This is a genomic window from Rhodospirillaceae bacterium (genome assembly GCA_018660465.1).
Classification (GTDB): domain Bacteria; phylum Pseudomonadota; class Alphaproteobacteria; order Rhodospirillales; family JABJKH01; genus JABJKH01.
In genome coordinates this window covers 1-56,173 of record JABJKH010000059.1, presented here as the reverse complement: position 1 = coordinate 56,173, position 56,173 = coordinate 1, and the positions used below count along the sequence as shown (strand labels likewise).

62 protein-coding genes and 1 other RNA gene (1 of these 63 cut by a window edge) are annotated in these 56,173 nt (G+C 52.3%); 32 read left to right on the top strand and 31 right to left on the bottom strand.

Features of this window, described 5'->3' with window-relative positions:
- From HOM51_09205 to HOM51_09190, 4 genes are all read left to right on the top strand, one after another.
- Positions 1 to 444 carry the 3' end of a sorbosone dehydrogenase family protein gene (locus HOM51_09205; GenBank protein ID MBT5034685.1) on the top strand. 666 nt of this gene lie to the left of the window's left edge, so only the last 444 of its 1,110 coding nucleotides appear in the window; its start codon lies off the left edge, out of view; it ends in the stop codon at positions 442 to 444.
- Positions 445 to 699: 255 nt separating this feature from the next.
- Complete coding sequence (locus HOM51_09200) at positions 700 to 948, top strand: HNH endonuclease (protein ID MBT5034684.1); 249 nt, start codon at positions 700 to 702, stop codon at positions 946 to 948.
- A gap of 156 nt (positions 949 to 1,104) precedes the next feature.
- Positions 1,105 to 1,725, top strand: a complete 621-nt coding sequence (locus tag HOM51_09195) for a hypothetical protein (GenBank protein ID MBT5034683.1) — start codon at positions 1,105 to 1,107, stop codon at positions 1,723 to 1,725.
- 163 nt (positions 1,726 to 1,888) lie between these two features.
- The gene (locus HOM51_09190) at positions 1,889 to 2,146 is read left to right on the top strand and encodes a hypothetical protein (GenBank protein ID MBT5034682.1); all 258 of its coding nucleotides are present in this window, start codon (positions 1,889 to 1,891) and stop codon (positions 2,144 to 2,146) included.
- Here HOM51_09190 and HOM51_09185 read toward each other — a convergent pair.
- From HOM51_09185 to panB, 3 genes are all read right to left on the bottom strand, one after another.
- Positions 2,143 to 2,499, bottom strand: a complete 357-nt coding sequence (locus HOM51_09185; protein ID MBT5034681.1) for a DedA family protein — start codon at positions 2,497 to 2,499, stop codon at positions 2,143 to 2,145. The genes HOM51_09190 and HOM51_09185 overlap by 4 nt on opposite strands.
- An 87-nt stretch (positions 2,500 to 2,586) precedes the next feature.
- Positions 2,587 to 3,435 carry a pantoate--beta-alanine ligase gene (locus HOM51_09180; GenBank protein MBT5034680.1) on the bottom strand — a complete coding sequence of 283 codons (849 nt, stop codon included), beginning with the start codon at positions 3,433 to 3,435 and terminating at the stop codon, positions 2,587 to 2,589.
- A gap of 4 nt (positions 3,436 to 3,439) precedes the next feature.
- Entirely contained in the window at positions 3,440 to 4,267 is an 828-nt protein-coding gene (panB, locus tag HOM51_09175) for a 3-methyl-2-oxobutanoate hydroxymethyltransferase (protein MBT5034679.1), read from the bottom strand.
- Positions 4,268 to 4,486: 219 nt separating this feature from the next.
- Between panB and ggt the strand changes: the two genes are divergently transcribed.
- Entirely contained in the window at positions 4,487 to 6,400 is a 1,914-nt protein-coding gene (gene ggt / locus HOM51_09170) for a gamma-glutamyltransferase (protein MBT5034678.1), read from the top strand.
- Between the two features lies 1 nt (position 6,401).
- On the opposite strand, the gene HOM51_09165 is transcribed toward ggt, so the two are convergent.
- The 4 genes from HOM51_09165 to HOM51_09150 all read right to left on the bottom strand — a co-directional run bounded on the left by HOM51_09165 (position 6,402) and on the right by HOM51_09150 (position 10,858).
- Positions 6,402 to 7,187: a DUF547 domain-containing protein gene (locus HOM51_09165; GenBank protein MBT5034677.1), complete on the bottom strand. Its 786-nt coding sequence runs from the start codon at positions 7,185 to 7,187 to the stop codon at positions 6,402 to 6,404.
- Between the two features lie 23 nt (positions 7,188 to 7,210).
- The gene (locus HOM51_09160; protein MBT5034676.1) at positions 7,211 to 8,596 is read right to left on the bottom strand and encodes a HAMP domain-containing histidine kinase; all 1,386 of its coding nucleotides are present in this window, start codon (positions 8,594 to 8,596) and stop codon (positions 7,211 to 7,213) included.
- A 77-nt stretch (positions 8,597 to 8,673) separates the two neighbouring features.
- Positions 8,674 to 10,098 carry an FAD-dependent oxidoreductase gene (locus tag HOM51_09155; GenBank protein MBT5034675.1) on the bottom strand — a complete coding sequence of 475 codons (1,425 nt, stop codon included), beginning with the start codon at positions 10,096 to 10,098 and terminating at the stop codon, positions 8,674 to 8,676.
- Positions 10,082 to 10,858 (bottom strand): TVP38/TMEM64 family protein, encoded by a 777-nt coding sequence (locus HOM51_09150; protein ID MBT5034674.1) that lies wholly within the window; start codon positions 10,856 to 10,858, stop codon positions 10,082 to 10,084. The genes HOM51_09155 and HOM51_09150 overlap by 17 nt, the downstream gene beginning before the upstream one ends.
- A 253-nt stretch (positions 10,859 to 11,111) precedes the next feature.
- Here HOM51_09150 and rpmH point away from each other — a divergent pair, with 253 nt between their 5' ends.
- The 6 genes from rpmH (at position 11,112) to argB (ending at position 15,550) form a co-directional block, all read left to right on the top strand.
- Positions 11,112 to 11,246, top strand: coding sequence for a 50S ribosomal protein L34 (gene rpmH / locus HOM51_09145; protein ID MBT5034673.1), 135 nt, complete (start codon positions 11,112 to 11,114; stop codon positions 11,244 to 11,246).
- A gap of 76 nt (positions 11,247 to 11,322) precedes the next feature.
- Complete coding sequence (gene rnpA / locus HOM51_09140) at positions 11,323 to 11,640, top strand: ribonuclease P protein component (GenBank protein MBT5034672.1); 318 nt, start codon at positions 11,323 to 11,325, stop codon at positions 11,638 to 11,640.
- A 78-nt stretch (positions 11,641 to 11,718) separates the two neighbouring features.
- On the top strand, positions 11,719 to 11,991 hold the full coding sequence (yidD, locus tag HOM51_09135) for a membrane protein insertion efficiency factor YidD (GenBank protein ID MBT5034671.1): 273 nt from the start codon (positions 11,719 to 11,721) through the stop codon (positions 11,989 to 11,991).
- A 34-nt stretch (positions 11,992 to 12,025) separates the two neighbouring features.
- The gene (gene yidC, locus HOM51_09130; protein MBT5034670.1) at positions 12,026 to 13,840 is read left to right on the top strand and encodes a membrane protein insertase YidC; all 1,815 of its coding nucleotides are present in this window, start codon (positions 12,026 to 12,028) and stop codon (positions 13,838 to 13,840) included.
- A 32-nt stretch (positions 13,841 to 13,872) separates the two neighbouring features.
- Complete coding sequence (locus tag HOM51_09125; GenBank protein MBT5034669.1) at positions 13,873 to 14,523, top strand: YihA family ribosome biogenesis GTP-binding protein; 651 nt, start codon at positions 13,873 to 13,875, stop codon at positions 14,521 to 14,523.
- Positions 14,524 to 14,641: 118 nt separating this feature from the next.
- Entirely contained in the window at positions 14,642 to 15,550 is a 909-nt protein-coding gene (gene argB, locus HOM51_09120) for an acetylglutamate kinase (protein ID MBT5034668.1), read from the top strand.
- A 7-nt stretch (positions 15,551 to 15,557) separates the two neighbouring features.
- Here argB and HOM51_09115 read toward each other — a convergent pair whose 3' ends face one another.
- Genes HOM51_09115 through HOM51_09105 form a run of 3 tightly spaced genes read right to left on the bottom strand, consistent with a single transcriptional unit; the run spans position 15,558 to position 19,886 of the window.
- On the bottom strand, positions 15,558 to 16,829 hold the full coding sequence (locus HOM51_09115; GenBank protein MBT5034667.1) for a DUF2336 domain-containing protein: 1,272 nt from the start codon (positions 16,827 to 16,829) through the stop codon (positions 15,558 to 15,560).
- 31 nt (positions 16,830 to 16,860) lie between these two features.
- The gene (locus HOM51_09110) at positions 16,861 to 18,177 is read right to left on the bottom strand and encodes a DUF2336 domain-containing protein (GenBank protein ID MBT5034666.1); all 1,317 of its coding nucleotides are present in this window, start codon (positions 18,175 to 18,177) and stop codon (positions 16,861 to 16,863) included.
- A complete protein-coding gene (locus HOM51_09105) occupies positions 18,174 to 19,886 on the bottom strand; it encodes a sensor domain-containing diguanylate cyclase (GenBank protein ID MBT5034665.1) in 1,713 nt (570 codons plus the stop codon). The genes HOM51_09110 and HOM51_09105 overlap by 4 nt, the downstream gene beginning before the upstream one ends.
- Positions 19,887 to 20,091: 205 nt before the next feature.
- On the opposite strand from HOM51_09105, the gene HOM51_09100 reads away from it, so the two are divergent.
- From HOM51_09100 to HOM51_09085, 4 genes are all read left to right on the top strand, one after another.
- Positions 20,092 to 20,772, top strand: a complete 681-nt coding sequence (locus HOM51_09100) for a pyrimidine 5'-nucleotidase (GenBank protein MBT5034664.1) — start codon at positions 20,092 to 20,094, stop codon at positions 20,770 to 20,772.
- 105 nt (positions 20,773 to 20,877) lie between these two features.
- Entirely contained in the window at positions 20,878 to 21,720 is an 843-nt protein-coding gene (gene dapD / locus HOM51_09095; GenBank protein MBT5034663.1) for a 2,3,4,5-tetrahydropyridine-2,6-dicarboxylate N-succinyltransferase, read from the top strand.
- A complete protein-coding gene (dapE, locus tag HOM51_09090) occupies positions 21,720 to 22,871 on the top strand; it encodes a succinyl-diaminopimelate desuccinylase (GenBank protein ID MBT5034662.1) in 1,152 nt (383 codons plus the stop codon). Before dapD ends, dapE begins: the two co-directional genes overlap by 1 nt.
- A complete protein-coding gene (locus HOM51_09085; protein MBT5034661.1) occupies positions 22,868 to 23,434 on the top strand; it encodes a hypothetical protein in 567 nt (188 codons plus the stop codon). Before dapE ends, HOM51_09085 begins: the two co-directional genes overlap by 4 nt.
- Here the strand turns inward: HOM51_09085 and HOM51_09080 are convergent.
- Genes HOM51_09080 through HOM51_09065 form a run of 4 tightly spaced genes read right to left on the bottom strand, consistent with a single transcriptional unit; the run spans position 23,431 to position 25,956 of the window.
- Positions 23,431 to 23,760 (bottom strand): hypothetical protein, encoded by a 330-nt coding sequence (locus HOM51_09080; GenBank protein ID MBT5034660.1) that lies wholly within the window; start codon positions 23,758 to 23,760, stop codon positions 23,431 to 23,433. The genes HOM51_09085 and HOM51_09080 overlap by 4 nt on opposite strands.
- Positions 23,717 to 24,496, bottom strand: coding sequence for a tRNA pseudouridine(38-40) synthase TruA (gene truA, locus HOM51_09075; GenBank protein MBT5034659.1), 780 nt, complete (start codon positions 24,494 to 24,496; stop codon positions 23,717 to 23,719). Before truA ends, HOM51_09080 begins: the two co-directional genes overlap by 44 nt.
- 9 nt (positions 24,497 to 24,505) lie before the next feature.
- Positions 24,506 to 25,426 carry a methionyl-tRNA formyltransferase gene (locus HOM51_09070; protein ID MBT5034658.1) on the bottom strand — a complete coding sequence of 307 codons (921 nt, stop codon included), beginning with the start codon at positions 25,424 to 25,426 and terminating at the stop codon, positions 24,506 to 24,508.
- A 17-nt stretch (positions 25,427 to 25,443) separates the two neighbouring features.
- Positions 25,444 to 25,956, bottom strand: a complete 513-nt coding sequence (locus HOM51_09065) for a peptide deformylase (protein ID MBT5034657.1) — start codon at positions 25,954 to 25,956, stop codon at positions 25,444 to 25,446.
- 123 nt (positions 25,957 to 26,079) lie between these two features.
- Here HOM51_09065 and rmuC point away from each other — a divergent pair, with 123 nt between their 5' ends.
- A complete protein-coding gene (gene rmuC / locus HOM51_09060; GenBank protein MBT5034656.1) occupies positions 26,080 to 27,168 on the top strand; it encodes a DNA recombination protein RmuC in 1,089 nt (362 codons plus the stop codon).
- Positions 27,169 to 27,171: 3 nt separating this feature from the next.
- Here rmuC and recR read toward each other — a convergent pair whose 3' ends face one another.
- Both recR and HOM51_09050 read right to left on the bottom strand, forming a co-directional pair.
- Positions 27,172 to 27,750: a recombination protein RecR gene (gene recR / locus HOM51_09055; GenBank protein ID MBT5034655.1), complete on the bottom strand. Its 579-nt coding sequence runs from the start codon at positions 27,748 to 27,750 to the stop codon at positions 27,172 to 27,174.
- A 34-nt stretch (positions 27,751 to 27,784) separates the two neighbouring features.
- Entirely contained in the window at positions 27,785 to 28,105 is a 321-nt protein-coding gene (locus HOM51_09050) for a YbaB/EbfC family nucleoid-associated protein (protein ID MBT5034654.1), read from the bottom strand.
- Between the two features lie 79 nt (positions 28,106 to 28,184).
- Between HOM51_09050 and HOM51_09045 the strand changes: the two genes are divergently transcribed.
- Complete coding sequence (locus HOM51_09045; GenBank protein MBT5034653.1) at positions 28,185 to 29,015, top strand: 3'-5' exonuclease; 831 nt, start codon at positions 28,185 to 28,187, stop codon at positions 29,013 to 29,015.
- 140 nt (positions 29,016 to 29,155) lie between these two features.
- On the opposite strand, the gene HOM51_09040 is transcribed toward HOM51_09045, so the two are convergent.
- The 3 genes from HOM51_09040 to HOM51_09030 form a co-directional block, all read right to left on the bottom strand.
- Positions 29,156 to 30,883, bottom strand: a complete 1,728-nt coding sequence (locus HOM51_09040) for a DNA polymerase III subunit gamma/tau (protein ID MBT5034652.1) — start codon at positions 30,881 to 30,883, stop codon at positions 29,156 to 29,158.
- A 47-nt stretch (positions 30,884 to 30,930) separates the two neighbouring features.
- An RNA gene (ffs, locus tag HOM51_09035) (signal recognition particle sRNA small type) lies at positions 30,931 to 31,028 on the bottom strand.
- A gap of 87 nt (positions 31,029 to 31,115) precedes the next feature.
- Entirely contained in the window at positions 31,116 to 31,823 is a 708-nt protein-coding gene (locus tag HOM51_09030; GenBank protein MBT5034651.1) for a hypothetical protein, read from the bottom strand.
- Between the two features lie 255 nt (positions 31,824 to 32,078).
- On the opposite strand from HOM51_09030, the gene nudC reads away from it, so the two are divergent.
- Positions 32,079 to 33,005: an NAD(+) diphosphatase gene (gene nudC, locus HOM51_09025; protein ID MBT5034650.1), complete on the top strand. Its 927-nt coding sequence runs from the start codon at positions 32,079 to 32,081 to the stop codon at positions 33,003 to 33,005.
- Between the two features lie 8 nt (positions 33,006 to 33,013).
- On the opposite strand, the gene HOM51_09020 is transcribed toward nudC, so the two are convergent.
- Together HOM51_09020 and HOM51_09015 are read right to left on the bottom strand one after the other, a co-directional pair.
- Positions 33,014 to 33,880, bottom strand: a complete 867-nt coding sequence (locus HOM51_09020; protein ID MBT5034649.1) for a prephenate dehydratase — start codon at positions 33,878 to 33,880, stop codon at positions 33,014 to 33,016.
- Between the two features lie 4 nt (positions 33,881 to 33,884).
- A complete protein-coding gene (locus tag HOM51_09015) occupies positions 33,885 to 34,634 on the bottom strand; it encodes a 3-deoxy-manno-octulosonate cytidylyltransferase (protein MBT5034648.1) in 750 nt (249 codons plus the stop codon).
- A gap of 197 nt (positions 34,635 to 34,831) precedes the next feature.
- Between HOM51_09015 and HOM51_09010 the strand changes: the two genes are divergently transcribed.
- The 8 genes from HOM51_09010 to HOM51_08975 all read left to right on the top strand — a co-directional run bounded on the left by HOM51_09010 (position 34,832) and on the right by HOM51_08975 (position 43,440).
- The gene (locus HOM51_09010) at positions 34,832 to 35,362 is read left to right on the top strand and encodes a cytochrome c family protein (protein MBT5034647.1); all 531 of its coding nucleotides are present in this window, start codon (positions 34,832 to 34,834) and stop codon (positions 35,360 to 35,362) included.
- Between the two features lie 65 nt (positions 35,363 to 35,427).
- A complete protein-coding gene (gene hisN / locus HOM51_09005) occupies positions 35,428 to 36,165 on the top strand; it encodes a histidinol-phosphatase (protein MBT5034646.1) in 738 nt (245 codons plus the stop codon).
- Positions 36,166 to 36,345: 180 nt separating this feature from the next.
- On the top strand, positions 36,346 to 36,651 hold the full coding sequence (locus tag HOM51_09000) for a hypothetical protein (protein MBT5034645.1): 306 nt from the start codon (positions 36,346 to 36,348) through the stop codon (positions 36,649 to 36,651).
- 222 nt (positions 36,652 to 36,873) lie between these two features.
- A complete protein-coding gene (locus HOM51_08995) occupies positions 36,874 to 38,715 on the top strand; it encodes an ABC transporter substrate-binding protein (GenBank protein ID MBT5034644.1) in 1,842 nt (613 codons plus the stop codon).
- A 6-nt stretch (positions 38,716 to 38,721) separates the two neighbouring features.
- Positions 38,722 to 39,843 (top strand): microcin C ABC transporter permease YejB, encoded by a 1,122-nt coding sequence (locus HOM51_08990; GenBank protein ID MBT5034643.1) that lies wholly within the window; start codon positions 38,722 to 38,724, stop codon positions 39,841 to 39,843.
- 4 nt (positions 39,844 to 39,847) lie between these two features.
- The gene (locus HOM51_08985; protein ID MBT5034642.1) at positions 39,848 to 40,879 is read left to right on the top strand and encodes an ABC transporter permease; all 1,032 of its coding nucleotides are present in this window, start codon (positions 39,848 to 39,850) and stop codon (positions 40,877 to 40,879) included.
- A complete protein-coding gene (locus tag HOM51_08980) occupies positions 40,876 to 42,501 on the top strand; it encodes an ABC transporter ATP-binding protein (protein ID MBT5034641.1) in 1,626 nt (541 codons plus the stop codon). The genes HOM51_08985 and HOM51_08980 overlap by 4 nt, the downstream gene beginning before the upstream one ends.
- A gap of 3 nt (positions 42,502 to 42,504) precedes the next feature.
- A complete protein-coding gene (locus tag HOM51_08975; GenBank protein ID MBT5034640.1) occupies positions 42,505 to 43,440 on the top strand; it encodes a glyoxylate/hydroxypyruvate reductase A in 936 nt (311 codons plus the stop codon).
- Here HOM51_08975 and rsmD read toward each other — a convergent pair.
- Genes rsmD through HOM51_08960 form a run of 3 tightly spaced genes read right to left on the bottom strand, consistent with a single transcriptional unit; the run spans position 43,437 to position 45,540 of the window.
- Positions 43,437 to 44,000, bottom strand: a complete 564-nt coding sequence (gene rsmD / locus HOM51_08970) for a 16S rRNA (guanine(966)-N(2))-methyltransferase RsmD (protein MBT5034639.1) — start codon at positions 43,998 to 44,000, stop codon at positions 43,437 to 43,439. The two genes, HOM51_08975 and rsmD, sit on opposite strands and share 4 nt — an antisense overlap.
- Positions 43,997 to 44,776, bottom strand: coding sequence for an rRNA pseudouridine synthase (locus tag HOM51_08965; GenBank protein MBT5034638.1), 780 nt, complete (start codon positions 44,774 to 44,776; stop codon positions 43,997 to 43,999). Before HOM51_08965 ends, rsmD begins: the two co-directional genes overlap by 4 nt.
- 44 nt (positions 44,777 to 44,820) lie before the next feature.
- Complete coding sequence (locus HOM51_08960) at positions 44,821 to 45,540, bottom strand: gamma-glutamyl-gamma-aminobutyrate hydrolase family protein (protein MBT5034637.1); 720 nt, start codon at positions 45,538 to 45,540, stop codon at positions 44,821 to 44,823.
- A 92-nt stretch (positions 45,541 to 45,632) separates the two neighbouring features.
- Here HOM51_08960 and HOM51_08955 point away from each other — a divergent pair, with 92 nt between their 5' ends.
- Entirely contained in the window at positions 45,633 to 46,079 is a 447-nt protein-coding gene (locus HOM51_08955) for a nucleoside deaminase (GenBank protein ID MBT5034636.1), read from the top strand.
- 22 nt (positions 46,080 to 46,101) lie between these two features.
- Positions 46,102 to 46,464 carry a hypothetical protein gene (locus HOM51_08950; GenBank protein MBT5034635.1) on the top strand — a complete coding sequence of 121 codons (363 nt, stop codon included), beginning with the start codon at positions 46,102 to 46,104 and terminating at the stop codon, positions 46,462 to 46,464.
- Between the two features lie 4 nt (positions 46,465 to 46,468).
- Here the strand turns inward: HOM51_08950 and HOM51_08945 are convergent, their stop codons facing one another.
- Positions 46,469 to 47,347, bottom strand: coding sequence for a DMT family transporter (locus HOM51_08945; GenBank protein MBT5034634.1), 879 nt, complete (start codon positions 47,345 to 47,347; stop codon positions 46,469 to 46,471).
- A 7-nt stretch (positions 47,348 to 47,354) separates the two neighbouring features.
- On the bottom strand, positions 47,355 to 47,879 hold the full coding sequence (locus HOM51_08940) for a gamma carbonic anhydrase family protein (GenBank protein MBT5034633.1): 525 nt from the start codon (positions 47,877 to 47,879) through the stop codon (positions 47,355 to 47,357).
- 36 nt (positions 47,880 to 47,915) lie between these two features.
- On the opposite strand from HOM51_08940, the gene HOM51_08935 reads away from it, so the two are divergent.
- Complete coding sequence (locus HOM51_08935) at positions 47,916 to 48,575, top strand: hypothetical protein (GenBank protein ID MBT5034632.1); 660 nt, start codon at positions 47,916 to 47,918, stop codon at positions 48,573 to 48,575.
- On the opposite strand, the gene HOM51_08930 is transcribed toward HOM51_08935, so the two are convergent.
- Entirely contained in the window at positions 48,556 to 49,443 is an 888-nt protein-coding gene (locus HOM51_08930; GenBank protein MBT5034631.1) for a zinc ABC transporter solute-binding protein, read from the bottom strand. The two genes, HOM51_08935 and HOM51_08930, sit on opposite strands and share 20 nt — an antisense overlap.
- 92 nt (positions 49,444 to 49,535) lie before the next feature.
- Here HOM51_08930 and HOM51_08925 point away from each other — a divergent pair, with 92 nt between their 5' ends.
- Genes HOM51_08925 through znuB form a run of 3 tightly spaced genes read left to right on the top strand, consistent with a single transcriptional unit; the run spans position 49,536 to position 51,631 of the window.
- Entirely contained in the window at positions 49,536 to 50,048 is a 513-nt protein-coding gene (locus tag HOM51_08925; GenBank protein ID MBT5034630.1) for a transcriptional repressor, read from the top strand.
- Positions 50,041 to 50,835 carry a zinc ABC transporter ATP-binding protein ZnuC gene (gene znuC / locus HOM51_08920; protein ID MBT5034629.1) on the top strand — a complete coding sequence of 265 codons (795 nt, stop codon included), beginning with the start codon at positions 50,041 to 50,043 and terminating at the stop codon, positions 50,833 to 50,835. The genes HOM51_08925 and znuC overlap by 8 nt, the downstream gene beginning before the upstream one ends.
- Positions 50,828 to 51,631, top strand: coding sequence for a zinc ABC transporter permease subunit ZnuB (znuB, locus tag HOM51_08915; protein MBT5034628.1), 804 nt, complete (start codon positions 50,828 to 50,830; stop codon positions 51,629 to 51,631). Before znuC ends, znuB begins: the two co-directional genes overlap by 8 nt.
- On the opposite strand, the gene HOM51_08910 is transcribed toward znuB, so the two are convergent.
- From HOM51_08910 to HOM51_08895, 4 genes are all read right to left on the bottom strand, one after another.
- On the bottom strand, positions 51,628 to 53,430 hold the full coding sequence (locus HOM51_08910) for a response regulator (GenBank protein MBT5034627.1): 1,803 nt from the start codon (positions 53,428 to 53,430) through the stop codon (positions 51,628 to 51,630). The genes znuB and HOM51_08910 overlap by 4 nt on opposite strands.
- 281 nt (positions 53,431 to 53,711) lie before the next feature.
- Positions 53,712 to 54,686 (bottom strand): hypothetical protein, encoded by a 975-nt coding sequence (locus HOM51_08905; protein ID MBT5034626.1) that lies wholly within the window; start codon positions 54,684 to 54,686, stop codon positions 53,712 to 53,714.
- 10 nt (positions 54,687 to 54,696) lie between these two features.
- Positions 54,697 to 55,080, bottom strand: coding sequence for a cupin domain-containing protein (locus HOM51_08900; protein ID MBT5034625.1), 384 nt, complete (start codon positions 55,078 to 55,080; stop codon positions 54,697 to 54,699).
- 16 nt (positions 55,081 to 55,096) lie between these two features.
- Positions 55,097 to 56,155, bottom strand: coding sequence for a Gfo/Idh/MocA family oxidoreductase (locus HOM51_08895; GenBank protein MBT5034624.1), 1,059 nt, complete (start codon positions 56,153 to 56,155; stop codon positions 55,097 to 55,099).
- Between the last annotated feature and the right edge of the window lie 18 nt (positions 56,156 to 56,173).

Below are 56,173 nucleotides of genomic sequence, written 5' to 3'. Positions count from 1 at the left end.
GACGAACTCAATCACGCGCCAAATAAAGGCCTGTGGTACGGCTACCCCTACTTCGGGGGCGGTCATGACAGAACACCTGATTTCAAAGGCCAAAAGCTGCCCCGCACACCAATCTTCCCCGTCGTCGAATTCGGCGCCCACGTCGCCTCCCTCGGCGTCCACTTCTACGAAGGCAGCATGTTTCCAAGCACCTACAAGAACGACGCCTTCGTCGTCCAACGCGGCTCCTGGAACCGCACCATCCCCCAAGGTTACCGCGTCATGCGCATCCGCTTTGATAAGGCAGGCAAAGTTTTAGGCAAACAAATTTTCGCCGACGGCTGGCTCGACAAACACGGTGAATACTGGGGACGGATTGTGGATGTGAAGGAACTGGGCGACGGGTCGCTACTGGTTTCAGACAATCACGCGAATGCGGTTTATCGGATAACTTATAAAAAGTAATTAGCCATAAATATTTTCCCATTAACCATAAAACTAGACTGAAATTTCATCCAAAATAGAATGGTTACGCTGGATACAAGATATTGACGTTCTGCCCGTCAACATACCTCATTTGGAAGAAATAGAGAAACATAACAAGAACACCTCTTGCAATTTATAGCATATAGCGATAGATTCAAAAGTGACGCCTGCCACAACTTTGGAGAGTCAGTGGCAGGCGTCTTTGTATTAACCACAGCATGAAAGAACGATACCATGGCTATTAGTAAAGATGACGTTGAGTGGGCTTGGAAACAAGGCCAAAAAGTTCGAGGCAAAGACGCCGACGTTTACCGGCGTGATGAGTCGGGAAATGAACTTTATAAGCCATCATACGGAAAGAACGGCGAAAAAAGTTGGGAAATAGATCATAGAAATCCTGTAGCTAAAGGTGGCACAGATCATCGACGTAACCTTCGCATCCTTCAATCAGATGAAAACAGGAAAAAGAGCGATAAGTACTAGTCCGCTTCAAATTTTGTTTCATCCTAATACGAAGGAAATAATACAATTCACGGTCGGTGAAGATATATGAGCATATTTGAGTTTAACTGTATCCGACTGTGAATTTTATCGCGCTTGGCGTCATTTCCTTTTTGTTCTTATTTAGGAACCATAGTCATGCAAAACTTCTATTTAGACCCTGCTCCACCAGAAGACCTAATGACCGCCGTTGGTAGAATCTCAAATTTATGGCAAATGATAGAAGCTCGTATAGAAGCAACGATATGGGGATTAGCAGAGCTATCAGCGGACCAAGGTCGGTCCATAACGTCGCATATGACATTTCCATTACGATGTGATGTTTTGAGAGCCCTATACCACACTCATTTCCGAGATAGTAAAGCGGACAAAGAACTTTCTAGGCTTATTGAGAAAAGAATTAAACCAGCAAGCACCATTCGACACCGCTACGCTCATGCTATGTGGTTAAAAGATGATTCGGGAAATTCTATTCTTTTAGAAAAAGATTCACGTGGCAAACCAGATGTTTCCCCTCGAACCATTACCGTAAAAGATTTAGGTGCCGAGGCACTAACAATATTTGCAGCTTATTTTCAAATATCCACTTATTTAAGTGGCTCTACTAATTATGATGCTGTAATTGACAGGCTATTTGAAGAGAACGAAACAGAATTTGGCGAACTAGAATTTCAAGACGATCTGATTCCTGTCGAACCATATTTACGTCCAACCGTTCCAGGTAAACCTCAATTCCTATCTCAAACCGCTGAGACCTAAGTTTAATAGCAATGGCCCGTCCAAATTCTTTTGGTGCCATACACCCATTCAGCCAAGTATATATAGGAAAAAATTCTTGTATTTTTGTGCCGATTTATGTACATTGAATATAGAACTAAACATGAACATATTTTAAAAATTTATTAATTAAGCGGTGGCTGTGATGCTGTTAGAAGAAACTCCATTATCCTTTGATGACGATGAAGAAATTTTTATTTTTCCCTGCGGCGATTTGTTTGCTGAGCGGGCTGCTGTTGCTCGGGAGATTATTTGGTTGGTGGTTCGGGGGGAGGTTTCGGTGGAGGCGCGAGAGCAGCGCGAGATTGGTCTTGAATTGGGCCGTGCGCTTCGGCGTCAGGCCGCTATAAAAAAACGGATTTTGCGGCGGGGGTGCTTGGTTGATCCGGACGCGCCGTTTTAAAATACCTTGGCAGCGACCAGTAACACGAAGGCATAACGCGCGGTTTTACCGAAACCCACGAAGGCGATAAACAGCCAGATATTAACCTTGAACATGCCGGCGACGAAGGTCAGCACGTCGCCGACGATGGGCAGCCATGCCAGGAACAACGACCACACGCCCCAGCGCTGAAACCAGCGGGTCGCGCGGTCGAGTTTTTTGCCTTTGAAGGGGAACCATTTTTTATCCTTGGACTTCAGCATCCAGCGCCCCAGTGCCCAATTGACAATAGCGCCTAAGGTGTTGCCTGCACTGGCTGCCAGCCATAGGAAGGCCCAGGATTTTGGGTCGGCGACATAGGCCGCGGTCAACATGACTTCGGACGAGACTGGGAAGACTGTCGCGGCTAAAAACGCGCCGCCGAAAAGTTCCCAGATGTGATCCAATGCTTCCCCCTAATCTCAGACTGAGACGTTGTCGATCAACCGTGCGCGCCCCAGCCACGCCGCCGCCAATACGCGCGCGGGCTGGCTGAGGTTTTCCAGGGGCAGGAGACTTTTCGCATCTCGCACAGTGACGTAGTCCACATTCCCAAAGCCGGATTTTGTCAGTGTGTCCGCGGCCCAAGTCTCTGTCTCTTTGATGTCTTCACCACTCCGTACCTTTTCCGCCACAGCTTCAATCGTGCGGTAGAGTGCAGGTGCTGCCCGACGTTCGGTGTCGGTCAAATAGGCGTTGCGGGAGGCCAGGGCGAGGCCGTCTTCTTCGCGCACCGTCGCCACCCCCTCAATCCGCACCGGGATATCCAGGTCAAGGGCCAGGCGTTTAATCACCTGAAGCTGCTGGTAATCTTTCTCGCCAAAGACCGCGACATCAGGGAGCGCTTGCAGCAACAGCTTTGTCACCACCGTCGCAACGCCGCCAAAAAACCCAGGACGATATTCCTCTTCCAAAATATCGCCGAGGCCAGAAACTTTGACCGTACTGCTATATCCTTCCGGATAGACTTCCGATGGATCAGGTGCAAACAACAGGTGTGCTCCTTCGTCGGCCAATAGGGCCGCGTCACGAGCTTCATCGCGGGGATAGGTTTCTAAATCTTCACCTTTGCCAAACTGTGTCGGATTGACGAACAGGGTGGCGACAGTCCGATCGCTCAGCGCCAAGGACCGGCGCACCAATGACAAATGCCCGTCATGCAGGCCGCCCATGGTCGGCACCAGGCCAATTTTATGACCGTCGGTGCGAAAATCACTGACCCGCCGACGAAGATCGGCAATTGTCCGAACCGTTTCGATGCCGCCAGGCATATTGTTACTTTTTAGGTTTTACGCCGAAGCAATGTTCGGCAGCGGGGAAGGTGCGAGCGCGGACTTCTTCGGCGTATTCTTTACCGGCGTCGCTGATCTGTTTGCCGAGTTCGGCGTAGCGCTTAACGAACTTGGGCGTGAAATCGCTGAACAGGCCGACCACGTCTTCGGTCACCAGTACTTGGCCATCGCACGCTGGTGAGGCACCAATGCCGATGGTCGGGATGGCAATCACTTCGGTAATTTTTTTTGCCAGGGGTTCAACGGTTCCCTCAATCACCACGGCAAACGCACCCGCTTCATCAACGGCTTTGGCGTCTGCCATGATGCGCTCGGCCTCGCGTTCTTCTTTACCATGCGACCGGAATCCCCCTGCCGTATTAACCGATTGGGGCAACAATCCGATGTGGCCCAGGACAGGAATACCGCGCTGGGTCAGGAACGCGATGGTCTCTGCCATTTCCACGCCGCCTTCGAGCTTTACGCCGGCACAGCGGGTTTCCTTCATCACCCGGGCCGCGTTCTCAAAAGCTTTTTCTTTTGATTCTTGATAGGATCCGAACGGCATGTCGACGATCACGCAGGCCTTCTTCGTGCCACGCATCACTGCACTGCCGTGGGCAATCATCATATCCAGGGTCACGCCGAGGGTGCTGTCCAGGCCGTACAGAACCATGCCTAAGCTGTCGCCAACCAATAGGAAATCCACATGATCGTCTAACAGAACGCCGGTCAAGCTGGTGTACGCCGTCAGGCTGACGATGGGTGTGCCGCCCTTCATCGCCCGGATGTCTGTTACGGACTTACGCTTGGCGAGTGCGTGTGTGCTCAAAGTTCTAATCTCCTGAAATGGCCCGGAACTCTATACGCCTCTCCGCCCCTGGCAAGTGAAATCATAGCCCAATCTTAGCCCAATCTTAGCCCAATCTTAGCCCAATCTTAGCCTAATCAGGGGGAAGCCGCCATAAAATCACCGCAAAAACCTATATAAACGGGTCCACATCTGGGTCGACCCGGTCTATAAACGTCTGGGAGTTTTGAGGAGAAAAGTATGTTGCATCGAATGAGGTCCAATTTTGGTCGGGCGACGGCCATCGGATTACTGCTGCTGACGGCGGCGTGTAACCACGGTTTGGACACGGTCGCGCCTGTGGCTGTAATTGAGCCTGCTCCTCAACCTGAAATAAAAAAAGCGCCTGTCGTTAAAATAGTGAAAAAGCCGGTTGCAAAGGCGAAACCTAAAATCGCTGAACCTGTGGTGGTTGTGAAACCGGAACCACCAGAAGAACCTAAGCCAGTTGAGGTCGTCGAGCTTCTCGACTCTCAAGCACCGGCAAAAGCCAAAACCCATATGATTTCAACAGCGAACCCTTTGGCGACGCGGGCTGGTCTGGAGATCTTGCGCAAAGGTGGCAGTGCCATTGATGCGGCTATTGCTGCAGAAATGGTTTTAACCTTGGTTGAACCGCAGTCGTCCGGCATTGGCGGCGGCGCGTATTTGCTGCATTTTGCGGCCAAAAGCGGGGCCATCGACGCTTATGACGGCCGCGAAACTGCCCCCGCGTCCGCGTTCCCAAAGATGTTTCAGGACAAAGATGGCAACCGGATCAAGCGCAAGCGGGCGCGCCTGTCCCCGCAAGCCATTGGTGTGCCTGGATTGTTGCGCATGCTGGAACTGGCGCACAAGAAAAATGGCAAGCTGCCTTGGGCGCAGTTGTTTGATCCGGCGATTAAGTTGGCGGAGGAAGGCTTTTTAATCTCGCCTCGGCTAAATAGCCTTGTGAAAAAGCATAAAGGGCTCCCTTTATTCGCAACATCGAAAGCCTATTTCTTTACCTCCGAAGGTGCTGCGAGACGGGTCGGGACAAGATTATTCAACCCCGCCCTGGGCAAAACATTCCGGATGATTGCGCGCGGCGGCGCGGATGTTTTCTATACCGGCGACATTGCCAAGGCCATCGTTGCCACCGTCAACAAGGACGGCAAGAACCCAGCCCCGATGACACTTAAGGATATGTCTAGTTACAAGGCGAAAAAGCTGGAAGCCGTGTGTTCGTTTTATCGGGCGTGGCTGGTCTGTGGCGCGCCGCCGTCAACGACAGGCGGCATCACGGTGTTGCAAATTCTTGGCATTCTGCAAAATTTTGATCTCGCCAAAATGGAGCCGGGGTCAGTAGATGCGGTTCATCTTATTTCAGAAGCGGCACGTTTGGCCTATGCTGACCGCGCGGCGTACATTGGGGATCCTGAATTTGTTAAAGTCCCCACGGCGGCGTTGCTTGATCCTGGCTATTTGGCAAAACGCGCAGGCCTGCTTTCTATGGATAAATCTCGCGGGCATGCCATCGCGGGCAATCCCAGCGCTGGAAAAACTGCTTGGCGGTGGGCGCCGGATTTGGAAGAACACGGCCTATCGACAACTCACCTGAGCGTCGTCGACAAAGATCGCAACGCTGTTTCCATGACGGCCAGCATTGCCACGGCCTTTGGGTCTGCGCGGATGGTTGGTGGTTTTATATTGAATAATCAACTGACCGATTTCTCGTTCAATCCGAAAAAGAATGGCAAACTGGTTGTCAATCGCGCCCAAGGCGGCAAGCGCCCGCGTAGTTCGATGTCGCCATCGTTGGTATTTGATGGCTCTGGCAAGTTGGTTCTGGCGATGGGGTCACCCGGCGGCATGCGGATTATTGGCTATGTTGCCCAGGCGCTTATTGCGGCCCTTGATTGGAAGATGAACGTTCAACAAGCCATCGATATGCCCCACTTCATCAACCGCAACCGGCGCGACACTGAGATTGAGAAGGGCTCCCCCTTGGAAGCGCTAAAACCGGCACTTGAAGCCCGGGGCCATCGTGTTGATGTGCACCGTATGACCAGCGGCTTACACGGTATTGCGGTGACTAAAGAGGGCCTTGAAGGCGGAGCCGACCCGCGCCGTGAGGGTATGGCCCTGGGCGACTGATTTAAGGGATTCCGTTCAGGTCCCAATCGTAGGCATGGTCTTCAATTTCCGTAATACCAGCCAAAGCTTTTTGTAACTCAGGGTTCGCGTATTTCTTAAGGTGCGTGATAACACCATTGTCAGTGTCGCCGAAATCCACCTTGTACCAATCGAAAATACTGGAAACATAAAGAGCGCCATCTTCAATCCGGACTCCGCGTGTATGATTGATATAGGTGCCGGCGGCAGCGCTCAAGAGTCGGTCTGTATTCGCAGCTGTATAGGCGTCTTTATTTAGGTTTGGACACCCGACAGCGGCGCAATTGACTGCGTAATGCACGCGATTATCCTGCCAGATCGGACGCAGTATTCGGTGTTCGATGTCATCCAAGCTGATGTCCCGGCCCTCTATCGTTACCAGTTTTTTTCCCCACGGCCCGGGCGCAAAAAATCCTGGTGAAATTTTAATGTCGAGAATGCTCTCGACCGGATAATGGTCCAAGACAACATTTACGGTCAGTGCATTGTAGAGATTGATCCAGTAGGCCCGCTGTTCGTTCTTGTTAAGGGTGCGGGGGGGTAATTGGGAGAGATATTTAATGTAGCCCGCCAGGTGCTGCTTTGCGCCCGATTGCACCTTCCCATAGGCAATCCGGTTTACGCCGTCGTTGGACGCGACCACGTGAGCGTCGAGAAATGTCTGCCAGTCTGTATGATCTACCGTGACTTGGGATTCTGGATTATGTGCCGTCCAAAACTTCCAAAGATCAGCATCCGGTGCCGCCTGGGATGTCAATGCCCAAACCATCACCAATACTCCCGTTGCGATTGCTAACAGATGCCGTATGGATTTATCTCCTGGGTTATACGACGGGGGAGGGATAGCCGGAACAACGTTCCGTTCGTATCGCTTCTGACGACGATGATATCACCGCCATGAGCTTGCAAGATATCACGGGCAATCACGAGGCCAAGGCCCGTCCCCCCGGCTTTAGTGGAGCCCGCAAAGGGTTCGAATAAATGAGCTCGGGCATCGGCGGGAAGCCCTGGGCCATTATCAGCAAAGTTTACCCACAAGCTAACGCCATCCGTTTCCGCAGAAATCCGAACCTGGGTTGCCCCTGCTTGATTTGCATTAAGAGCCAAGTTGCTAAATACCCGGAACAATTGTTGTCGGTCAGCTTCGACGTCTAATTCAAAGTCGACTTGGCTCAGCCATTTTAGTTTAGGGGGCTCTTCGCCTCCCAATGTCGGAAAGTCGTCTGACTGCATGGCCGCGCCAACTTCCGCCACCAATTCGCTAAAATGAAACAACGTCGGGGTGAGCGTTGGTTTGTCATCAGAAATAAAGGTCAGTGTTTGGCTGCAAATACTCACCGCCCTGGTTACCGCGTCATAGAGCCGTGGAGTGACTCGTTTAACCTCCGGATCATCAATGTTCGCGAGGCGATCAGAAGCCAGTACAGCCGTTGCCAAGGTATTACGAAGATCGTGATTCATCTTCGCCATTGCTGCTCCTAAGGCCGCAAGCCGCGTTTTTTGACGTAGTGCGAACCGAAGGCCGTTTTGCATGACTACGAGTTCTCGCTGAGCCACGCCGATTTCATCTGATCGCATAGTTGGAATGAGACTGGAACTCTCATCCTCTGGGCTGGCCCTGAACTTCATCATGCTTTCGGTGATGCGCCGCATTGGACGCACCATCAGCCATTGCAGCGATACGTAAACCAAAAATGCGACGATAAATGCAATCACGAGAGAGAGCAGTAAAATCCGACCAGAAAAGTCATACATAGACTCCCGCATCGGCGTTTCATCTAGAATAACTTCCATGAATACTTTTGGATTGCCATCCGGCACGCCGATGACCCGCATGACACGGTTTTCGTCCTGGAGCAGCGCTTGGAAGGCGTCGCGGATTAAGCTGTAGGAATTTCCTTCGCGCAGATCAAACATGACATCGACATTTGGCGGCATATCGCGGTCCAGCATCAACAGGCGCCGGGTATCGCCCTTGAGGACAATACCGTGAGTCCCTGTTTGCTCAAGCAGCCGCTGTTCCAATTCGTTCGCCAGCTTTTCACTCGGCCCCAAGGTTAGCGCCAAGGTCGCCAAGTGCGCCTTGGTGATGTGTTCTTCAAGGTAGGCTTTACGGTAGCGCGCGATGGACGGTGCATAGATCAAGACCTCAGCCACCATAACAAAGAAAATCGTCAAGATAAGAAGCCGAGCAGACAGGCTCGTTAGCACGGGGGTGGTTCTCGGCGTCGTTTCCAGCATCACAGAAGGATACACTAGCCAAAGCGACTGAGGAAACGAACAATCATCCGGGTTCGCTTGCTGAACAGCGAGGGGGTATAAAAACTGCCGGCTGCCCGTTTGCTAACTTCACCCAGAGTAGGATATGGGGCAATCATCCCGGCAACAGTTCCGATTTTGAGTTTATTGGCCATGGCCAGGACCCAGGTCTGGATCAGCTCACCTGCATGCGGCCCGACAATTCCCGCCCCCAAAATATGTCCCTTTGGCGTAACGATGGCTTTTATGAGACCGTCGGTCTGGGCTTCGGCGATGGCCCGGTCATTTTCCTTGAAGGGCCATGTCAGTACCTTGTGGTCCAGTCCTTGTGTTTTGGCTTCAGCTTCAGTAAGCCCCACCTGTGCCAGTTCTGGGTCTGCATAGGTCACCCAGGGGAGGGCACGGGTGTCAGATTTTGCAGGCAGACGAAACAGGGCATTGCGAATAACAATGCCGGCTTGGTATCCGGCATTATGGGTAAATTGTAGGCCACCGGTTACGTCGCCAATTGCAAAAACCTTTTTATTTGTGGTGCGCAGACGGGCATCAACGTGAATGCCTGCAGCGGTGTGTTCGATACCGGCTTCTTCAAGCCCGAGGCCTTGGACGTTCGCTTGACGTCCCGTGGCGATGAGCAGGTGCGAACCGACGATAGACTCTTCTTTGCCGTCTTTCTCAACAAACACGGTGACATCATCGCCGCTTTTTTCCAGGCGCACGACCTTCACACCCTCGCGGATGTCAACGCCTTGGCCCTGCAATCTTTGCCGTACAACATCAACTAAATCAGGGTCGTCCTTGGGCAGGATCGAAAACATTTCCAACACAGTGACAGCGCTTCCCAAGTTCCGAAACGCCTGCGCCATTTCTAGGCCGATGGGACCGCCGCCTACGACCAACAAGTGCCCGGGTCGTCGCTGTAATTCAAAAATTGTTTCGTTGGTTAAATAAGGGACATCTTCCAGTCCGGTAATCGGTGGCACCAAGGCCCTGGAACCGGTTGCAATTACAAAGCGCCGGGCGGTAATGCGCGCATCACCAGCTTTCACGGTGCGACGGTCTATAAACCGGCCTTCGGCTTGAATGACATTGACGCCCAGGCCTTCAAAGCGTTCTACAGAATCATTAGGTGCGATGGTGGCAATGGTGCCATGAACGTGCGCGTGAATTTTGTTCCAATCAATCTCAGGCTCGCTGGCAGCAATGCCAAAGCGCTCAGCATCGCGGACAGCTTCGGCGGCATGACCGGCGGCCAGGAGTGCTTTGGACGGAACGCAACCTGTATTTAGGCAATCGCCACCCATCTTATCTTTTTCGATTAGGACAGTATCCGATCCCATCTGCTGGGCACCGGCGGCGACAGATAGTCCCCCCGAGCCCGCGCCGATGACACAAATATCAGTCTTAATTTCTTGCGCCATCGCCTGATTGTCCCTGGGCCAGATCTTGGTTGCTCTTGGACTTGTATTTTTTATAGATGACAGGGATTAAAGATAAAAGCGCAAGCCCGACGAGGGCCCCCATAATTTTTGGCTCGAAAATCATGCTGAGGTTGGGGCGCTCTTCCAATTCGATAAGCTCATTTATGCCGCTGCCAACAACTGCGTAGACAAACGACCCCGGGATAATGCCCAGAAATGTGGCGATAAAAAAAGTTCGAAGCGGAACTCCTAAAAGCGCCGGGACCAAGTTCACCAGCCAAAACGGAAAAGCTGGGATCAGACGAAGCACCATTAGGTAACTGAAGGCGTTCTCTTGAAATCCATGTTCCATTTTTTGGATCGAGGGGCCGACCTTATCATGAAAATAATCACTAAGCGCATAGCGCGCGATGATAAATAAAAGGGATGCACCGATTGTTGCCGCAAAAACCACATACAATGTCGCCAGCCCAGCGCCAAAAATGAAGCCACCTGCCAATGTTAGCCAAACAGCCCCCGGTAGCGAAAAAGCGACCGCCGCGATATAAATCCCCATAAACGATAGGACCGTTAGAATTTGGTGCTGTGCATACCAAGTCATTAGTTCGTGACGGTACGACGCGATGGCCTCAAACGAGAGGAACCTATTCAAATCAAATACAAAAAAACAAACGATTGCCGCCAAGAGGACGCCCAACGGGAGTAACTTTTGTACCGACAATCCTTTTTGATCGGGCGGGGTTCCAGAAATCTCGCTCACACTAAACCTTCATTGCGTTGCAAATATCTCATCGATACAAGGGCGAAATACCTTCTGCATCTCTCTGAAAATAGCAGATAAATTTTTAACCAACTCCTTTTACCTATTGTATTTGTATGCGTGTCGTAAAGTCACCCCCAGTCACCATTCCGTGAGACCAGAAAAACGTGCGTCTCGAATTTCGAAACAACGTTGACTTATCCTAATCTAATCCCTATACACCGGGACCTTATTTTCACATGGGAGAGAGCCCGTGAAGCGTACTTTTCAGCCTAGCAACCTCGTCCGCAAGCGGAGACATGGTTTCCGTAAGCGTATGTCCACCGTCGGTGGGCGCAGAATTCTGTCGAACCGGCGATCCAAAGGCCGCAAGCGCCTATCCGCCTAGTGACACTGTGTCCGTCGTACAATCCCGGCAATCCCGGGCTATTACGCATTTGAAACGGCGCCCGGAATTTCTCCGAGTGGCTAAATCCAAACGCAAATGGGTGGCTCGGGGGTTAATTTTGCAAGCCCGAAATTCGATCTCTGCCGGTAGTGTCGAGGATGACGCAACTGAAGTCAGAGTTGGATTTACGGTTAGTAAAAAGGTGGGCAACGCCGTAAAACGGAATCGCGCTCGTAGGCGTCTGCGCGAAGCCGCACGCCAAGTTATGTCTGCCCACGCGAATCCCGGTTTTGACTACGTGATTATCGGACGCTACGCAACATTGGGGCGGCGGTTTGATGGCCTTTTGACAGATTTGGAAACAGCGCTCGAAAAAACCGGCTGTCACAGTTGATAATTCGGTGTCTACGCCCTATTAAAGCCCAGGTAAAAACTGAGGTTAACACACAGGCGGTTTAGAAAGTTGGCAGCGATGAAACTAATGGCACAATTATTTAGGATTTTGATCAGGGGCTATCAGCTTCTAATCACGCCTATATTGCCGGGGACGTGTCGCTATCATCCGACGTGTTCTCAGTATGCATTGGACTCAGTAGATCGGTTTGGTGCGATGCGCGGATCATGGCTTACGCTAAAGCGAGTATTGCGCTGTCACCCATGGGGTGCCCATGGCTACGACCCGGTTCCAGATGAACCAGTTTCAGAAGGGGCGGCCTCACCTCACGCTCGACACCTCACCCAATAATCAATAACCCATAAAGTAGTAGCCAAAAAGACACATGAGCGAAGACCATAAAAACTTGATTCTGGCGGCCGTCCTAACCGTCGCCATTCTTTTTGGCTGGCAGTCCTATGTCGATTCACAGCCCAAGCCTGAGCCACAACAGCAGGCGCAAGATCAGGCGCAACAGAAGGCGCCGGGAAGCGCCCCTGCTGCGGGCCAGAGCCAGATTCAAAGTACGACACCGCCCGTTGCCGGTGTGACGAACGCACCCGTTCCGGGCCAGTCCCCCGCCGTGTCCGCCGTCGTGCCGAGTGTTCCTGGCTCAGCGTCGACAACGGCGTCGATTGGCCAGATTAAAGAAACTCTTCTAGAAAATCGTCCGCACGTCAAAATTGAGGCGCCACGGTTGCGGGGCTCAATTTCTTTAATAGGCGCGCACTTGGACGATATTTCCTTTGTTGATTACCACGAGGAATTGGACCCAACGAGCCCAGAAATTTCATTTTTGCAACCGCGCGGCGTCCAAAACTCCTACTTCGCACAGTTCGGTTGGTCTGGTGGCCAAGGGGTTGGTGTTCCAAACGATGCGACAAAATGGACGGCTGATAGCAAGACCTTAACGCCAGAACGTCCTGTCACCCTGACCTGGAACAATGGCCAAGGCCTGGAATTCACGCGGACCATATCGATCGATAAAAATTATATGTTTGCCGTTACTCAAAAGGTCAAAAATACCGGCAAGGCGAACGCTACACTTTATCCCTACGGCTTAATATCTAGACAGAATACCCCGGAAACGAATGGTCTTTATATCCTGCATGAAGGCCCGATTGGTGTCTTTAACGGCCAGTTGCAAGAGATTGCCTACGACGACCTTCAGGAATCAAAATCTGTTTCCGAAACCACGACGGGTGGTTGGCTGGGTATTACTGACAAGTATTGGCTTACGGCGTTGATCCCGGATCAGAAAGCCAAGGTGAAGACCAACTTCATCCATCGCCTGACCAACAATATAGATAAGTACCAAGCGGATTTCCTGGGCAGCCGATTTGATATCGCTCCGGGCGCGACGGTCAATACCACCAGCCACATATTCATCGGTGCCAAGGAATTGTCGCAGTTGCAGGGTTATGAAGAAAAAATGAATATCCCGCTGTTTGACCGGGCGATTGATTTTGGTTGGTTGTATTTCCTAACCGAACCGATCTTCAAGGCGCTCATTTTTCTGAATAATCACGTGAACAACTATGGTCTGGCTATCCTTCTTCTAACGGTCGGGATCAAACTGGTGTTCTTCCCGCTGGCGAATAAGTCGTACCGGGCCATGGCTAAGATGAAAAAGCTGCAGCCTAAAATGTTGAAGCTGCGCGAACAGTTTGGCGAGGACAAGCAACGCCTGAATACGGAAATGATGGCGCTTTATAAGAAAGAAAAGGCGAACCCGGCGTCTGGGTGTCTGCCGGTTATTGTCCAAATTCCGGTATTCTTTGCGCTCTATAAAGTTTTGTTTGTCACCATCGAAATGCGCCACGCGCCGTTCTTTGGCTGGATTCATGATTTGTCAGCTCCCGACCCGACATCCATCTTAAACTTGTTTGGGTTGTTCCCGTGGGATCCCACGACATTTGCGCCCGACATTCTGAATATCGGTGTCTGGCCACTTCTCATGGGCCTGACCATGTTCCTGCAACAGAAATTAAACCCACAACCGCCCGACCCAATTCAGGCTAAAATCTTCATGTTTTTGCCGATTATGTTCACGTTCATGCTGGCGTCTTTCCCGGCAGGATTGGTGGTTTACTGGGCTTGGAACAATCTTTTGTCGATTGCCCAACAGTGGGTGATTATGAAAAAAGTGAATAAAACTTAATTCCAGAGGCTGCCCCCAAAAGGAAAGCGGTCATGGGTACACCTGAACAAAATCCTGACGAACCTAACCTAGAATACGGGCGACTGCTGTTTGCCCAGCCCTGTGAATTTATCATCGGCGTCGCCAACTTAGAACAGTTGCCGGCCACGGACCTGCCGGAGATTGCCTTCGCCGGACGCTCCAATGTTGGTAAATCTAGTTTGGTCAATGCGCTCACCGGGCGAAAAACCTTAGCCCGAACGTCTAATACCCCTGGCCGCACGCAGCAGATTAACCTGTTTACCTTGGATGATCGTTTGATGCTGGCGGATTTACCCGGCTACGGGTTCGCCAAGGCACCCAAGAAAGAGGTTGATCGCTGGATCCAAAATATGACCGGCTATTTGAGCGGACGCCAACCGCTCAGACGGTGCTGTCTTCTGATTGATGCGCGCCACGGATTTAAAGCTTCTGACCGGGACGTTATGGAGATGTTGGATAAGGCAGCGGTCTCATATCAGGTCATACTGACGAAATGCGACAAAATTAAGCCTACGGCATTGAGCAATCTGGAGGAGGCAACTTTGGCTGAATTGGCCAAGCATCCTGCTGCCTTTCCAACATTGCACAAAACCAGCAGCGTATCGTCGGCAGGTATAGCAGAATTGCGAGCGGCCCTTGCGGAATTAGCTCTCTCACGTTAACAGAAGCCCCTGGCACGTTAACAGAAGCCCCTGGCACGTTAACAGAAGCCCCTGGCACGTTAACAGAAACCCTTGGCACGTTAACGATAAGAAAAGACGTATAGCGGATTATGAGATCATGACTGACGACAAAAATAAAATTGAGCAAGACTGGTTGGCGCAAGCGAATGTGCTTTCTAAAGCGTTGCCTTATATGCGGCGGTACGCGGGAGAAACCTTCGTCATAAAATATGGCGGCCATGCCATGGGTGACGATAGCCTAGCCGATCTTTTTGCTCGGGATATCGTTTTGCTGCGCCAGGTCGGCATTAATCCGGTGGTCGTGCATGGCGGCGGTCCTCAGATTGGTCAAATGCTTGACCGGCTAAAAATAAAAAGCGAATTCATTGATGGTCTTCGGGTCACCGACAAAGAAACCGTTGATGTGGTAGAGATGGTGTTGTCTGGATCAATCAATAAACAGGTCGTTGCGGCGATTAATGAAGCTGGTGGCTTCGCAGTCGGTCTTTCCGGCAAGGACGGAAATTTGATCAAGGCTGCACGGCTGAAACGCACCAAACGCGACCCGGATTCGAATATCGAAAAAATTCTCGACTTAGGCTTGGTGGGGGAACCCAGTGAAATTAATCCGCATATCTTAGACTTCTTTGAAGAATCCGATATCACGCCGGTTATTGCTCCGATTGGATGCGGATCCAAAGGAGAAACGCTCAACATTAACGCGGACACGGCGGCTGGCGCGATTGCCGGCGCTGTCATGGCGAAAAGACTTTTGATGCTGACCGATGTTAAAGGTGTTTTGGACAAGGATGGTGTGTTGATTCCAGAAATCACGGCTAAGGAAGCAAAAAGTTTGATTGCGGATGGCACCATTCACGGCGGAATGATTCCAAAGATAGAAACCTGCATCGCGGCTGTCGAAAACAATGTTGATGGGGCGGTGATTATTGATGGCCGGGTACCGCACGCCTTGTTGCTGGAATTGTTCACGGAACACGGGGCGGGTACGTTAATCACCGCGGACTAAATATACGCTACAGTCTCGTTAGAAAATCCAACTGCCATTCCATTAACTCGTCGCTCAGGGGAAATTCCTTCAGCGTGCGCCCCTTTAGGATGGCTTTACGGGGTATATCCAGCAGGGTCTGCTGCAGGTCGGCCGCAAGCTTCATTGAGAGCCCGGCTTTCCATACCACGGCGACGAGCCCCTTCCTACTTTGAACAGAAATCATTTTTTTTACGCCATCGCGGGGAATATTTGATAGATGGCTCAGCGCGGCGATAATAAACTCGGTCTCTCCATTCTTTATGCGTATTTTAAGCTCCGCCTCACCAAGCTTCCCGGCCTTCTGCAGGGCAGCAATTTCCTTAGATAATTTGTCGGTATTGGCAGCAGATTTAGGAGACAGGCCAGTATTTGTTAATTTACGGACATCCTTGCCGAGCCGTTTTCGGACTTCCTCTCGGACCGCATTGACCTCCTTCACATCAAGGTCATTGCGACGAATTACCTCATTCAATAAATGATCCGCGATGAAACTGGCCAGCCGAAATGCGGCACGGGGGGGCATTTCGGGTCTAACTGATAACGGTTTGTGCCAGGATTTGCGATTGGGTGCCTTGGAAATAATTTTATCCAGGGTCTCTTCGCGGATTTGCGTGTTTGAATTTGCCAACAGGTCGGAAATTGCCTCCGTATCGTCTTTGTCGACAACAGCATCAACAACAACCTCTGATACATGGGCGCGTCGAGAGATCGCGCCGAGCGCGCCTTTCACAAGATCACTAGAAATTATATCCAGAAGATCGTCATCGGTGAGTACCGGAGAAAATTCAAGCACCGGCTTGCAGACCGACAATTCCGCATCACGGGCCAAGCGATTGATAACGTCGGCCGGCGCGTGGGCGACGTCTTTCAAAGCCTCCGCCAGTACTTGGCGAACATGGGTAATTTGATCCCGCGCCAGTATCCGCATTGCGTCACTGGTCAGTTGGCTGACCTTTTCCTGTTCTTCTTTGGATAAATCAGGCAGCCGGCCAGCCAATTTAAGAGCCAATCCCTCGCGAACGCTTTGGCTCGTGTCGTCGGCAAGCAAAAGATCTGCTTGAATTGGTGTGGCTGGGTTCCTGGCAATTTCAGCGCGAACATCTGGCGACGGATCATCCGCCAGATAAAATAGAATTTCCGGTTTTATATCTTTCCGCGCAGCCACCTTACAGCGCACTTTGGGGTCCTCATGGCGCGCCAGTTCGCGAGTGGCTTCATAGGTCGCTGAATTTGCAGTGTTTTTTTTCGGTTTCTTCAATGTTCGACCAACTTACTCCTGATATCTAAACCTATTTCGCAACTCGCTTCGATCCGTTGTCAGAAAGGTTACTAAAAAACTCCAGTTGCCACGAAAGCGCATCGTCGTTTAATGGAAAATTGTCGCTGTCTGTAGAGCCAATAATATCACCCGGTGGAATGCGGGCCATTTTTTGCTGCAGGGCAAGTGCCAACTTCATTGGTAATTCGGCTTTCCAGCAGAGTGCTATAATGCCTTTTGCGCTTTGTTCTGCGAAAATTTTCCGAGCGACCTCCATGGGAATTCCGGACCGTGCAGTCAATGCTGCAATAACGAATTGTCCGTCACCAGCGCGTAATGCGTTGGCGACCACCTTGTAATCTAATTTTCCTGACTGGTGAAGGCGATTTGCCAAATTTTCAGGTATTTCACCTTCTAAGAATTTGAAGGAGGCAAGGTTAATATCTTCAACTGGTGTTGTCGCTGCGCCTTGCGGGTGTTCGACTTCGCCAAGCCGGTGGTGAACCACCCTTGTCACGGCGGACAAGGTGTCTTCATCGAAATCAGACCGGGACTGAAGTTGTTCCAAAAGATCGTTAGCGACAAATTGTGCCAATCGGCCTGCGGCGGTTGCAGACAACTTAGGCCGTGCGACCAGCGGGGCATGCCAAAGTTCGACATTTTCGGCCTGCTCGATGAGTCGATCCAAGGTCTCTTCTCGAATTTGAGCACTGGCGTTGCCGATCAGTTGCACAATAGCCTCTTCGTCGTTTGTCGCAACGATGGCGTCGGTGACGCTTTCTCCAACTGCCTGGCGTCGGGAAATCGATCCTAATCCACCGGCTGCAGGGCCGATGTGAATAATTTCCAGCAGGTCGTCATCGGTCAGAACAGGCGAAAATTCCAACACGGGACCGGCAACGTCTATTTCCGGATCCATGGCCAAACGTTTAATCACGTCGGGGGGCGCATTTGCGACGTCTTTTAGGGCCTCTGATAATACCATGCGAACGTGGGCAATTTGATCTTGGGCCAAATCTCTCAGTAAATCATGAGTTGTCTGGCGAATTTGGTTCTGTTCATCAGCGTTCAAGTTAGGTGCCAAGCGGGCAATTTTGGCTGCCAAGCAGGTTCGCACGCCCTCGTCGGCATCGGTAACCAAAAGCTCATTGGCTTGGTCCGGTGTGGCTTCGTTCTCGGCAATAGCACGTCGGACGTCGGGTGATGTGTCATCTGCCAAGAAATACAATATTTCAGATTTTATATCCGACCGTCGCGCTAAATCAGCACGAACCTTAGGGTCAGAGGCCCGTGCCAGTTCACGCGCTTGTTCGTAAGTGATGGGCTCATTTTTGCTTGCTGAATTCACGGCGTCTTAGCTCCAACCTGCAATTTTTTCCTTGATAGGTCATCACTCTCTATCAAGGGCCCTGCCATAATATACCCACCTTTGCCTTTGTTTTTGATCTCATACATCGCGTTATCGGCGCGGGCAACCAGTTGATCAATATGTTCATTTGTGGCCGGATCGTACAGGGCGACTCCCACCGACAATCCGAGTGGGTGCTCGTCATCACCCGAAAACTTATGCAACGATTTACTAGCATCTATTAAGTCCTTCGCGCGTTCTTCTGCGACATCAGCGTTGATACCATCAAGCCACATGGCAAATTCGTCGCCGCCTAAGCGGGCAATGACATCGCCGGGGCGTGAATGCTCCAATAGCATATCGCGCAGGAAATAAATGGCTTCATCGCCGCGTTGATGGCCGTGAATATCGTTGACCTTCTTAAAATTATCCATATCGACGTAAAACAGACATGCCAAATTTTCATTGTGGGCGAGGCGGGCAAGGCGACGGGGAATTTCTTCTTCAAAGAATGCGCGGCGGTTTAACAGGCCTGTCATGGCATCCGTCCGAGACAAATTAAGAATGTGCTCGTGATTGGTGATCTGTTCGTTGGCGATCCCCAATTGACTGGCAACATCAACAATAAGGATGTGCATGTCGTCGGCCCAGGTTCCTTGATCCGCTGGTTTCCAAATGCAAATCAGGCCGTTAGGGGAATGGCGATAGTGGGTGGCTGTCGCCAATACCTGCCATGCACCAATTTCCGTCTCTATAACCTCGCCTTCGTTTCCCAATTGCTCAATCACAGAGTTATTTTCGTTCTTGTCGCCGACATCACCGTATTCGGCGGCAACGATAAATTCTCCAGCTTCGTTTTGTCGAAAAATACTGCACCCTGCGGCAGATAGTCCGCGAGCGGTGGCAGCGGACGCCGCTGTGAGCATATTACTTGGGTCCAGTTCGTCACGGATGGTGCCAACAATATATCCTAAAAGCTGTTCGCGGTGGCGCGAACGGGTCAGGGCTGCTTCGCGTTCGCGGTCTTCGGTTACGTTTCGGCAAATGCCCCGGGTTCCCTGCCATGTGCTATCGGTCGTCGTTAGCGGCAGACTGGAAATCACCACGCAAGCAGCTGTTCCGTCAGCTTGGCGCATCCATAATTCCATATCCTCAATGCCAGTTTTGCTCAAAAACGGCAGAGGTGTGTAATCTTCGGCATTTATGACAAAATCTTCCGGGCGGTGTCCGACCAATTCGTCGGCAGGATAGCCGAGGGCACCCCGTGGTGAGACAAAAACAAAGGTGCCGTCAGCACCGATTTCCCAGGCAAAATCGCTAGAAATTTCGACTAAGTCTTTGAAACGCTGCCTTGATTCGACTAGGGCTGATCGTAGGTTTCGTTCCATGGTCTGATCGTTGGTCAAGACGATTAGTCCGTCCTCAGGGGTCCGCGGAATGACAGTTACGTCCAAAATCACGTCGCCCTTCGTGCCGCTTAGAATTACTGTACCCGACGTAATTCTAGCCGTGTCCAAGGCCTGATCCATCAAGGCAGATATTTCCGGCGCGAGACCTCTTTTCAGGAGTGCTTCGAGTCCCTGACCCTTTGCGTTGGCGCCTATGATGGCTTTCGCAGAATCAACGAGGATTGCCGCACCGGCATAATCTGAAACCAGGGCTTGTTCCGGCGGTTCTTCTGTTAGCTGTGGTGCTTCAGACCCAGTCATGAGGTCAGGCTCAGCCTTTCATTACGACCCAATTTATGTCCCAATATCCAGGGCTACTCTTAAAAATTAGACTTAAAACAATGTCTTCTATATTAGACATATTGGAGACACTCCTACTAGCCTTGAATTGGTAAAAATCTCGTGTATTCCCGTTGAATTATGAGAAATCCTTGCAACGATGTCAGGCAGTCCCCACTAATACTTCATGAATAAAAATTCTAACTCTGCTGAGCCGCAAATTGACGCTTGGGTGTTTGATCTGGATAACACCCTTTACCCTGCTTCGTGCAAACTGTTTACCCAGATTGATGACCGCATGCGTGAATTTATTGCCGATCTTTTAGGCTTAGAGCAAGATGAAGCCTATAAGGTCCAGAAAAAGTTTTTCAGGGAATATGGCACCACGCTTCGCGGTCTGATGGACGTCCATGGACTGCCCCCAGAAGAATTCCTGAATTACGTCCATGAAATTGACTTGAGCCCTGTTGATGCCAATCCGGCCTTAAATCGGGCGTTGGATGCCTTGCCTGGACGCAAAATCATTTTCACGAATGCGGATATTGGCCACGCGGATCGTGTCATGGAACGGCTCGGAATTGGCCATCACTTTGAAGCCGTGTTTGATATTGTGGCCGCGGATTATGTCCCAAAACCTAACCCGGATATTTACCAAGTTCTGTTGGACCGATACGAATTGGATCCAAAAAAATCAGTGATGGTCGAAGACATCGCCCGAAATCTAGAACCTGCGGCGGATTTGGGGATGACTACAGTTTGGATCAAGAGTGATTCACATTTCGGAAATTGGGGCGCGGATGGTGATTATATCCACCATATTACCGAAGATTTAGTCGATTGGCTGGAATCTTGGGCCAACGGCAAATAAATTGAACAGGTCGTTGGAGTTGACATAATTCCGCCCTCGCCGCATCTTCTCCAGCCTGAATTCTAGAGAGATCATTCTTCAACCCTAAATGAGCGATAGAACCGTATGAGCACCACCGATTTAGAATCCATCATCGACGCTGCCTGGGAGGCACGCGATACCATTAATCTTGATACCACCGGCGATGTTCGTGACGCGGTCGAGGCCGCCCTTGATCTGCTTGATTCGGGCGATGCCCGGGTTGCGGAAAAATCCAATGGCGACTGGAAAGTCAATCAGTGGCTCAAAAAGGCAGTCTTGCTGGCGTTCCGGTTAACGCCGACAGCGGCCATAGATGGCGGCCCTGGCGGCGCAAACTGGTTTGACAAATTACCGAGTAAGTTTGTCGGCTGGGGAGATGATGAGTTCACCAAAGCCGGCTTTCGCGCTGTGCCCTCAGCCGTTGTTCGGCGCTCCGCCTATATTGCCCCCGGTGTTGTGTTGATGCCGAGCTTCGTAAATTTAGGGGCCTATGTGGACGAAGGCACGATGATCGACACGTGGGCAACCGTCGGCAGCTGTGCTCAAATTGGCAAGAACTGTCATATTTCAGGCGGTGCTGGCATCGGCGGTGTGTTGGAGCCGTTGCAGGCCGAACCCGTCATTATCGGTGACAATTGCTTTGTCGGCGCACGTTCGGAAGTCGCCGAGGGTGTTATTGTCGAAGATGGTGCGGTTCTTTCAATGGGCGTCTATATCGGGGCCTCGACAAAGATCATCGACCGTGCAACCGGAGAAGTTCATTATGGTCGCGTGCCGGCCTATTCTGTGGTTGTGCCGGGAAACACGGGTGCCAAGCCCTTGCCGGATGGCACCATGGGGCCGAGCCTTTACTGTGCGGTCATCGTCAAACGGGTGGATGCGCAAACCCGTTCCAAAACTTCTGTAAATGACCTGTTGCGAGATTGATCGATACCATTGACCCTGTTGAACTGAGCCGCGCGCTCATCCGCTGTCCCAGTGTCACACCGGAAGATCAAGGGGCGCTGGGCATCGTGCAGGAAAGCTTAGAAAACCTAGGCTTTACATGCCATTCCCTGGCGTTTGAGGAAGACGGATTTCCGGAGGTCAAAAACCTATATGCGCGGATTGGAACAGGTGCGCCAAACTTTTGTTTTGCCGGTCATACAGATGTGGTTCCCGTCGTCGATTTAGGGGCTTGGACCCACGATCCATTTGCCGCTGACATTGATGAGGGACGGCTTTATGGCCGCGGTTCCGCCGATATGAAATCAGCTGTTGCGTGTTTCATTTCAGCATCGCAACGATTTTTGCAATCCAAGGGCGGCGACTTCAACGGATCGATCAGCCTGCTGATTACAGGTGATGAAGAAGGCGACGCGGTCAATGGCACGGTTAAAGTCCTGGATTGGCTCAAACAGCAGGGCGAAACACTTGATACGTGTCTCGTGGGCGAACCGACAAATCCTGAGACTTTGGGGGACATGGTAAAAATCGGCAGGCGTGGCAGCCTGAACGCGACCATCACCGTACACGGCTCTCCCGGCCACACCGGCTATCCTCACTTGGCCGACAATCCAATTCCACGTCTGATGAAAATGCTCACGCGCATTATCGAGACACCCTTGGACGAGGGTAACGAGCATTTTCAAGCGACGACAATTGCCATTTCCACTTTTGATGTCGGCAACCCAACCACCAACGTGATCCCTGGCACGGCCAAGGCGACTTTTAACATTAGATTCAATGACATGCATACAGGTGATGCGCTAAGGGTCTGGATTAAAGAACAATGCGATCACATCGGCGGGGCCTATGATTTAGAGATCACGGTGTCAGGCGAAAGTTTCCTAACACCACCAGGGCCGCTCAGCGATTTGATCCAGGGTGCGGTAAAAGAAGTGACCGGTAAGGTGCCGGAACTCAGCACCACGGGCGGCACATCGGATGCGCGGTTTATCAAGGACCATTGCCCGGTCGCCGAATTCGGTATGGCGGCTAAGACCATGCATAAGGTCGATGAAAACGTTTCAGTTTCCGATATTGGTGATCTAACGGAAATTTACAGTAAAATTCTGGACGGCTATTTCTCGCCATGATTTCGCTCAGGGAAATTGTTGTTTCCCTTTACGGCGCGTACCGCTTGGCATGGATGGATGCCAAAGCAGCAGCATATTTCGAAAATACGGATGAAGCCTTTTGGCGGTCGTTCTTTGCGGCAGTCCTGGTTCTGCCGTTTTACGGGGTCATTTTGACTGCGAAATATTCTGGGGACGCGGACCTATCCCACCCCTTCCGGTTCGTCACGGTTGAGATTTGTGCCTACATCATCGCCTGGGTCGCCTTTCCCTTAATGATGGTTTCAGTCGCGCGGCTGCTGAACCGGGGAGATAAATATTTTGGCTTTATCTGTGCCTATAACTGGGCGTCCGTGTTGCAAAACGCGGTCTACTTGCCGGTTGCCTATATGATGCTGATGGGCATACAGTCGGCGGCGCCACTCGGTCTCATAATCCTGGTTTGCTTGATGATTTATACTTGGTTCATCGCCAAGACCTTGCTTGAGATTGACGGAATTGCGGCGGCGGGGATTGTATTTATGGACCTGCTGATCAGCATATTGGTGACGACCTATGCCGATATTTTGATCATTAGAACCTAAAAGAAACCAAACGAAATCCATTTTAAGAATTCGCTCCAAAGGCCTTCCGTATAGGTGCTAAAGGCTTTCCATCCGAGATAAGCCAGAAAAATGGGTGTCGTAATAAATCCCACTGTCGTCAACAAAATCGCCGAAACACCCAAAAAGAATTCGCGCATGAACAGGGCGACCACAGCTGTAATCACCCCAAGGGGGCAAAAGATCAAACCACTGACAAGAATACTGCTGAGCCCGCAACTCACCGCAATGTAGCCAGCGACAGGCTTTTTCGGCGCGTCGGGTTCAGGCGTCGGCGTCGGGTTCAGGCTGAGTTCCATGTCGGTCATTATACACCACTTCGGTCAGGAAAAGTCCTCCGGCGGGTGCGGTTGGGCCTCCCGCCGTTCGGTCGCATGCTGCAAGGGCTTTTTCCAAGTCAGCCTTGGTCCATTTTCCCTCGCCGACAAGTTTTAGGGCGCCGACCAAATTTCGCACCTGATGATGCAGGAACGACCGCGCCCGCGCACGGATTTCAATGAGGTTACCATCCCGCGTTACCTGTAACACATCCAACGTCTTTACTGGAGATTTAGCCTGACACTTAACCGCCCGAAATGAAGTGAAATCGTGCTTCCCAAGCAACACTTGCGCCGCATCGTTCATGGCGTGAACATCAAGTGAGGCGATCACCCACCAGCATCGCCCCCTCTCTAATGCAGGTGGAACCCGCCGGTTAAAGATGCGATAGACATAGGCGCGTTCCCGGGCATCAAATCTTGCGTTGAATCCGTCTCGAACTTCCTCTGCCTGCAAGACTGAAATTGGTGCCGGTTTTATATGGAAGTTGATCGCGTCACGAACAGTATCGGAACCGAAATCATTCTCAATATCCACATGCGCGACCTGACCTAAAGCATGAACACCGGAGTCTGTCCGACCAGCCCCCTGTATAAGGACAGTTTCGCCGCTGAAGCCAAAAATGGCTTCTTCCAAGGCCTGTTGAATGGAGGGGCCATTATCCTGACGCTGCCAGCCAACATAGCGGGCGCCATCGTATTCAACAGTCAACTTATAGCGTGGCATCAGCTATCCTCACGCTAAAACAATGCCCGGGTCGAGGTCGTAGCCTCTCAAGAACGCCTCTGCATCTAACGGCCCTTTCCCAGGTCGTTGTGCTTTCGTAACATTCAACGCGTCCGTCCCGCAGGCAACGTTGAATCCATCGAGTACAGTTCCTGGCGCTCCGCTTCCTGGCGCAACTTCCGCCGCCAAGACCTTGATCCGTTCTCCTTGATGTTCGAACCAAACTCCCGGCCACGGATTAAGTGCACGAACGGACCGTTCAAGTTCTTCCGCCGGACGCGCCCAATCCAGGCGGCCTTCCTCGCGGCTTAGCTTAGCAGCATAGGTCACGCCCTCTTCTGGTTGCGGCACGGCAACAAGGCCCCCGCCGGGTAAATTCTCCAATGCTTCCACAGTCAGACGCGCGCTAAGAAGACAAAGTGTGTCATGCAATTCGGTTGCCGTTGTTGTCAGCGTGATGGGCACCGCTTCACGCAAAAGAACCCCGCCTGTATCCAGGCCTTCATCCATTTGCATGATGCTGACACCGGATTCTTTATCGCCAGCCATGATCGCCCGTTGGATTGGTGCGGCCCCCCGCCACCGGGGTAAAAGCGATGCATGCCCATTGATGCAGCCTAATCCTGGCGCGTCTAAAACCACCTTGGGCAGGATCAACCCATAGGCGACGACCACAGCAATATCTGCGTCTAAATCGGCAAAGTTCGCTTGCGCGTCCGCATCTTTCAAGGACACAGGGGTTCTCACTTCCAGCCCCTGTTCAGCGGCAAAGGCGTGGACGGGGCACGGGCGTTCCTTTTGCCCGCGACCTGCCGGACGCGGCGGTTGAGCATAGACAGCAGGCACGTCATGCCCTGCGTCCAGAATTGCCGTGAGCGTTGGCACAGCAAAGTCAGGGCTGCCCATGAATATCACGCGGAGACCCGCCATAGAGATAACCTTTGGTATTAGGCGTCTAGTTTCTTTGATTTCTGCAATTTGCGCAAAATCATTTTGCGCTTGAGCATACTGATGTGATCCACGAAAAGCACGCCGTCCAGATGATCAATTTCATGCTGTACGCATACTGCCAGAATACCATCGGCCTCAATTTCCTGCGGCTCGTTGTCGTAATCCAGGTATTTCACTTTGACCCGCTCAGGTCGCACCACATCGGCATAGTAGGTCGGCAGGGATAAACACCCTTCCTCATTCTCAATTTCTTCATCCGATGACCAGATCACTTCCGGATTGGCCAGTCTCATCGGGTTGGGATCTTCGTCCTTGGGAGCCACATCTAAGACGATGACCCGCTTGGTAACACCGATCTGCGGTGCCGCCAGCCCAATGCCATTGTGATCGTGCATGGAGTCCAGCATATCATCCATCAACGTACGAATGGTTTCATCAACCGAATCGACGGGTTCACTTTTTACTTTTAAGCGTGGATCAGGGGCGACAATGACGGGCAGTACGGCCATGGTTAATTTGTGCTTCCGGGTTGATTACAAAAGGAAATATGGTCCTTCCGTACCATTCGTCAAGGGTGCAGATTGCGTTTCAATTCTGCCTCGGGCAAGGTGGTTGCAAGAAAGGTCTTATATATGGATGCAACCACAGTTTTATTGAGTGTCGTTCTGGTCGCACTTGCGGGTGTTATTGTGTTGGTGTTGCGGGGTGAAAAGGCCCGTGCGGAGGGAACACATTACATTTCCCAACTGGCGCAAATTTCGGAAAAACTGACGACGTCTCAGGCGGTTCTGGCCGACCGGCTCAGCCAAACCCAGACGATGATGAACGAACGCCTGGATGCGGTTTCCAAGCGGGTTGGCGATGGCCTAAATGATCAGACAGAACGCACCGGGAAAACTCTAAAAGTTCTCCACGAGCGCTTGGCCGTAATCGATGCGGCACAAAAGAACCTGACCGATTTATCGAGCCAGGTGGTCGGGCTTCAGGATATTCTTTCGAATAAACAGGCCCGCGGCAGCTTCGGCGAAATCCAACTGCAGAACTTGATCGCAGATGCTCTACCCCAGAACGCCTATGAACTTCAGTCGACCCTATCCAACGGCAAGCGCGTGGATTGCCTGATCAAGCTGCCCAACCCGCCGGGCCCGGTGTGTGTGGATTCAAAGTTTCCCTTGGAAGGCTATCGCGCCTTACAAGACGCAACGGATGAAGACACCCGTGTCAAAGCGGCACGGTCTTTCGGTGCTGACGTTTTGAAACACGTAAAAGATATTTCAGATCGTTACATTATTGAGGGAGAGACAGCAGACTGGGCCTTGATGTTCCTGCCCTCGGATGCGGTCTACGGCGAAATTCACGCCAATTTCATCAAAGTCGTCGAAGAAGCCCATAAGCGTCACGTCGGCATTGTTTCCCCCAACACCATGATGGCGACATTGCAGACCATTCGCGCCGTGCTAAAAGATGCGCGCATGCGTGAGCAGGCTGGGTTCATCCAAATAGAGGTCGGTAAGATGATGGCCGATGTCGGGCGGTTGGATGATCGGGTTGGCAAGCTGCAACGTCATTTCGATCAGGCCCAGGAAGATGTTCGAAACATTCGCACGTCCACCGAAAAAATCGTACGGAAGGGCGGAATTATTACTGAGGCACCGTTGTCCGATTCCATTCCTGAAGAAGACTTGGCCCCTCTGCCGCCAAACGTCGAACGCCTAACATAGCTTTTAGACTGGCTTTCGGGCTTTCAGTGCCTGACTGAGCGTCCCCTCATCAAGGTAATCCAGCTCTCCCCCCATCGGCACACCGTGGGCGAGGCCGGAGATGCTGACGTTGCAATCGCTCAGTCGATCGGCGATGTAGTGGGCGGTGGTCTGACCATCGACAGTTGCATTGGTGGCCAGCACGACTTCTTTGATAACGTCGTCACTGGCGCGGGTCACCAGTCCGGGAATGTTTAGGTCCTCTGGCCCAACGCCATCCAATGCGGACAACGTTCCCCCCAACACATGATAGCGCCCCTTGAAGGCATGGGTGCGTTCCATGGCCCAAAGATCGGCGACGTCCTCGACGACGCAAATCACCGTGACGTCGCGTTTTGCATCTAGGCAAATTCCGCACGGGTCACGGGTGTCCACATTGCCGCAGGTGGTGCAGGTCAGAATATTTTCGGCTGCCTCGTTCAAGGCGCGCGCCAAAGGTTCCATCAGGGTGTCAGGCCGCTTGATCAGCGCCAATGCTGCGCGGCGGGCAGAGCGGGGGCCGAGCCCGGGCAAGCGGGCCAACAGTCCGATCAGATGATCAATATGGGAAAGCGGCTGCCTGTTCAAAGGTACCGACTCAGAAAGGCAGTTGCATGCCAGGAGGAAGTTCGATGCCGCCGGTTAGCTCCGACATTTTTTCCTTGGCGTGGGCATCGACTTTGGCTTTTGCATCGTTGATTGCGGCAACAATCAGGTCTTCCAGCATTTCGTTGTCGTCGCCCATTGCGGCCCTGTCGATCTTCACCGCGCGGGCCTCCGCTTTGCCATTCAATGTCACCGAAACCATACCAGCGCCGGACGAACCCGTCATTTCTGTTGCTGCCAATTGCTCCTGCATTTCAGCCATCTTGGACTGCATTTGCTGGGCTTGTTTCATCATCGCTCCAAGATTTTTCATGGGCGCTTCCTTGTTTGTTGTGCTTGGTGTTGTGACGCATGGTTGTATCGTGTGTATAACTGGCACGGGGAGAGACGCCATGCAACACCAGAGCCTTTTTGTCTTCGATATCGAAACCGTGCCGGACACCGACGCGGTGCCAAACCTGACCGGGTTCGACGATCCCGACATCGCTGCCCGGCGCGAAGAGTTGAACCGCTATCACCTGGAAATTACCGGCGGTAAAAATGCCTTTCCGCGTCAGCCCTTCCATAAAGTCGTGGCGATCAGTTTTTTGGAAGCCGAAATTGATCGGGAGGGCGATGGCGAGACGTATCTCTTGCGCGAGCTTCGGTCCGGCGGCGAAGCGGATTATTCGGAAGAAAAACTGGTGCAGGGATTTTTCTCATATTTCGAACGCCTCAAACCTCGCTTGGTCAGCTATAACGGTCGCACGTTTGATCTGCCGGTGCTGAAATACCGCGCCATGGCATATGGGATCCCTTCAAAATTCCTGCATAATTCCGGCGATAAATGGAACAGCTACACCAGCCGCTATTCATCGGACTGGCATTGCGACCTATTAGAAGTCCTGTCCGATTATGGTGCGTCGGCGCGCTGTAAACTCAACGAAGTCTGCGCAGTCATGGGCTTCCCGGGAAAATTCGGCGTCGACGGCTCTAAAGTTGCCGGCATGATCGACGAAGGCCGCGTGCAAGAGGTGCGTGATTATTGCGAAACAGATGTCCTAAACACCTATCTCGTCTACCTCCGCCACCAAATGCACACGGGGACATTAAGCCCAGAATCCTACAACCGCTGCATTGCCGATGTGATTACGTTGATTGAGACGACTAAAGACGAACAGCCCAATAGAGGGGAGTTTTTGACGGCCTGGGGGGAATCTTGTGGGAATGAGTTTACGGTTTAGGTGCTTTACTCAGCGTCCTTCGAGACGCGCTTAAATGAGCGCTCCTCAGGATGAGGTCTATTATTGAATTAAAAGAAAATCCTCATCCTGAGGAGGCTGCGAAGCAGCCGTCTCGAAGGACGTGGAGTTAAAGTCCAACTCTACTTCTTAGGCTTAGTCTCTCTCACCTCATCAATCGTCGCCCCTGGAAAGGTCTCTAAAATTTCCTTCACCAGCGGATGCTCGCGGGCTTCTGCTTTTGTTTTGGCGACGGCTTCGTTGACGTTTTGTTGTAGAGTGGGCTCTCCCGGTTGGTTAGAGACGGTGACGGCCCAGCGCTCGCCGGTGGTGTTGGTCAGGAATTCTCTGAGTTGGCCTGAGAGTTCCGGTGGTGCGTGATCAGTCGGGCGAATTTCAATCCGGCCTTTCTCAAAGCTCACCAGATGCACGTTGTTGATGAGGTTGGCGTGCAGGATGGCCTCTTTTTCCGCGTCGGCCAGGGCGACCACATCCAAGAAGGATTGCGGATTAGGCCGGGCATCGGGCTCAGGCTCAACTTGCGGGGCAACCTCCATAACGGTTTCAGGCGCTGCCGTCGCAAGTGCTGCACCTGGTTGATCGTTTGAGGGGGGTGAGGTGGCAATGGCCGATGTTTGAGGTGCCGGAGAAGAAGGTGCCGCCGGTGCAGGTGCGCTCCCCCCAGAATTTCCAAGCGACCCTTCCTTAATCGCCTTAATCGCGTCTGCTGGGGTCGGCAAATCAGCGGCATAGGCGAGGCGCACCAGCACCATTTCGGCGGCTTGTTCTGGGCGGGGGGCCATGCGGACTTCTCCCAAGCCCTTCATCAGCATCTGCCAGGCACGGGACAGGGCGGCCATGCTGAGGCCTTCGGCCATGATCTTGCCTTGGACCCTTTCGATTTCGGGAACACCCGGTTCGTCCGCAACACCGGGCACGATCTTGATGCGCGTGACCCAGTGAGTGATTTCCAACATGTCTTCCAGCAGGACCGCCGGGTCGGCCCCGGCGACATAAAGTGCTCCCATCATTTCCAGGGCTTCCGCAATCTCGCCCTTCATCACCGCTTCAATCAGCTCAAAGGTCTGGCTGCGGTCGGCGAGGCCCAACATGTCGCGAATGTGGTCGGCGGTAATCTCTCCATCAGCATTGTGGGCGATGGCTTGGTCGAGCAGGCTCAAGCCGTCCCGGACAGATCCATCGGCAGCGCGGGAGATCAGATGCACGGCCTCATCCGACAGGGCGGCACCTTCCTGGGTGATGATCGATTTAAAATGCGCAGACAACTGATCCATATCGATGCGCCGAAGATCGAAGCGCTGGCACCTGGATAAAACAGTCACCGGGATTTTGCCGATCTCTGTCGTGGCAAAAATAAATTTTACGTGCTCCGGGGGTTCTTCCAGGGTCTTCAATAACGCATTAAAAGCGTTCCTGGACAGCATGTGAACTTCGTCAATGATATAGACCTTGTAGCGCGCCGAGGTTGGTTTGTAGCGCACGCCCTCAATCAGTTCGCGGATGTCGTCAACGCCGGTGCGGCTGGCGGCGTCCATTTCCAGCACATCCATGTGCCGGTCTTGGTTGATGGCTTGGCATTGTTCGCACACGCCACAGGGATCGACTGTCGGGCCATCGCGACCTTCGCCATCACAATTCAAGGCGCGGGCGATGATGCGGGCAGTTGTGGTTTTACCGATGCCGCGCACGCCGGTCAGCACGAACGCATGCGCAAGGCGGCTCTGTTTGATCGCGTTGCTGAGGGTTTGGACCAGGGTTTCCTGGCCAATCAGGCCAGAGAAATCTGTCGGTCGATATTTGCGAGCCAGGACCTGGTAGGGGGCGTCTTCAGTGTTTTCTTGCTCGGTCATGACGCGCCATTAGCCCAAATATTTACAGTGGGGTGTGCAATGATTAGGTGGGAGACCGGACAAACGACCCAGGCCGAAACTCGTTACGGCTGCTTCCTTCCGGACCTGACCGGGTTGGCGAGAAGCCTGTCCGCCGCCGATCTCCCGCAGGGACTATAGCAGATCAGGGGGGAGTGGGTGCAAGACCGAAGACAAAATTCCGCCGGGGTTCGCCAATAAAATTCGTCATATACTATGACGGCCCCGGCGGTAGTTTCAGGGAGGAAGTCGTGTCTTGCGATGGGAGTTCAAAAAGCGGAGGCAAAGCTGGTGTAACTGGTGTGGTCGGCACTGCCGGTGGCGGGGTCGGAGCAGCTTTAGCGGCCGGAACTTCCTGGGGCTCAAAATCAACTGGATTTATCGGGAATTTGGCTTTCTGTATAAGCGGCTTTAAGGGCAAATTGACGTGGATGACGCCCGCCGTGCCGTAGAAAAAAGAAAGAAAGTTATCTTCAAATTCATAGCGCCCGTCACGGATGGCCACCAGTTCCAGTTCAGCGACTTGGTGCGGTTTCACGGTAACCCCGGTGATGCAGTCCAGCCGTTTTGCTTTACCATTGATGGCCACACGTGAAAGTGCGACCGAGCGAAAGAACTCACCAGCCTTAAAATTTCGGCTTTTGTCGTCGGCATTTTGGATGCGTAAGATGTAAGGTTTGTCCTTGGTTAGGCCGATTATCATTGGCGAGAATTCGCCTTGGCGGATACGAACATCAATGGTTCGGGCGTCTTTCCATTTAACCCGCTTCAGGTGCTTTTTTGCATCCGTAGAACACGCCGGGATCATGCCCTGTAACAGGGGGAATTTGGAAGCAAATTCCAAGGTACTCTCGTCCGTGCCGCAACCGGCAGCAACAACCAAGGTAACAACGATTAGCTTTGAATGCCGCAAGATCCTCAAGTGGCGGATCCCCCATTATGCGTTTAGTGACACGCGTTAGGTCCGGCACCCAGTAACCAGGACGAATATTTGATCGGAACCTAGCAATGTCAGGCCGCTGCACAAAGCAGATTACTGTGCACATTTCCACAGTTTCTTGTGGACAGGTGGCTTAGCGCGTTGATAGCAACCGTAGAAGTTATACCCATATATTTTTGGAGCCTGGTCCAGCTGACTCGCTTGCTTGATCGGGTCCGCTATGTCAGGTTCCCCGGCATGCAAAATAGACTTCATTACATGGGTGGAATCCTTAACCGGGTGACCACTGAACGGCGCAATAAGGATTGGGTTGCCGAACAGCTCGACCACGCAGAAACCCGCGTTCTGCCGGTGTGGCGTGAAAAGAATTTAATTGTTGGTGAAGAGGCCGAAGCCGTTATGGCGACGGGAGCGGAAGCCCGCGATGTGCTGGAGCGTGCGGGTCAAGTGGTGTTGCTGGGTGTGAACGATGGCATCGCTTATGTCGCCGCAGATTTATCCCACCACGAGGAAGAAGCCCTGGTTGATTTAAGCGGGCCGAGCATCTTCGTTGATCTACGCCAAGTTGGCCCAACCATGGAACGTCATCAGGCGACCCTATTAGCCTATGCCCGGGGAATTTCCTTTTGGCACAAGCGTCAGCGCTATTGCGGTGATTGTGGTTCTGAAACCGAGAGCCTACACGGCGGGCATATGCGCCAATGCCTGAACCCGGATTGTGCCCGCGAACATTTTCCGCGCACCGACCCGGCTGTGATTATGCTGGTGCACCGGGTGCGCGATGGCAAAGATTCGGTGATCATGGCGCATAAGCCGAATTTCCCGAAAGGCATCTATTCCATTCTGGCGGGGTTTGTTGATCCGGGTGAGAGTTTGGAAGAGGCGGTGATCCGTGAAGTCTATGAAGAATCAGGCCTTTATGTTGCCGACGTGAAATACCAGGGGTCTCAACCGTGGCCGTTTCCGGCGTCTCTAATGGTTGGATTTACAGCTCGCGCAACCACCGACGAGATCACACTTGAAGAAGAAGAACTGGAAGACGGGCGCTGGTTCACCCGCGAGGAACTTCGCGACTTCGATGCTGCCGGACGCAGGTTGGCGCGGACAGACTCCATCGCCCGAATTCTCATCGATGATTGGATCGCCGGGACGCTGCCAGTTTAAAACGACACTTAATCGTCTTCTTCAGAAATGCCGTTTTCTTGGCGGAACGGGTCGGCGGGGTAGACGCCCAGAATTTTTACTTCCTTGGTGAAGAAGCTAAGTTCTTCCAACGCCAATCGAACATTCCTGTGCTCAGGGTGGCCTTCGACATCCGCATAGAATTGCGCAGCACTAAAGTGGCCACCGATCAGATAGCTTTCCAGTTTGGTCATATTGACGCCATTGGTCGCAAATCCACCCATGGCTTTATAGAGTGCTGCCGGAACGTTGCGCACGTGAAAGACGAAGGTGGTCATCAAAGGCTTCGTATCAGGGCTGGGAAATTCTGCATCGCGGGCCATAATAATAAAGCGGGTTGTATTGTGTTCCGCATCTTCAATGTTGGCTCTGAGCGATTTAAGACCATTGATGTCCCCGGCAAGCTCAGAGGCAATCACGGCTTGGCTTTTATCGCCCTTGCCCGCAATTTCATTTGCAGCACCAGCTGTGTCGACGTGAACAACTGGCGTAACCCCTAATCCCTTAATCAAGTTTCGACATTGATTAAGTGCGTGAACATGGCTGTGGACATGGGTCAGTCCCGCGATATCTGCATCAGGCAGGCCGAGCAGGTGGTGGTTCACCCGTTGAAAGGTTTCCCCAATGATGTGCAGACCAGAGTCTGGCAACAAATGGTGGATATCCGCGACACGCCCAGCGACCGAGTTTTCAATCGGAATCATGCCGAGCCCGGCTTTGCCATCTCGAATTGCCGCGAAGGCGTCATCAAAAGTTCGGCACGGCAAAGGCTCCATGTCCGGATAAACATTCCGGCACGCAAGGTGCGAATAAGCGCCTGGTTCGCCTTGGAAGGCGATGGTGTTTGCCGCGTTCATTATCTTATTCCGTTTTTGCGAGCATCGTTCTCGCCCGTTCCAAATCGGCGGGAGTATCGACACCTAGGGGAACCGTGTCAACGAGGGCGGCATCAATGCGCATACCGTTTTCCAAAGCACGCAGCTGTTCGAGCCGTTCACGGCGTTCCAATACTCCGGGCGATAAGCTGACAAACCGGGTCAACACCTCACGCCTAAAACCATAAAGTCCGATGTGATGGTACAGCGGTCCGTCGCCGCTGGGGACCGTCTGGCGGCTGAAATAAAGCGCCCGGCCAAAGTTATTGCCCGGTGATAAACCAACAACGGCTTTGACCACATTAGGATTGGTTTTCTCGGAGTCTTCGGTAATTTCGCAGATCAACGTCGTGATATCGACCTCCGAATCTCCGAACGGCGGCACGGCTGCTTTTATGACGTCCGGGGAAATGGTCGGTAAATCGCCCTGCACGTTGATCACTGCATCGTGCTTTCCGTCCGGATCGACTGATTGCAAGGCTTCGAACACACGGTCAGAACCCGATTCGTGATCGGGCCTAGTCATAACAGCTGTGCCGCCAGCGCCCTGAACCGCATCGGCAACCTCCAGTTCTGAAACAGCCACCACCACGGGGCCAAGATCCGCTTCCATTGCACGTCGCCAAACATGAACGATCATCGGCTCACCGTGAATATCGGCCAACGGTTTGCCGGGCAGCCGCGTTGATGCCATGCGGGCTGGAACCAGTATCAGAGGATTTTTTGGTATGCTCATCGTCTCAAGTACCTTAAAATCACGAAAACATAGATGGCACCTTATACCTCAAGGCCAGAGTGGGAAAATCCATTTTTGATGGTATGGGGAAATCCATTTTAGATAACAGCATTGAACCTTGGGCCTGCTTCAGGCAAAATCTCGAAGGTTGGCGGTACGGTGCCGTTTAAAAGGGCGACGTTAAGGGGAATAGGCTGATGAAATATTCGTTTCTGGAACTGTTTGGCGCATCGTTACTGGTTTTTGGCTGGCTGGTGTTCGGCGCAAATACAATCGGTAATTATTTGGTGCCCGAAGCAAAAGCCGTTGCCTCAGGTGAATTTGCTGCCGCCGCGCCCAAGAAAGCCATGGCGAAAGGGAAGTCTGCTGCCGGTGGCAACGCGCTGACCCTATTGGCATCTGCCAGCGCCGATGGTGGCAAAAAAGCGTTTAAGAAATGCAAATCGTGCCATTCGACCAAAAAAGGCGGCAAGAACAAAGTCGGCCCAAATCTCTGGGGGGTTGTTGGTAAGGCTAAAGCCAGTGTAGCTGGATTCAAGTATTCCGGCGCGCTTAAAGGCCTTGGTGGCAATTGGTCGTATAAAGATTTGGATGCCTTCCTGACCAAACCAAAAGCCTTCGCCAAGGGCACCAAGATGACATTCGCGGGTGTGAAATCCCCAGCGGATCGGGCTGCATTGTTGGCCTACCTTCGCTCGTTGAGCGGTAGCCCGCAACCACTGCCATAAGCTTGTCTATTCCTTCTGACGACGGCGGCGCATTTCTAAAGGATGCGCTTACGCTTGCGCAATCAATGGCCGACGCGGCAGCGGCTGTGGTTATGCCGTATTACAAAAGCCGCATTCCCATCGATACGAAGGCTGATACCAGCCCAGTCACTGCAGCTGACCGGGAAGCCGAGGCCGTTATGCGTGCGCAAATTACGGCAACCTTTGCGGATCATGGCATATTTGGCGAAGAACACGGCCAAGAACGCATCGATGCGAAATATGTTTGGGTCCTGGACCCCATCGATGGAACAAAGTCGTTTGTAACAGGCAAACCCTTATTCGGAACCCTGATCGCACTTTTGGAAGACGGCGTGCCAATTCTCGGCATCATGGATAACCCCGCCTTGAAGGAACGTTGGGTGGGGTGTCGGGGAAGTGCGACGGCATTGAATGGGGAAGCGGTTGCGGGGGCTCGGCGTTGCGAGAGCTTAGGCGACGCATGGCTCTATACGACAACGCCTGAAATGTTTGAGGGTGCGGAAGACGTTGCCTTTCAACGTTTGGCGGGGTCGGTCTGTAATTCTGTTTATGGCGCAGACTGCTACGCCTATGGCCTGGTTGCTGATGGCCATGTGGACATTGTCTGCGAAGCAAACATGCAGCCCTACGATTATTGTGCGCTGGTGCCGATTGTCCAAGGTGCCGGCGGGGTTATGAGCAATTGGCGGGGCGAACCCTTAGGCTTGAACTCGGGCGGGACCGTGCTTGCGGCAGGAGATTCGGCTGCACATCAGGCGGCTTTGGCTTTATTATCGGTGTAATCTCTTCCAGTTCCACCCCGTAACACCCCGTAACTCCCTGTAAATTTCAGCCATATTTAGACACATTCCGAAACCTGGCGGCAAAATTGTCGCAACATTTCCCTTTTATACTGTTTCAATCGCAATCCTGGCTATGCCGGGAAAATAATGTGGAAAAGCATTTAAAAGGAGCGAATCGTCATGAGAGGACTAATTACGACATTATTCGTCGGGCTCTTCTTAGCGACGGCTGCGTTGCCCTCACAGGCAAATGCCCAGACCACCTGTTTCGATCGCGCGAAATTCACCAAAGAATTAGAAGTTCAACACGCCGAAAGCCCCATTCCCATGGGGCTTGCCAATACCGGTATGATGGTTGAAATCTTCGCGTCTACTAACGTAACCTTCACAATTCTTCTGACCCAGCCCGACGGCACGAGTTGTTTTGTTGCCGCCGGTGATTATTGGGAAAATTCACCCAAGCAGGTGGTCGGTCTTGGGTCTTAAGCGGCAATAACTCTGCCGTACGCTAAATTTATTCCAACGAATCAAACCCGAAGCGGTTCGTTCCTCATCCCGGCTCCCCAAGTTTATAAAACAAGGGGCCGGGATTAATTTTAGAGACTAAATTTCGCCACAAAATTGCTTAAATTTACCCTATAGCCTTGATCCGGTAAGGTGTGTGAACGCACTATCGGGAAAACCGCCGGAAAACCATAGGATGAATTCATGCGCGCCTTTGTAATTGCACTTCTCGTTTCTGGTATTTTCGTTCAGACTTCTCCCACATTGGCAGCTGGTGCCATCGATGGAGTAGAGGGCGTGCATGGGGTTGCGATGCACGGCACGCCTAAATACGGCCCCGATTTTAAACACTTCGAATACGCCAACCCTAACGCCCCCAAAGGCGGGACTCAAAAACTGTCTTCGGTTGGGACATATGACAATTTTAATGCTTTTATCGTGAAAGGCGTCTCGGCGGCTGGAATTAGTGATTTGTACGACACACTGATGACCAGTTCCAACGACGAAGCATTTTCCCAATATGGCTTGCTGGCTGAAAAAATTCACATGCCGAAGGACCGATCTTGGGTCGGCTTTACGCTTCGTGCGGGAGCCCGCTGGCACGACGGCAAGCCGATCACACCCGAAGATGTCATTTTCAGCATCAATATACTCAAAACCAAGGGCACGCCGGGGTATCGATTTTATTACCGGAATGTTGCCAAGGCAGAAAAAGTCGGCCCGCGTCAGGTTAAATTTACCTTCTCCGGCGGCGAAAATAGGGAACTGCCGCTTATCGTCGGCCAGTTTCCAATCCTGCCCAAACATTACTGGGCGACGCGGAACTTTGAGAAGACCACCTTGGAGCCTCCACTCGGCAGCGGGCCCTATAAAATTAAATCCTTCGAAGCGGGTCGATCGGTTACCTATGAGCGGGTGAAGGATTACTGGGCCCGGGATGTGCCAGCAAAACGCGGTGCCTATAACCCGGATATAATTCGCTATGATTATTACCGCGATGCAACGGTCGCGCTGGAGGCTTTTAAGGCGGGCGAATACGATTTTCGCCAGGAAAATGTTTCTAAGAACTGGGCTACAGCCTACGACATTCCACAAATTCGCGACGGTGTGATTAAGAAAGAACAAATTCGGCACTACAGCCCAACAGGCATGCAGTCGTTCGTTTACAACATGCGCCGGAACCTTTTCCAAGATGCCCGTGTCCGCCAAGCCCTCGCCTATGCCTTCGATTTTGAATGGACGAACAAAAATTTGTTCTATGGCCAATACACCCGGTCTCACAGTTATTTCTCGAATTCGGAATTGGCAGCCGATAAATTACCGGGACCAGAGGAATTGAAGATCTTAGAGCCCTTCCGTGGAAAAGTGCCGGACAGCGTATTTACCAAGGTCTATCGTGCGCCGAAAAATGATGGATCAGGCAACATCCGCCGGAACCTGCGCACCGCAATTCGGCTCTTGAAGCAGGCGGGCTGGATCTTCAAGGACCGCAAACTTATCAATGCCAAAACCGGCAAGCCGTTTCAGTTTAAAATACTGCTGGCCCAACCCACCTGGGAACGGATTGTTCTGCCCTTCATCCGGAATTTAAAACGCATGGGGATTACCGCGACGGTTCGCACCGTTGATACGGCGCAATACCAAAAACGGATGGAGACGTTTGATTACGATATGATCGTCGGTGTCTGGGGTCAGTCATTATCGCCCGGTAACGAGCAACGAAATTACTGGGGAACGGCGTCGGCCAAGCGTGAAGGCAGCCGAAATTTTGTCGGTATTCAAAATCCTGTTCTTGATGAGCTTATCAAACTGGTGATTGCAGCACCGGATCGCAAAAGCTTGATTATGAGAACGCGCGCGCTGGATCGTGTCTTGCTCTGGAACTATTACGTCGTGCCGCATTGGCATATTCAAAGCTTCCGCGTTGCCTATTGGGATAAATTCAGCCGCCCTAAAATCGCGCCTAAATATGCACTCGGATTTGACTATTGGTGGATCGATGCGACAAAGGCATCTGCCGTCAACGCCCGCCAAACAAAGAAATAAGACTCCATGCTCGCATATATCATTCGCCGTTTGTTGCTGATCATTCCGACCCTGTTCGGCATCATGGTGATTAACTTCATCATTGTTCAGGGCGCGCCCGGTGGCCCCGTGGAACAGATGATCGCCAAAATAAAAGGGACAGCTGTGGATGCGACCAGCCGCTTCACCGGCGCTGGCGAAGGCGAAACGGCAGGAGCTGGGAACGCCTCTGCCCGGGGCGCCGGAGACACCAGCGGGGTTGCGTCTAAGTACCGGGGGTCACGTGGCTTGGAGCCTGAACTGATCAAACAAATTGAAAAGATGTATGGCTTTGATAAGCCCCCCCTTGAACGCTTTGTTAAAATGATCGGCGACTACGCGACATTCGATTTCGGCGATAGTTTTTTCCGCGACCGAAAGGTCATTGACTTGGTCATCGACAAGATGCCGGTGTCGATCAGCCTCGGCCTTTGGACGACGCTATTGGTCTATATGATTTCAATTCCGTTAGGAGTCGCCAAGGCCATCAGAGACGGCACAAAGTTTGATATATGGACCAGCAGCGCGGTCATTGTCGGCTATTCAATTCCCGGATTTTTGTTTGCTATTTTATTGGTCATTGTATTTGCAGGTGGAAGCTTCCTGGACTGGTTCCCCTTGCGGGGACTGACGTCACCCAATTGGGAATCCATGGGCTGGTTTGATAAAACCCTGGACTATCTTTGGCACATCACCTTGCCAGTTTTGGCGTTGGTGATTGGTGCCTTTGCCGGACTGACCATGCTGACCAAGAATTCGTTTTTGGATCAGATCAACATGCAGTATGTGACGACGGCGCGGGCCAAAGGCCTGACCCAAAATAAAGTTCTCTACGGGCATGTTTTTCGCAATGCCATGCTGATTGTCATCGCCGGGTTCCCGAGCGCATTCATCGGCATCCTATTCACGGGCGCTTTGTTGGTCGAAGTTATTTTCTCGCTCGATGGATTGGGGCTGTTGGGATTCGAAGCCGTTCTCGGTCGTGATTACCCGGTCATGTTTGGCACGCTATTTTTCTTTACGTTGTTGGGTCTACTGATGAACTTGATCGGCGATGTGATGTATCACGTGATTGATCCGCGCATCGATTTCGAAGGCCGGAGCGTATAGAGCCATGGCTAGAACGGTAAGCCCCCTTAATGCCCGACGACTGGCTAACTTCAAAGCCAACCGGCGTGGTTTTTTCTCGCTCTGGATATTTTTGGCGTTGTTTATCCCAACCCTGTTCGCCGAATTCATCGCCAACGATAAACCACTGCTGGTGAAGTTTGAGGGGAGTTATTTTGTTCCCGTTGTCGTTGACTATGCAGAGACCACTTTCGGCGGCGATTTTCCAACCTCTGCCGATTACCGCGACCCCTTCATTGCTGAAAAAATAAACAAGAACGGCTGGATGATCTGGACGCCAGTTCGATATTCCTACGACACTATCAATTACGAACTCCCCGTTCCGGCCCCGGCCCCGCCGAGCGCAGAAAATTGGCTCGGCACGGATGACCAAGGCCGCGACGTGGTTGCGCGGATGATTTATGGGTTTCGAATATCCGTTCTGTTTGGTCTAACGCTGACGATCCTAAGCTCCATCATTGGCATCGCAGCAGGTGCGGTCCAAGGGTATTTCGGCGGCATGACAGACCTTCTATTTCAGAGGTTTATTGAAATTTGGGGCGGTCTGCCGACGCTGTTTTTATTGATCATATTGGCCAGCATCGTGGAGCCAAATTTTTGGTGGCTGCTCGGATTAATGTTGTTGTTCAGTTGGGTCGGGTTGGTTGGCGTGGTGCGCGCTGAATTTCTGCGGGCGCGAAATTTCGATTACGTCAAAGCCGCACACGCGTTGGGCGTCAGCAACCGCGTCATCATGTTCAAGCACATTCTACCTAATGCCATGGTGGCAACGCTGACGTTTCTGCCTTTTATTTTAAACGGCTCCATCGTCACGCTTACCTCATTGGATTTTCTTGGCTTCGGATTGCCGGCGGGGTCCCCCTCATTGGGCGAATTGCTGATCCAGGGCAAAGCCAATCTTCAAGCACCTTGGCTGGGGATTACAGCGTTTATGGTATTGGCCGTCATGTTAAGCCTTTTGGTGTTTGTTGGCGAAGCGGTACGGGATGCCTTCGATCCCCGGAAAACATTCGCATGAGTAAGTTGTTGGAGATCGCCGACCTGCATGTGTCGTTCGGTTCGGGCGCGCGAGAGATCCAAGCGGTCCGAGGTGTATCCGTTCAAATTGCCAAGGGAGAAAGCGTGGCCCTTGTCGGTGAAAGTGGATCAGGTAAATCGGTCACAGCACTTTCGGTTCTGCAACTCCTGCCCTATCCCCTGGCGTCTCATCCGGGGGGCAGCGTGCGCTTCCAAGGGGAAGAATTAATTGGTGCGCCAGACTTTCGGCTGCGAGCGATCAGAGGCGACCGCATCTCGATGATTTTTCAGGAACCGCTGACGTCGCTCAATCCTTTGCACAGTGTCGAACACCAAATCAACGAAACCCTGATCCTCCACAAAAATATGAACCGCGATCAAGCTCGCGCGCGGGTGTTGGAGCTGATGGAATTGGTGGGCTTGGATGAATTGACGGATCGGTTAGGCGCGCTTCCTCACGAACTGTCCGGCGGTCAACGCCAACGGGTGATGATCGCCATGGCCTTGGCCAACGAGCCTGACTTGTTAATTGCGGATGAGCCGACGACAGCGGTCGATGTTACTATCCAAGCGCAAATCTTGAAACTTCTAAAAGAGCTTCAAGAAAAATTGGACATGGCGCTTTTAATGATCACCCACGATCTCGGTATCGTTCGCCATATGGCCGAACGAGTTTATGTGATGAATGAGGGACTGATTGTTGAAGAAGGTTCTGTGGGCCAAGTGTTGGACGCGCCAAGTCACGACTATACCAAGCACCTGATGGCAGCAGAACCCGGCGGCCAGCCAGAACCAGCAGATACCAATGCGCCGACGGTCATGCACACGGACAACCTTCGGGTTTGGTATCCGATTAAGAAAGGCGTCATTAAAAGCATCGTAGGCCACATCAAGGCAGTGGACGGGGTGACGCTGACCGTTCGACGTGGCCATACGTTAGGCGTGGTCGGTGAAAGCGGGTCGGGGAAAAGTTCGCTGGGGCGGGCGCTGTTGCGGCTTGAGAGAAGCGAAGGCGAAATCGTTTTTCAAGACCAAGATTTGCAAGAACTCTCAACGTCAGAACTACGCCCCTTGCGTCAACGCATGCAGATGGTTTTTCAAGACCCCTTTGGCTCCCTCAGTCCCCGCCTAACCGTCGGCCAGATTGTCGAAGAGGGATTGTTGGTACACGGCCGTGGTGGAAATGATGTGGAGCGCCGAGACTTGATCGCGGAGACTTTAAAAGAAGTCGACCTTGAAGCCGACATGATGGACCGCTACCCACACGAATTTTCCGGCGGCCAGCGCCAACGTATTTCCATCGCTCGGGCCTTGGTTCTAAAACCTGAATTCATTGTCTTGGATGAACCGACCAGCGCGCTGGATATGTCGGTGCAGGCGCAGATCGTCGACCTGCTGCGCGACCTGCAACAACGCAATAATCTGGCGTACTTGTTCATCAGCCATGATCTTCGGGTGGTGCGCGCTTTGTCTCACGAAGTCCTGGTCATGCGGAATGGAAAGGTGGTTGAACAAGGTGATGCGGATAGTGTTTTCTCATCGCCCAAAGAACCCTATACCCAAGCCCTGTTGGATGCGGCTTTAAACATGAAGGCCGATGAGACCGGCATAGTAGGACGGTAATTAATGACGACACTTCTTTTCAGTTCCAAAGGCGACAACCCGGAACTTTGGCGCAGTCGACTGGCCAAACACATTCCAGATTTGGATTTTAGAATTTGGCCGACCGACATTGGAGATAAAGAAGAAATCGAGTTTGCTCTCGCGTGGCGGCCGAAGCTGGGGGAACTCAGAAACTACCCAAACCTAAAAGCAATTTTTTCGTTGGGCGCTGGTGTGGATCATCTGATGCGCGACCCAAACTTACCCGAGGGTATTCCCGTTGTGCGGTTGGTTGATCCAGATTTAACCCGAGGCATGACCGAATATGTAACTCATTGGGTGATGCACTATCATCGCGGGTTCCATGTCTATCAGGCGCGACAGGCAGAAAACAAATGGAAGCAGAATCGCTATCCCCTCCCAAGCGAACGATCGGTCGGCATTCTTGGTCTTGGGGTCTTGGGCAGTGACGCGGCTAATTCTCTTGTCGGTTTAGGGTTCGATGTCGCGGGCTGGAGCCGATCTGAAAAGAATATTGAAGGTGCTAAATGTTATTTCGGGCAAGACGGTTTGGTGCCCTTTTTGGAGCGCACGGAAATCCTGATTTGTCTACTGCCTTTGACGCCTGAGACCGAAGGGATCATCAATGCGGAGACCTTGGCTCACCTACCCGATGGGGCGTTCGCAATTAATGCGGCGCGGGGTGCCCATATTGTCGATGATGATTTGCTAGCAGCATTGGGAAGCGGAAAAGTTGCCGCCGCGACACTCGATGTCTTTAGCCCAGAACCCTTGGCAGAAGATCATCCCTATTGGTCACATCCGAACGTGACGGTCACCCCACACATCGCCAGCCTGACCAACGCGACAACAGCGGCAGGCGAAATTGCCGCCAACATCAAACGCATCCAAGCGGGCGATCCGCCGCTTCATATCGTCGATGTAAAGGGTGGGTATTAGGTCACTTCCAAAAAGGAAACGCGCGCCGCGCCGTAGGTGCGGTCTTCAATTAGGCGGTATCCGCGGGGCGGTTCTAAAACGTATTCTTCTTCGGTCTCAACCACACAGACTGCACCCGCCTTGACCCATCCCTTGTTGATCAGGCCCTGCAAGGCGGGGATTGTCAGCTCTTGATTGTAAGGCGCATCCAGAAAAGCAACAGCGCACGGTGCCTTCGCTGCACGCGGCGGGGGCGCTAACCGTTTGGCATCAATTTTTAACAGGGTTGATTGTTTCCATACCCCTAATTGGGCGGCATTTTCCCGGACGAATTTTAGCGATCTTGCACTATTGTCGATGAAGGCTGCATGGGTTGCACCCCGGGACAATGCCTCTAGACCCAAGGCACCCGTCCCCGCAAATACATCAACCACTGACACCCCTTCAAAATCGACGGTAGGTTCTCCGTGCGACAAAATATTAAACACAGACTCCCGGGCGCGATCAGACGTCGGGCGCAGGTCTTTGCCGCCAGGGGCGTGCAGCTTTCGCCCGCGCAGATCACCGCCAACAATTCTCACTTTTTGCGCCTCGGCTTAAATTGTTTTTTTGGCCGCCTGGAACTCGGAGGTTTTTTGTTTGTCTCAGGCTTCTTCTTCGCCTGTGGTGCCACCTCGCCCAGCTGTTCACGGAGCGTCCTGCCTTTAATTTCTTCGACGCCGCCTTGTGCCAAATTCCCCAATTGAAAAGGCCCGAAGGAAATCCTAATCAACCGATTAACGGTCAAGTTCAGATGTTCCATGATTTTCCGAATTTCACGGTTCTTGCCTTCGTGGATCGAAACCGTTAGCCACGCGTTGTCACCTTGTTGGCGGTCCAGGCGCGCGACGATGGCCCCATAGGTAATCCCATCAACCGTCACGCCATCCTTCAATTTCTCGAGTGCTGCTTCATTGACGTGGCCATGCACCCGCACCCGGTAGCGCCGCGCCCATGCAGTTTTTGGCAGTTCCAGTTTTCGTGCCAGTTCCCCATCGTTGGTCAACAGCAATAAGCCTTCAGAATTATAATCCAGCCTGCCGACGGAAATTACCCGAGGCAATTCGTCTGGCAATTTCTCAAAGACGGTATCGCGACCTTCAGGGTCACTATGGCTGGTGACCTGTCCTGTTGGTTTATGATAGCGCCAAAGCCGAGACACTTCGGCCTCTGGCAATGGTTTGCCGTCAACCAAGATTTTCGACTTTGCGGTTACGGTATGTGCCGGTGTGGTCAGGACATTTCCATCAACCTTAACCCGGCCGTCCGCGATCCAGCGTTCTGCTTCCCGCCTGGAACATAAACCAGCGCGCGCCATGACTTTGGCGATGCGATCCCCTTTAGGCAGAGAAGGTTTCTCGCTCATGCTTTGTCCCTGCTGGCAGTGACGAAGGCGTTCAAAATAAGATCATCGCCGCTGCTAATGGAAAATTCTGGATGCCACTGAACGCCCAGACAAAATGATTTGGCAGGCACTTCCATTCCTTCAATCACACCATCAGGTGCACGGGCGTTGACGATCACACCGTCCGGCTCGTCCTCTGCCGCTTGATGGTGGGCGCTGTTGACGGACAGGGTGGTGGTGCCGACGATGCGGTGCAGCAAGGTGCCTTCAACGACGGCGACATCATGCCCGGCTTCATCGCGGGGATTGGGTTGTTCGTGGGGGAGAGCATCAGGGAACGCGTCTGGGATATGCTGAATGAGTTTTCCACCTAGCATCACGTGCAACAATTGTTGGCCGCCGCAAATGCCCAGCACCGGCATATCTCTCTCTAGCGCACCTTCGACGACCGCTTGTTCAAAGGCGGATCGTCTGTCCTTAGTGATGACAGTATCGTGCCGGGAATCAGCACCGAACAGGGCCGGGTCCACATCAAAGGCACCACCCGAAATCAACAAACCGTCTATCAGGTTTAAGTAGTCGTCGGCTAACTCCGCTTCGTGGGGCAGCGGCAAGGGCAAGCCACCCGCCCGCGCCACCGCACCGCAATAGTTCTCACGTAATGCGTACCAGGGAAATTTTGAATATCCGCCGGGTTCTTCCGAATCCACGGTGATGCCGATAACAGGTGTCTTCACAGATGTTTTCATGGGAAGGGAATGTATGCCTCACGTTGGTTCCTCGCAAGCGCTGCCTTGACGACGCGAGGATGGCGCGCCACGTTCGGGTTATGAGTGATTACATGGACCAGGCATTGAGTGAGGCCAAGACCGCTGCTGAGCGGGGCGAAGTCCCTGTGGGGGCTGTACTTGTGGACGGTGCGACCGGAATAATTATCGCCCGCGCTGGCAACCGTACGGAAGAAGACACAGACCCAACAGCACATGCGGAAATGCTGGTGATCCGGGACGCGGCTGCGCAACGTGGTCAACCTCGGCTCGAAGGCTGCGATCTTTATGTGACCTTGGAACCTTGCCCCATGTGTGCCGCGGCAATTTCATTCGCCCGCATCCGGCGGCTTTATTTCGGCGCGTATGATCCAAAAAGCGGCGGCATTGAACACGGCCCCAAAGTCTTTGATCATGCGACCTGTCACCACCTACCAGAAGTCATCGGCGGCGTTGGCGAACGGGAAGCGGGCGACCTGCTAAAGAAGTTTTTTTCGGAACGGCGGTGATCCGCGTGGTAGACTCTTACCCATGCTCAAGCTCGCCCCAGAGTCTGATCTAGAAACCACCGTCGAGACAGAGAACGACGATGCTATCAACTGCGCCGCCTGCGGCCATCTCGTTACCCGTCTCCGTTGGGCCATCACCAAAAACGGTCGCCACGAACACGAATTTATGAACCCGGCAGGCTTTGCGTTCCTGATCCAATGCTATTCAGAAGCCCCCGGCGCCGGAGCCCACGGCTTCCCCTCTGACGAATTCACCTGGTTCAAAGGCTACGATTGGCAAGTCGCCCAGTGCCAACATTGCGGCGTGCAATTGGGCTGGGTGTTTGTTGCGGAGAACGCGTTTTATGGGTTGATCAGGAAGCGGCTGTCAGCGGGGGAGGGGTAACCCCTCACCCCCGCACTCGAGCTTCTCTTCGCATAATGTAGAGCCCAGCGATGATGACCAGGGCTGCGCCCATGACCATATGGGAGGAGGGGACTTCGCCCCAGATGAAGTAGCCTAAGACGACCGCGTAGATGATGTTGGCGTATTTGAAAGGGGAGACGAGGGATACCTCCGCGTGCTGGAACGCCGTGATCATACAGAAATGAGCGAGGCCGTTGAGGACGCCCGCTGCAATGAACATGTGGACGTGCTCCAACTGCAGCGGTTTCCATTCATAGAAATAGGTTGAAAACCCGGCGATGGTGACCGCGACGATGGACCAGAACAGGATCGATATGGTCGTTTCGGTCTTATGTAGGCTCCGGGTTGTGATGTCGCGTAAACTGGTGAGCAGGGAGGCTGCCACCGGTAACAACAACAAGGTTTGAATTTGGAAGCCATCGGGTCGAAGCATCACCAGCACACCAATGAATCCAACGCCAACAGCCGCCCAGCGCCGCATGCCGACTTTTTCTCCGAGCAGAGGCGTCGCCAGTGCCGTCGCGAAAATTGGGCCTGTGAACAGGATGATGATGACGTCAGCAAACGGCAGTACCCGAAAACTCGACACGATAAGAACCATGGTCGAGACGGCGATCACCGCACGGGTGATCTGGCCCTTCATGTTGACGATCCTTAGACAATCAATATTGCCCTCGCGCCAAACCAATAAGGCGATGGGAATAAAGGTGAAAAGTCCCCGGTACCCAACGGTTTCGCCAACCGGATAGATTTCCGTCAACAGCTTGGTAATCGCATCCTGGACCGTAATGCACAGCCCACCCGCCAGCATGAAGATAATGCCGAGCGCGTTTGACCGTGCGGTTTGAGCCTCCGTCGTCATAAAAGGCTCAATCCATCACTCGCAATTTTTCTTTATAGACGAGGGACCGGTTTTGATAGCTCTTGGACGGGCGCATAGCCATGTCCATCATGTCCTGGCTCATTTCCTTCACGACTTTGCCCGGGCGACCGAGGATCATGGAGTTATCAGGGAATTCCTTGCCTTCGGTAATCAACGAGCCCGCACCGACCAAACAATTTTTGCCGATCTTTGCGCCATTTAAGATGACGCTGCCGATCCCGATAAGTGTGCCGTCGCCAATGGTGCAGCCATGTAGCATCACCATATGGCCAAGCGATACATTCTTGCCAAGCGTTAACGGGAATCCCGGATCGGCGTGCAAAACGCAGCCGTCTTGAACATTGCTGCCATCGCCAATCACCATCGGATCGTTATCGCCGCGCAACACCGAATTCCACCAAATGCTGACATTGTGGCCGAGGGTTACGTCGCCAATGACATGAGCCCCGGGTGCGATGTAATAATCGTCCCCTGCGGTTTTTACTTCCTTATCGCCCAAGGCGTATTTCATGCGAATTTCCTCTTATCAGAATTTTATTGCTGTGAAATGCGTAGCATTTCCACACCGGAACGTCACGGCTTGCATTGGGTTCCGGGGACATGGCAATATGACCGCATCATGAGATTCTTCGTTAAATCAATTCTGTGCCTGAGTGTGGTCGCTGTGCTGAGCGCTTGCGAAACACCGCTTAAGGTACAGACCCTGCCTGACATCACCTTCGCACACTTCGAGCCTATTCGCCTGAACGTGGTCAAAATTGAGACGGTCAGCGGCTACAAGGCTCCCCTAAAGGCTCCGAACGTGGATCATCTGTTTCAAATTACGCCGGAAAGAGCGTTGAAGAACTGGGCTAGGGATCGCTTGGCAGCGACTGGCGCCAAGGGTAATGCGCGTTTCGTCATCAAGAATGCCGCTGCAACCGAATCGAAGCTGAAAATCGATAAGGGTTTTACCGGTCAGTTCAAAAAAGAATTGTCGGAACGCTATACGGTCTTCATTGAGGCTGAGCTTCAGGTTACGGATGCAGCAGGTGCTGTTCGCGCCCAAGCCTCAGCCAAGGCCGAACGGTCCCGCACCATCACCGAAGACGCATCGCTGAACCAGCGGGAAAAGCTGTGGCATGACATCACCCGCGCAGCGATGGCTGATTTCAACGGTGCAATGGAACGCGCAATCAAGGGCCATTTTAAGGGGTGGTTGAATTAGCCAAGCAGTTGCTCAGAGCGTCCCCCATATTCCGCATAAGTTTGAAATAGGCGTTGGGGCCGGGTTTTAGGGCTGCGCCCATAGGGTCCAAAATTCCCATTCGGGCGTTTGTTCCCGCGATCAATGTCTTTATCAGCGCCGGTCGAAATTGGGGTTCGGCGAAAACGCAGCGCGCGTTGTGCTGGGCGATTTCGTGACGCAGGTGCGTGAGCTTTCTGGCCCCAGGCTTGCGGTCAGGATTGATCGTGACAGCGCCAACGGAGTGAAGCCCAAACTCGGTTTCAAAGGCGTCGTAGGCATCATGAAAAACCACATAGGGTGTATTTCGAACTGGCGCTAATTTTTGCTCTATGCCCGTGTACAAATGAGACAAACGAGCTTGAAGTTTTTCCGCGTTCGTACGGTAACGGGCAGCATTTTCTGGATCAAATTTAGTCAGCGCTCCGACCGCTGCCGTGACAATGGCGCTGGCATTGGTTGTGCTCAGCCAGATGTGCGGGTCGCCGTGATCGTGCCCCCCAGCCCCCTTGGCGACAATGACATCTGGCACGTTTACGAGTTCAATGATCTGGGCGTTCTTTGCCAGTCCCCGAATTGGTTTTATGAGAAATGTCTCCAACCCTTCACCAACCCAAAACACCAACTCGGCGCGGGCGAGTGTCCGTGCATCAGAAGGTCGTAGGCTGGTGGCATGGGGAGATGCCCCGCCGCGCACTAAGAGTTCGGGTGAGCCAATGCCTTCCATTACCCCTGCTACCAACGAATGAACAGGCAGAATGCTAACCACCACTCGGGGTGCAGCTGCGTAAGTTGGTGCCGATCCCAGGAGTGCTATGCAGACGCTCCCTATAAAAATCCAACGCTTCATGTCTTGCCAATTTTTTAGATAACGTTATAACATAACATTTCGAAGGCGATGTTATAATATTACATCCTCAGACAAGTCAACGGTGAAGCGTGATGGCATCGAGACTAAATCCGGTTCTGGCTCCGTTTCCAGCGGACAAGCATGACCATGGGGCCTGCATCGAAGACGCGATTACAATCGCCGAAGAAATTTGTACGCGTGATGGGACCGCGTTAACCGAGCTTAGACGCCGGGTACTGGAACTGGTATGGGAGGGGCATCGTCCGGTGGGCGCGTATGACTTGCTCGAGAAATTGCAACGCGAGCGCCGTAAGGCGGCACCTCCGACGGTCTATCGCGCGCTGGATTTTTTAATGGAAAATGGCCTCATCCACAAAATCGAATCTTTGAATGCCTTCGTCGGATGTGGTGCCCCGACCCAACGCCACGGCGGTCAGTTTTTAATCTGTCAGGCTTGTGGTGCTGTGGCTGAACTAAACGACGCGACCGTAACCCGGCGCATCTCAACGAAAGCCGCTGACCTGGGGTTTGAAGTCGAAAGCCAAATGGTCGAGGTATTGGGAACCTGTCCCGACTGTGCCGGGCAAAGGAAAGCCGATGCCTGACACTCACGTGACGGCGGAGCTGGATGGCCAGGCGTTGATCTCGGCAGAGAACTTAACTGTTCGGTTCGGCGGGCTCCCAGCGATAGAAAACGTCAATGTCTCCATTGGGGCGGGTGAGATCGTGACTTTGATCGGTCCGAATGGTGCTGGGAAAAGCACCCTTGTGCGGGCGCTGCTTGGCCTGATCGCGCCGACGGATGGAACCATCTCCCGACGGACTGATGTGCGGATCGGCTATGTCCCGCAGCATGTATCCGTGGATGATACGCTGCCTTTGTCTGTCGAACGTTTCTTGAGGTTGGGCGGGCGTACAAGCCAGGACCAGTTGGAAAAAGCATTGGCGGAAGTGGGCGCGTTGGATGTCATCGCGTCACCGTTTCAAAAAATTTCAGGCGGGGAACGCCGCCGCGTGCTGCTTGCCCGGGCCCTGCTGCGGGATCCAGATTTACTCGTGTTGGACGAACCGACATCGGGTGTCGATATCACTGGGCAGGCGGACATTTATAAGCTGATCGGCACCATCAGAAAGACTCATAATTGTGGCGTCCTGCTGGTGTCTCATGATTTGCACTTGGTCATGGCGGAAACAGATCAAGTCTTGTGCATGAACGGCCATGTTTGTTGTAGCGGTCATCCGTCCCATGTTAGTCAGGACCCGGCTTATCTGGAACTGTTTGGCCACGAAACCGCGCAAGGACTGGCTGTCTATACCCACCATCATGATCACACCCACGATCACACACAGGATCATGATCACGATCACGGAGATCACCCACCTCATGGATGATTTTGTAGTTCGGGCATTGGTCGCAGGGCTTGGCTTGGCGGTGGTTGCCGGGCCGCTGGGTTGCTTTGTCGTGTGGCGGCGCATGGCTTATTTTGGCGCAACCTTGGCCCATGCTGCATTATTAGGGATCGCGCTTGGCTTCTTGTTCGATGTCAGCCCCACCCTCGGAATTATTTTTGTCTGCGCCGCAGTATCGATCGTGCTTGTCGGATTTCAACGCCAGAAAAAACTTTCCGACGACACGGTGCTTGGCATTCTCGCACACGGTGCCTTGGCTGCGGGACTAATTGTGATTTCGTTTATGGAACAGCTTCGTGTTGATTTACTGGGCTATTTGTTTGGTGATATTTTGGCTGTTACGACGATGGATATTGTCTGGATCTACGGCTGCGGGGCCGTGGCTCTCGTCGTGTTAGCCCTGATTTGGCGACCGCTTTTAAGCATGACCGTGCACGAAGATATGGCACGGGTCGAAGGCGTTGCCATCACCCGGGTTCGATTGGTGTTCATGCTATTGATTGCCGTTGTCATCGCCGTCGCGATGAAGATCGTCGGGATTCTCTTGATCGTGTCCGTGCTGATTATCCCCGCCGCTACAGCGCGTCGGCTGTCTGCTTCTCCTGAGCAAATGGCTGTTTTTGCGGGCTTCATCGGATGTGTCGCAGTGGCAGGGGGAATGGCATCGTCGATGACATGGGATACACCTGCCGGACCATCCATTGTCACTGTCGCGGCGTTGGTCTTTTTTGCGGTGATGTTAGTGCCGTTGCGTATTCTAGATCGCTTATCAAACTAAGTATTCAAGATACTCCGGATCGCGCCGACCACTTCATTGACTTTAGTTGGCTTGGTTAGGTATTCCCGAAAACCAGCGCTGATGCCTTTTTCGATGTCGCCGGGCATTGCATATGCGCTTAGGGCGATGACGGGGATATCTTTGGTCTTATCGAGGCGTTGTAAATTTTTAAGTGCTTCGAACCCGGTCATATCGGGAAGATCGATGTCGAGAATAATTAAGTCCGGCCGCATTGCTTCGGCCTGTTCAATTCCTGCTTCGGCATTCTTAGCTGGAATCATGCTAAGTCCCTCAATGTGGGCAACAATGGATTTCATCAAAGCTAAATTAGCCGGGTGGTCTTCGATATAGAGGATGGTCCCATTAATATCGGGCAGCGACTTGGCTTCACCTTCTGCAGTTTCCTGATCTGTTGCCGACCCATCGTTAAAAAGTTTTTCCGCCAGTGGGAGTTCAATCCAAAATGTGGACCCTGTCCCTACCTCGGTATTAACGCCGATACGGCCGTTCATCCTTTCGATGAGTTGCTTTGTTATGGTGAGTCCGATGCCTGTGCCCTCAATCTTTGTCCCTTCAGCCAATAGCCGGCTGAAGGGCTCAAATAGCTCTCCTAACATTTCATCTGGAACGCCTTCGCCCCGATCGGTGACAGAAATATGAAGCATGCTGTCTGAGGTTTTATAACTATCAATTGTTATCATGCCATTTTCCCGGTTGTACTTGACGGCATTGGACATCAGGTTAAGCAGCGATTGCTTAAACCGGGTTTGGTCGACATGTATCAAAGTATCGGAGTCCAATCCCTCATTGATGTGAATTTCGATGCTGCGTTTATCTGCCATTGCTTGGATAAGTGAGACACATTCATCAAGGATAGATTTGACGCCCACATCTTCAATAATTAAGTCAATTTTACCGGCCTCTACTTTTGCAAGGTCCAAGACTTCGTTGATCAACTTAAGGAGATGCTCTCCGCCATCCTGAATGTGTCGGACATACCTTTTTTGACCTTCGGTTAATGGCTCTTTGGGGTTATATTCCAGTATCTGCCCGAAGCCGAGAATTGCGTTCATGGGGGTTCTGAGTTCATGACTCATGGAGGACAGAAATTCCGATTTTGCTCGGTTGGCTCTTTCAGCATCCTCTTTAGCAATGACAAGTTCTTGCTCTTTAATTTTTATTTTTTCTAAATTTGAGCCGGCCCATTGTTGCATTCGATTAAAGGCTCGAATGACATCGCCCCATTCATCGGTTCTTTGTGATTCAACAACATATTTTTTTGGGTTGTTGGGGTCGGACCCTGTGACCATCAATTGATCATGAAGGCTAATAATGGGTGACAAGACGATCCTATCCAAAATTACCATCATGACAGTCGTTACAAAAATAGAGATCAGAAGAACCAAACCGATTATCCGCCATATAAAATTGGTCACCTTGCCCTTGATTTTGATTGTATTAATTCGGGCCGAAACAAAGTAAGGCGCGCGAACGCGGCGCGGCGAAAAACGAACATCCATCCTGGTGGCGTCGGTTGATTTATGTCGAATTGTTATGTCTGGGCTTTCGAGTGGATTAGCAATCAAATTAGGTTTTTCGCCAAAATTCGAAATTTCATTTCCCGATTTATCGAAAACCTTTGCGCCAACTAAAACCGAACCATCTCGAAGAGATTTTGCAATTTTAGGAAAGCTCGAATTATCCGCCCCTAGAGAGTCCGTTGCCCGAAGAATCGTTCGGACAACAACCAACGCCTCTCGCTCAACTTCAGTGAACCGTTCTTTTTCAAAATTTTGCACTGAAAAAAATAGAATTCCTGCCTCGATGGCGAGGATTGCAAAAAACACTCCGGCTGTTATGCGCCAACAAAGGCGGCACCTAAATGCTCTTCGTATATATTGTTGAACATAGGCGATGAACCCTTGCATTTTGGTCTGTCGGTGCTCCTTAGTTATTCGATTGCAAACATACGTTTACGTAAACAATTATACCCTCAGACACGCTTCACCGTTTGTCACAAGGAAGTGAAGACATTTAAGGCCGGGGTCGCTCAGCATTCTAGGAGAGATACTGGCTGTGCTCAAACCCGATTGATCGGATCATTCCCCGCGAGCACCCGTTCGACATTGTCCCAGGCTACTTGAAACAATTTGGCCCAGGCTTGGCGGGTGACGCCGGCGATGTGCGGGGTGAATATAACCCTTTGGGCCGCGTCGCCGTTTAAGGAAAATAGGGGGTTATCAGCCTCAGGCGGCTCACTCGAATATACATCGACGGCCGCTCCTCCAATGTGTCCCGTCGTTAAATGCTGTGCGAGGGCCATTTCGTCAACGACGCCCCCCCTGGCTGCATGGATCAGGATTGAGCCGGGTTTCATGCTACTAAGTTGTGTGTCGCCAATAAGACCTTCAGTTTCTGGAATTAAAGGTACATGCAAGGTAACCACATCAGACAACTTCAACACGTCTTCAAGGGGCAACGCCAAAGCGCTTATCTGGTCTGCATCTGTTGGGTCCTTGAGGGCCGGGTCGTGATAGACAATTTTACTACCCATGCGGTGAAAGGCAGTGGCGACCGCAAGGCCAATGCTACCTAAGCCAATCACGCCGACGGTCATGTCTTCCAAGCCAGTTAGATTTTCAGAGATCATTTGCTTGCGAAAATCGACATAATTGCCTTTTTTAATTTCGGCATCTGCCCAAGCAAATCGGCGCATCAGCACCAACGCCAAGGACACCGTATATTCAGCAAGGGCCGTATTGCTGCCACCGGCAACGTTCGCAACCGCAATGCCAAGCCGCTTCATGGCGGCACCATCAAGTCGGTCCACGCCGGCACCCGTGACCTGCACCAGCTTCACAGAACTTCCTTCGAACAGGTCTGGGGAAAGCTTTGGTCCGACGGCTGGAATAACCACGGCTTTCGCATCTGCCAACAGTGTCTTTAATTCTGGGTCATCAGGGGCCCGGTATGTAATCGACGGGACAGTGGGTGGGGTTATACCAACCTGTAAAAAATCTTTTTCAGGTCGCAGGCAAACAATATCAAAAGCCATAAATTAATCCTTAGGAATCATCGGGGGGAGAATTTTCAGTGCCGGGTCGGATATCACCGACCGGGAAATAACACAGCATCATAATCGACGTATCCCCAGTATTTCGGGTTACGTGCCACTCACCCGGCGGTACGACAATTGTATCCCCGGTTTTTAAATCATGGTTACCACTGTCGGATTCCATGGTGCCTTGGCCAGACAAAATGTAGATGCATTCTTCAAAATCGGTATGGCGGTGGGGGCCACGAAGTTTTTCGCCCGCGTTAGGCACAGGAATTTCCACCAGGCGCACGGTGACACCGGACTCACCCGAAAGGCCGGACACAATTTCCAGCGACTTCCGGCCCTTAAGCCCTAAGTCCTTCGCGTCCGCTTCCGTAAAGACCCGTACCATAAATCAACCCTAAAATTCAGCCCTGAGATTCGGCCATGATGTCGCTAATTTTGATCCCCGCGCCATTATTGTCAATTGAGCGAAGTGCGGCATTAACAACTGCCAAGGCCACATTACCGTCGTTTGCCGTCAGGTCTGAAAGGGTGCCAGTGACGCACGAGTCGGCAAAGATATCGAGCTCGTCGCAGAACATATCCCCTTGAGGAATATCCAAGACTTCACGCTTGTCGTAGCCATCCTTGCCGCGCTGGATATACAGCAGCGACGTTTCATGTAACTTATCAGGGGTATCCCAATTACAAAAATCAACTTCGTAATGCATCATGCCTTTTTGACCGAAGACCCGGATTGCATAAATCCCCGCTGTGGTCCAGCTTGATCCAACATAGCCTAACGCGCCATTGGCAAATTTAAGGGTGGTCATGGACTGGTCATCCACTTCCGCACCAACAGGCGATAACTTGGAGGCAATTGAATTCACTTGTTCAATATCCCCGCCTAAATAATGAAGCGCATTAAACTGGTGGATACACAGCTGAGACAGCGGACCGCCGGGGGCTTTGTCCTTGTACCAACGCCAAGTGTCCGGCGTCAGTTCCAAGGCACGTTCGTTGGAAAAATTGGCTTCCATAAAACACAGCGTTCCCAATTCACCCGACTCAATCGCTTGCTTCATCCGTCGCGTGCCATTCAGCAGTCGTGCGCTATGCCCAACCATCATGTTAATACCGTATTGTTCCTGCAATGCTTCCATGGCGAGGCCATTTTTCAGGTTATTTGCAATTGGCTTTTCGGTGTAGACATGTTTGCCCGCCTTGGCGACTTCTTCGGCGACGGGCAGGTGATGTTCGTTGGGAACCGTTAGGATAACCCCTTTCATCTCCGGGTCTGACAGCAGGGTCTGCATGTCAGGCTGAGACGGAATACCGAACTCGTCCTGGAATTCTTGACGCTTTTCTTCTGAGCGGCTGTAGCCCGCAACAATCTTGAATTTATTAGACTTTTGGCCTGCGCGGGTCAGGACTTTGGCCCAACGGCCCAAGCCGACAATACCCAGTTTTACCGGTTCAGTCATGAAGGGAAGCTCCTTATT

Bases quoted from the DNA above. Each gene is read 5' to 3' on its own strand.
- HOM51_09200 (MBT5034684.1), top strand. From the start codon at position 700: ATGGCTATTAGTAAAGATGACGTTGAGTGGGCTTGGAAACAAGGCCAA.
- HOM51_09195 (MBT5034683.1), top strand. From the start codon at position 1,105: ATGCAAAACTTCTATTTAGACCCTGCTCCACCAGAAGACCTAATGACC.
- HOM51_09190 (MBT5034682.1), top strand. From the start codon at position 1,889: ATGCTGTTAGAAGAAACTCCATTATCCTTTGATGACGATGAAGAAATT.
- HOM51_09185 (MBT5034681.1), bottom strand. From the start codon at position 2,499: ATGTTGACCGCGGCCTATGTCGCCGACCCAAAATCCTGGGCCTTCCTA.
- HOM51_09180 (MBT5034680.1), bottom strand. From the start codon at position 3,435: ATGCCTGGCGGCATCGAAACGGTTCGGACAATTGCCGATCTTCGTCGG.
- ggt (MBT5034678.1), top strand. From the start codon at position 4,487: ATGTTGCATCGAATGAGGTCCAATTTTGGTCGGGCGACGGCCATCGGA.
- HOM51_09165 (MBT5034677.1), bottom strand. From the start codon at position 7,187: ATGGTTTGGGCATTGACATCCCAGGCGGCACCGGATGCTGATCTTTGG.
- HOM51_09155 (MBT5034675.1), bottom strand. From the start codon at position 10,098: ATGGCGCAAGAAATTAAGACTGATATTTGTGTCATCGGCGCGGGCTCG.
- yidD (MBT5034671.1), top strand. From the start codon at position 11,719: ATGAAACTAATGGCACAATTATTTAGGATTTTGATCAGGGGCTATCAG.
- yidC (MBT5034670.1), top strand. From the start codon at position 12,026: ATGAGCGAAGACCATAAAAACTTGATTCTGGCGGCCGTCCTAACCGTC.
- HOM51_09125 (MBT5034669.1), top strand. From the start codon at position 13,873: ATGGGTACACCTGAACAAAATCCTGACGAACCTAACCTAGAATACGGG.
- argB (MBT5034668.1), top strand. From the start codon at position 14,642: ATGACTGACGACAAAAATAAAATTGAGCAAGACTGGTTGGCGCAAGCG.
- HOM51_09105 (MBT5034665.1), bottom strand. From the start codon at position 19,886: ATGACTGGGTCTGAAGCACCACAGCTAACAGAAGAACCGCCGGAACAA.
- HOM51_09100 (MBT5034664.1), top strand. From the start codon at position 20,092: ATGAATAAAAATTCTAACTCTGCTGAGCCGCAAATTGACGCTTGGGTG.
- dapD (MBT5034663.1), top strand. From the start codon at position 20,878: ATGAGCACCACCGATTTAGAATCCATCATCGACGCTGCCTGGGAGGCA.
- HOM51_09085 (MBT5034661.1), top strand. From the start codon at position 22,868: ATGATTTCGCTCAGGGAAATTGTTGTTTCCCTTTACGGCGCGTACCGC.
- HOM51_09080 (MBT5034660.1), bottom strand. From the start codon at position 23,760: ATGACCGACATGGAACTCAGCCTGAACCCGACGCCGACGCCTGAACCC.
- truA (MBT5034659.1), bottom strand. From the start codon at position 24,496: ATGCCACGCTATAAGTTGACTGTTGAATACGATGGCGCCCGCTATGTT.
- HOM51_09070 (MBT5034658.1), bottom strand. From the start codon at position 25,426: ATGGCGGGTCTCCGCGTGATATTCATGGGCAGCCCTGACTTTGCTGTG.
- HOM51_09065 (MBT5034657.1), bottom strand. From the start codon at position 25,956: ATGGCCGTACTGCCCGTCATTGTCGCCCCTGATCCACGCTTAAAAGTA.
- rmuC (MBT5034656.1), top strand. From the start codon at position 26,080: ATGGATGCAACCACAGTTTTATTGAGTGTCGTTCTGGTCGCACTTGCG.
- HOM51_09050 (MBT5034654.1), bottom strand. From the start codon at position 28,105: ATGAAAAATCTTGGAGCGATGATGAAACAAGCCCAGCAAATGCAGTCC.
- HOM51_09045 (MBT5034653.1), top strand. From the start codon at position 28,185: ATGCAACACCAGAGCCTTTTTGTCTTCGATATCGAAACCGTGCCGGAC.
- HOM51_09040 (MBT5034652.1), bottom strand. From the start codon at position 30,883: ATGACCGAGCAAGAAAACACTGAAGACGCCCCCTACCAGGTCCTGGCT.
- nudC (MBT5034650.1), top strand. From the start codon at position 32,079: ATGCAAAATAGACTTCATTACATGGGTGGAATCCTTAACCGGGTGACC.
- HOM51_09020 (MBT5034649.1), bottom strand. From the start codon at position 33,880: ATGAACGCGGCAAACACCATCGCCTTCCAAGGCGAACCAGGCGCTTAT.
- HOM51_09015 (MBT5034648.1), bottom strand. From the start codon at position 34,634: ATGAGCATACCAAAAAATCCTCTGATACTGGTTCCAGCCCGCATGGCA.
- HOM51_09010 (MBT5034647.1), top strand. From the start codon at position 34,832: ATGAAATATTCGTTTCTGGAACTGTTTGGCGCATCGTTACTGGTTTTT.
- hisN (MBT5034646.1), top strand. From the start codon at position 35,428: ATGGCCGACGCGGCAGCGGCTGTGGTTATGCCGTATTACAAAAGCCGC.
- HOM51_09000 (MBT5034645.1), top strand. From the start codon at position 36,346: ATGAGAGGACTAATTACGACATTATTCGTCGGGCTCTTCTTAGCGACG.
- HOM51_08995 (MBT5034644.1), top strand. From the start codon at position 36,874: ATGCGCGCCTTTGTAATTGCACTTCTCGTTTCTGGTATTTTCGTTCAG.
- HOM51_08990 (MBT5034643.1), top strand. From the start codon at position 38,722: ATGCTCGCATATATCATTCGCCGTTTGTTGCTGATCATTCCGACCCTG.
- HOM51_08985 (MBT5034642.1), top strand. From the start codon at position 39,848: ATGGCTAGAACGGTAAGCCCCCTTAATGCCCGACGACTGGCTAACTTC.
- HOM51_08980 (MBT5034641.1), top strand. From the start codon at position 40,876: ATGAGTAAGTTGTTGGAGATCGCCGACCTGCATGTGTCGTTCGGTTCG.
- HOM51_08975 (MBT5034640.1), top strand. From the start codon at position 42,505: ATGACGACACTTCTTTTCAGTTCCAAAGGCGACAACCCGGAACTTTGG.
- HOM51_08965 (MBT5034638.1), bottom strand. From the start codon at position 44,776: ATGGCGCGCGCTGGTTTATGTTCCAGGCGGGAAGCAGAACGCTGGATC.
- HOM51_08955 (MBT5034636.1), top strand. From the start codon at position 45,633: ATGAGTGATTACATGGACCAGGCATTGAGTGAGGCCAAGACCGCTGCT.
- HOM51_08950 (MBT5034635.1), top strand. From the start codon at position 46,102: ATGCTCAAGCTCGCCCCAGAGTCTGATCTAGAAACCACCGTCGAGACA.
- HOM51_08945 (MBT5034634.1), bottom strand. From the start codon at position 47,347: ATGACGACGGAGGCTCAAACCGCACGGTCAAACGCGCTCGGCATTATC.
- HOM51_08940 (MBT5034633.1), bottom strand. From the start codon at position 47,879: ATGAAATACGCCTTGGGCGATAAGGAAGTAAAAACCGCAGGGGACGAT.
- HOM51_08935 (MBT5034632.1), top strand. From the start codon at position 47,916: ATGCGTAGCATTTCCACACCGGAACGTCACGGCTTGCATTGGGTTCCG.
- HOM51_08930 (MBT5034631.1), bottom strand. From the start codon at position 49,443: ATGAAGCGTTGGATTTTTATAGGGAGCGTCTGCATAGCACTCCTGGGA.
- HOM51_08925 (MBT5034630.1), top strand. From the start codon at position 49,536: ATGGCATCGAGACTAAATCCGGTTCTGGCTCCGTTTCCAGCGGACAAG.
- znuC (MBT5034629.1), top strand. From the start codon at position 50,041: ATGCCTGACACTCACGTGACGGCGGAGCTGGATGGCCAGGCGTTGATC.
- znuB (MBT5034628.1), top strand. From the start codon at position 50,828: ATGGATGATTTTGTAGTTCGGGCATTGGTCGCAGGGCTTGGCTTGGCG.
- HOM51_08905 (MBT5034626.1), bottom strand. From the start codon at position 54,686: ATGGCTTTTGATATTGTTTGCCTGCGACCTGAAAAAGATTTTTTACAG.
- HOM51_08900 (MBT5034625.1), bottom strand. From the start codon at position 55,080: ATGGTACGGGTCTTTACGGAAGCGGACGCGAAGGACTTAGGGCTTAAG.
- HOM51_08895 (MBT5034624.1), bottom strand. From the start codon at position 56,155: ATGACTGAACCGGTAAAACTGGGTATTGTCGGCTTGGGCCGTTGGGCC.